Raw genomic sequence first — 57671 nt, 5'->3', positions numbered from 1 at the left:
TGTAGAAGAACACCGGATCGCCGGAAGAATAGGCCGGTACCGCCCTCAAGATCCCGTCAGAGAAGATCTTGGATGTCTGTTCGACCGACGTCTCGGAGAGTTCCGCCGAGAGATCGCCTGTCGTGTCCCATTCGGAGACAGGGAGTAGATAGCTCTCATTGTCCTTCGCCCATTCATTAGGGAACACGCCAATGACGTCGATCTCTTGTCCGGAACTCAGACCGAGCGTCGCCTTGTTGGCATAGTCCGTGTTCGCAATTTCGTTGTAGGTGACCGAGATGTTCGGGTGCACCTGCGTGAAGGCGTCGATCACGTCCTGCATGGCGTCGGCACCGGGCGCGCCCGACCATCCCCATATAGTGAGCGACTGCTCCTCATCCAACGGGACCCCATCCGCCGAACCGCTCTGTTCAGTCGACGGATTCGAACGTGGGGCTCCGCAACCGGCGAGCAGCAGCGCGGTCGCAAGAATGGTTGCTGTGGATACGGATGCGAACTTGTGGTACTTCATTGTCCCTCCAGTGTTCGGGTCAGATCGCAATGCATGGCAACGACGGCCACCGCGGCTCGTCTCCACCGTCTTCGTGCAGTCGCCTGCGGTCGAGACTGAGAGTACCAAGGAGTGTCGATGATTGCAAGCATGTGCATCATCATATACATATATGAACTTCCAACAGGAAGGGGCTGTCGACGCGCTAGCACTCGAGTACGCTGATCAGGACCAAGATTCGACAAAACAGCGTCACACTTCGCCGCGTGTCCATCGCCGATCGACTTCTCTGAGTGCATGTACATATAGTACGATTCACATACATGGAATCGCCTGATTGTCGCTTCGGCGACGAGAGGGCTTCACATACCTCCAGCAGGGATCGAGTTCATGACTAACCTTCCACGCCCGCATGTGCTGGCTGCTGTGCCCACGCCTTTCTCCGAATCCGGTCGCATCGACATCGACCGCACTCAGGCCCTCGTATCGTTCCTCGCAGATTCGGGGGTAGATGGACTGTTCGTGTGTGGCACGGCCGGAGAGTTCCCCGCGTTGAACCGAAGCGAACGTAAGGCCGTCGCCCGGGCGGTGATCGATGCCGTGGGCGACACGTGTCGCGTCATCATCCACGTCGGAGCCGTCTCCTATTGGGAGGTCGAGCGACTTGTCGACGATGCACGCGAGATCGGAGCACAAGAAATCGCGGTCATCGCGCCTTACTTCCTGCCCAGCGATCGCGCATCCATGTTCCGGTTCTTTGAACAGGTTTCGATGCACACCGAAGGTCTCCGTACCTATCTTTATCTGTACAGGACCCTGTGCGGAAACAGCATCACTCCTAATGATGTCAGGAGCGTCGCGCAGCTACCGAACATCTGCGGTGCCAAGATCAGTGGAGAGAGCCCCGAGACCATCGCCCAGTTCTGCCAGGGGGCACCAACCGGCTTTGAGATCTACGCGGGTGCCGACCAAGAACTTGTCGCGATGGCGCAGCACGGCGCTCGTGGCGTCGTCTCAGCCATGTCAGCTGCTCTACCCACGCCGTTTCTCCGCCTCGCCGACGCCTGGTCGCGACGGGACGTTTCAGGTGTCTCGTCCTGGCAGCGCGCCGTTGACGATGTGTGCACGGTCATCGACGGCCAGATCCCGCGAACCAAGCTTGCCTTGGCGCTCCAGGGGATCGACGTCGGTTCCGTCCGAATGGCTCTCCCACCAGCAACGTCCGCGATCAGCGAGATCACTCGCATCGTCAAGGCCTACAGTTCAGGCACCGCCGCTCTCCGTGCCGGCTCCGATAGGATCCCCGTCAGCCGGTCGCCAAAGCGGACCCGCGCGTCGTCTGCGCCCGGGTATCCCACCGATAGTTCAGCGGACTTGGAGGTCCCCCGTCATGACCGATGATCGCGGTGCTCCTGTCGTGAAGTCTGCCGACAGGCTCATGATCCTCTTCGACTATCTCGCCGCCCAGTCACCCGCAACGCTTACGCAGATCGCTCGCGATCTGGGGATCCCCAACTCGTCGACGTACCAGTTGCTGTCCACTGCGACCCGACGTGGCTACATCGCCCTTGACCTGGAGGACAAGGTGTACTCGCTCGGGTCTCGTTTCTGGGAGATCACACAAGCGTCCCAAGGAGACCCCTCGATTGCCCAACTCGCGCAGGAACCGATGGACCAACTGCGCGACGCGACACAGGAGACCGTGCAACTTGCGCAGTTGGATGGGATGGAGAACGTGTATCTCGCCATTGCTGAGTCTCCGCTCCCCATGAAGCTCGTCTCCCAGGTCGGATCTCGCCTGCCAGCACACGCCACCGGATTGGGGAAAACCTTGCTGGCCTATCTTGACCGTGACGAGCTGCACCGTCGACTGGGTAACTCGGACCTGGCCGCCATGACAGAGAACACAATCACCGACAGACAGGAACTGGAGACCGAACTCGATCTGATCCGCAGCCGAGGCTGCGGCGAAGACCGTGAGGAGTATTTGGTGGGCTGCCGTTGCGTCGCAATGCCGATCCGAGACCGGAACGACAATGTGGTGGCGGCCCTGTCCGTCTCTGTCCCAACACCTCGATTTACCCCGCGGCTCGAACGGACAATTCACACAGAGCTGCGGCAGACGATTCACGCCCTCGAGAAGAAGCTAGGCCGTGTTGCCTCCGACGCAGCCGGTACCCCCGCTATCGTCAGCGCCAACACGTGAACACGCACCGTCAGACATCGAGTTCCCCGGCCAGCTCCAAGGCGCGGACGTTCGCGGGATCCGCCGCCAGCACGCTGGCCAGGAGGGCGCGCGCCCTTTCCGCCTCCCCCAGTCCGGCGAGCGCCTGGGCCTCCATCAGGTCCGCCGCTCGGTTCCTCGTCTCCTCGATGTCCTCGTGGAACAGCAGCATCGTCGGCAAGGAAGTCGCGAAGTAGTCGATGGCTGCCGGTTCCCGCCGCATCTGGTGGGCGTGCTCCCTCAGCCGATCCAGCAGCGTCCGCGCCTCGTCCTCGCGCCCCAGGCGCAGCAGTGCCCGGGCGGAGTACACCGTTTTCGACGAGAACTCAGCGGGAGCCATGGACACGAAGTCCCCGCCGGACTCCGCCGCGCGCCGCCACGCCTCTCGCGCCGATGCCTCTTGCCCGTCGCCCATGAGCGCGTCGCCCAGCAGCAGGTCCAGATCCGAACAGTTCGCCAGCAGGTGCCGGTCCTCGCCCAGGTTCCGGGGCGGGGTCAGCGCCTCACGCATCTGGCGCACCGCTCCTGCCGGATCCCCGGCGGCCAGAGCCCGCTCCGCTCGGGCCTTCTTGAGCGTCTCCCAGGCGGCCAGCACCATGCCTTCTCCGCCCTCCCAGGGCTGGAATGCCTGGCCCGTCAGGATCGCCTCCGACTCCTCGAGCCGCCCCGACAGGGCCAGCAGGTGTGCCAGCGTCGCCGACAGATCGCTGCGCCGCCCCACCGGTCCCCGCGCCGCCTCCAGGCGCGCGATCCTGGAGGAGACCGACTCCCCGGCGCGCGCCGCCAACTGATCACGCTCATACAGGAGCCGCTCGTCGTCGGGCGCGAGTGCGATCGCCCGCTCGTAGTGCTCCCGAGCCGCGTCGAGGTCCCCTGTCACATTGACGGCGCCGACACCGAGGTTGCGCAGCACCACGGGGTCATCCTGCGGTCCCCTCGTCCATGCGTCGACCGCATCGCCACGGCGGTCATGTGCGTACAGCCAGTCTCCCAGCAGGGCCCATGCCGCTGGGCCCCCGCCCTTGCGCGCCGCCCGCCGCAGGACCAGCGCGTCCGACAGCCGCCCGGGGAACGCGCGGCTGACATCCCGTTCTCTCGCATCGGCGAGGGCGCCGGCCGCCTCCTCGGATCGACCGGCTCGCGTCAGGATGTCCCAGCGGTGATAGGCGATCAGCGGCGAGGGGTTGTCCTCGCCGGTCGGCAGCGACCCGACCGCGGCATCGGCCAGGTCCAGCGCCGCCAGGGCATCGTCGAACTCGCCGGCCGACGCCAGTTCCAGCGCGATGTCGATGCCGACCTGCGCATCGCCCACCAGCACGCCGTCGAGGGCGAACCTCGTCCACGGATCCAGCGGATCCAGCGTTCGCGTCTGCGTGAGAAGTTCCTCTGCCCGCCCAACCGCGCCCGTCCGCTTGAACGCGATGGCCAGGAGGTTGCGGACCTCCAGGTTGTCGGCGTCCAGGCGCAGCGCGCTCTCGAGGTTCGCGCGCGCCACCCCGTCGCGTCGACCCGCCAGGTCGATGCGGGCCATCTGCTCCCACGACGCGGCCTTCCACGCGGACGACCACGCGGCCTTCGCGAACGCGTCATAGGCCTCCTGGGCGCGGCCCCGGGTCGTCAACACCAGGCCCAGGACGTAGTACGCCTCGGAGTCCAGCGGATTCGGATTGCGCCATGTCAGGCGCTCCACCGCGGCGCGGGCATGTGCCTCGGCCTGCTCAAGCAGTCCTCGACGCAGCTTCAGGCGAGCCATGGCGACGTTGACCCGGTAGTCTCCGGGATCGCGTCGCAGGGCCTCCTCCCAGTACGCCTCCGGACGTCGAGTGGCGTGACGGTACTGAGCCAGGTGCAGGCCCGCCAAGTAGAGCTCGTCGGAGGACGCGATGTCCTTCGGCGCCGGCGACTCGAAGGCGGGCTCCGGCAACTCGATCGTGCCAGGGTCGGGCTCCGGGCGCGGATTCCACGTGAGCACCGTCCGGTCGCCCTCGTCGATCTCCAGGACGAGGTCGTGGAGCGCGGTCCCGCCGGGCGCGGCTGCCCGGCGGAGGATCGGCTTCCCCGGCGCCAGCCGTGCGGACTCGCTGAGGACGACGCTGCCGGAGGCCTTCTCCCTCACGACCACGCGCGCGTCCCGCACGACCCGCGAGGCGGCGACCGCCACGACGAGCTCGCGCGGGTCTGCCTCGTCGACGGCGAACCGGACGGCGACATCGGTGTTGGCCTGCGTGGCGCAGCCGATGTCCTGGATGGGGTACCAGAATTGTGAGAACGTCTTGGTCTCTCCGGGCGCGAGGAAGGCGAAGTCCGGCTGGTTGTCCGTGTACACACCCGCCATCAGTTCCACGTAGGGGCCGTCGCCGTCGGTGAGGTTGCGGTCCCAGGCCCATCCGAATCGCTCGTTCCCCCAGGTCCATTGCTTCTTGCCCGGAGCGATCCGATGATCGGCGACGTGGACGAAGCCCGCCCGGCGCTGGTGGTCGTATCCTCCGAAGAAGTCGTCCTGGGATCCCAGGCACATGTAGGACGTCGGCACGGGGATGTTGCGATACCAATCGATGCGGTCAGCGTCGGGGTGGTCGCTGTCGGCGCGCGCGGGGTAGTCGATGCCGTAGTACGGGACGGTGGCGCGGGGGAAGCCCGTGACGGCGCGCTTGGCGTGGTCGGCGACATAGCGCACATCCGTGGGGAAGAAGGACTGGTAGTGGTCGCCCACGGGGGCCGCGACATTCGCCCACCACAGGAACGTCCTCGTGTCCGCGGTCCGGTTGTGCAGGCGCACGCGGAGTTCGATCAGGCTGGAGCCCGGCCGCAGGCGCACGCCGTGCATGCCCTTCATCCGGTCGAACGGATCCAGGTCCGAGCACCAGACGGTGACGGCGCCGTCGTCCTCATGCTCGATCTGGGTCGCGGTGGGCAGGAAACTGGCCGGACGGTGGTGCTGGGGCCAGTTGAACTCGACGCCTCCGGAGATCCATGGCCCGAGGAGTCCCACCAGCGCGGGCTTGAGGACGTTGTTGCGGTAGAAGAAGTCGTATCCGCGGGTGAGATCCTCGGCGTGGTAGATGCGCCCTCCCAGCTCCGGGAGGATCATCAGGCGGACATAGTCCGTCACCATATGAATGGCGCGCCACTGACGGTCGACGGGTTCAGCGGCGATCGACTCGATGAACGGCATCGGATAGACGCGCCCGGAGGATCCCTGATACACGCGCTGGTCGAGGTACTGGGGGTAGCGGCTGGCCTCGCCGGGCAGATAGGTGGGGATGACGACCGGTTCCTCCCAGACGGCGACCGCGCCACTGCCCTGGAGGCGCCCGGGGACGTCGGGCAGGTGGAATTCGTGGGAGGCCGGTTCGGCTGTGAACATGGTCCGAGGCTACGGGCCGGTCTAGGCTCGCCTCCATGGGCGATCGGACCGCAAACCTGGACAAAACGACTCCTGACGTGGGTGCGGCGATACCGGCGACGACCACAGGCCCGACCGACACCCACATCGCCCAGGGATTCACCGGTCAGCACCTCAGCGTCCTGCCCGGCCCCGTCACCGAGTCGTCGCTCCGCGCGCCGATCCTCTCGCACCTCCTGGTCACCGACTGCGGGTACTACCCGAAGGCGTACAACCACGGATTCACCCGGCCCGTCGGCGCCCCGCAGACGATCGTCATCATCTGCGCGGCGGGCCGAGGCAGGTGCGGTGTCGCCGGTGCCGACCATGCGGTGGGCAGCGGGGACGTCCTGATCATTCCCGCGGGGACGCCCCACGCCTACGCGGCCGTCCCCGACGACCCCTGGACGATCTGGTGGATGCATGTCGCAGGCGACCTGGTCGCCGAGACGGTGGAGGCCGGCGGGTTCTCCGCGACTGCGCCGCTGGCCCGACTCAACGACCTCAGCACGTGCACCGCCCTCATGCGGGACATCATCGACGCCCACGAGCACGCTCAGACCCGCTCCGCCCTGATCGCCGCGACGGGGACCGCGTGGAGGCTGCTCGCCCTGCTGGCGTCGCGCGACTCCGTCATCGATGCCGATTCGAATCCCCTGGCCGGCGTGCTGGCCTTCCTGGAGGAGCATCCGTCGTCTCATCTCACGCTCACCGAGATGGCGGACCTGGCGGCTCTGTCCCCGTCCAGGTTCTCCGCGCTCTTCCGGCAGTCCACCGGGATGAGCCCCGTGCGCTATCAGGTCGGGCAGCGGATGCGCCGGGCCAGGGAGCTCCTGGACCTCACGTCCACGCCCGTGGCGAAGATCGCGCAGCTCTTGGGCTACGACGACTCGTTCTACTTCAGCCGCCAGTTCTCCAAGGAACATGGAATGTCCCCGCGGGAGTACCGCAGGCACGGGAAGGGATGACCTGCCCCGACGAGGGCGGCCATGGACCGGAGAACCGATGTCACGGGCGGGCGGGGAGACCCCCGGCCTCGCCCTCGCTGTCGCCCCCGGCTTGGCGCGTCACCCACATGTTGACGCCGAGGGTGCCCGCGAAGGCCAGCCCCGCAGCGATGGCCATGGAGGCGGTCATCCCCCAGGCGGTAGTGGCGACGAAGGGCGCGACCACCGCGGGCACGTAGGCGGTGGCCTCCGCGCCTGTGAGCCCCACCACCGCCCCGGCCACGGTGGCCGAGCCGATGGCCGTGGCGAAGACGCGCCGGTCGGAGAACATGAACGGGTACGAGGCCTCCACGAAGGTCCCGAAGAAGAAGTTGACGGCGGCCCCTGAGCCGGCCAGGGCCCGCTCGCCGGAGGTCCTGGGCCGCACGACATTGGCCAGGGTGATCCCCAAGCTCACCATCACCAGGCACACCATGTCGATGGCGCCGAAGAAGCTGTGGCCCTTCTGACCCATCTCGAGGAGCACCAGCGGCAGGATCACCGCATGGTAGACGCCTCCCATCAGCGCGAACCAGATGACCGCTCCGGCGGCGGCTCCGGCCAGCAGCGGAGAGAAGCCCACCATCGCCGAGATCGCGTCCTTCACCCCCGCGCCCAGCCACGAGGTCGCCGGCGCCAGCGCGTAGTGCACCAGCAGCCCCGGCAGCAGGCCCGCCAACCCGCCGGCCACGATGTTCGCCGTCGTCGCCGGGAAGCGGTGGGCGAGCGTCCACTCCAGCAGCCACGAGGCCAGCAGGCCGGCGAGGATCCCTCCGACCAGACCGCCGATGAGGCCGCCGTCCGTGGAGAGAATCCCGGTGACGGCCCCGGCCACCATCCCGACCTCGCCCAGGCCCGACACCCGTCGGGCGGCGACCGCCGCGACGACCACGGGAAGACCGGCGATGAGGGTGTCGAACAGGGATGACAGCCCCGAGAGCATGGGGATCTTGGAGGCGGCCAGCACCAGCGCCAGGGCGATGAAGGCCGGGATCGAGGCGACCATGATGCCGCGGATCGAGATGCGCCGCCACGCCGGGACACCGGCATCGCCCTCGACCCCGCCGGTGGCGGCGCCTCCCAGGACGGGGCGGTACCGGACGCCCCAGTGCGAGGCGAGTCCGGCGATGTAGGAGACGGCGCGCGTGGTGGAGGTGGTGCCCGTGCTGCCCGAGGCGGATACGAGCCGCACCCCCATGCCCTCGGCCCGGGCGATCGACGTTCCGCCTGTGCCCGCGGCGACGAGGCCGGCGTGGGCGGCCGCGGCGACCGTCAGGCGGTTCGTGTCGGCGGGGTCGGCGCTGATGAGGACGAGGGCGTCCGCGCCTCCTCGCTCGACCAGCCCCGCCAGCTGGGCATCGGCGCGGCGCGCGGCCTCGTCGACCTCGGATAGGGTGCCGGAGAAGGTGAGGGCGGGGATGCCGTCGCGCAACTCCCACAGGGAGGCCGGGGTCACGCCGGTGGCGGCGTCCATGGAGACCCCTGCCTCGACGAACTGAATGGCGGCGACCTCGAAACCGGCGGCACCGGCCTGAGTGAGGACCTCGCCGAGCAGGCTCGCCGGATCGTCCCCGCCCTGGCTGCGCAGGTTCCCTCCCGAGCTGCCCAGGACGACGATCCGATGGACGGAGGGGGTGCTCGCCGCCGCTGAGGTCTGGGGCGAGGCCTGCGCGCCCGGTGCGTCATCTGCCGACATGATGTCCCCCTGTGATCGTCGGACCCGCGCGCATGCGAGGGGCCCACCGGGGATTCTCGCCCGCCGGGCCCCTCGCATGCGCGCGGGTCCGCGACGTGGCGGACCGGATGGAGCAGATGCTACTTATCAGTCTGTGGACTCATCAGTAGCATTCCGCGAGCGTTGGTCAGTATGGAAGGCGAACTTCAGCGCATCGTCGGAGCCAACATCAGACAGCTGCGCAAACGACGCGGCATGAGCCAGGAGCAGTTCGCCGATACGGTCGGCGTCCACCGCACCTACCTCGGCGGCGTCGAGCGTGGGGAGCGCAACCTCAGCCTGCAGTCCATTGAACGGATCGCCGAGGGCGCAGACGTCTCGCCCTTCGAGCTCCTGCAGCGCCCAGGACCGGACTGAGCGCGTCATGCCGGGCTCCTCCCGGGCCTCGTGACAAGGCGTGTCCTGTCCACCGCTCCCAGCGACCGGGCAGGACACGCCGCCGCCCGTCCTCGGCGGGCCGTCCCGGACGGTCAGTCGTAGTAGCCCTGATCGGACAGCGTCAGCGTCTCGAACTGCGCCTGGTCGTGGCCGAACCAGACCTGCGCGCGGTGGCGATCCGCCAGAGCATGGACGCGTCGCGTCGTCCGGACGATCCCGAGCGAGTCATAGGGGAATCCATTGAGCTGGATCGGCGGGCCGTAGTTCACGGCGCTCATGATCGCGTCCGAGCACAGGATGATGTTCCCCGTGCGCGGCAGCGCGACGAGAAGGCCGAGCATCCCGTACGTGTGGCCCGGCCCGAAATTGAGGAGTCGGACGCCCTGAGCGATCTCACGGTCCTCCGAGTCCGATTCGACGACCTCCCAGTGAAGCTGGGCCGCGAGCCACTGGTCGATGTCGCGGCCGATGTAGGCGCCCATCGACTCTTCGGGCGTCGTCGCGTGGAGAAGGAGGGTGTTCTTGATCTCGTTCTCGTGGACGTAGATGGTGGACTGGGGGAAGAACTCGAGCCCTCCCGCGTGGTCCTCATGGAGGTGGGAGGCCACGACGATGTCGATGTCGTCCGGAGACAGTCCGAGCCTGAGCAGCGACGGGAGGAGTTCCTGCTCGGGCGGGCAGTGGTATGGGGTCTTCTCGCGCTGCCCCTGCGGCCACCGCTCGCTCATCGCCCGGGGATGGCTCGCCGTGTCGAAGAGGATCCTGTGCCCGTCGTCGGTCTCGACGAGTACCGACCAGATCGGCGCTTTGACCCATTCCGGCCGCGGATATCGGTCGCCGTCCGTTCCGAGGTGCGGGTTCAGGACCAGGTTGGCCAGATCGTTCTCGTTCCAGCCGTTGGCAATCACATAGAGCCTCATGATGTTCCTCCGTTTCTTCTCAGTCACTCGTCTTCGAGGACTTTTCGATTGAGATTTTTTTGGGAACGATGTTAAATATACTGCCTTTCTTCGCGGAGCCCCGAGATTCGCCGCTACGCCAGCTTCCGATCGCGACCGCGACGAGGATGAGAATCCCCATGACGACCTGGTGCCACAGGCTGGAGATCCCCAGCAGGTTGAGGCCGTTCCGGATGGTCGTCATCAAGACGGATCCGATGACCGCGCCCGAGATCGACGCGATTCCGCCCGACATCGACGTGCCGCCGATAACAGCCGCGGCGATGACGTCCATCTCATAGCCGGATCCGGCGGTCGGCACCGCTGCCTCGCTTCTGGAGGCCAGGAGTATCCCCGCCAGGGCAGCGAGGAACCCCGACACGACGTAGACGGAGATCTTGATCCTGTTCACCGAGATCCCCACCAGATTGGCCGCGTTCTCATTGCTCCCGACGGAGAGCACGTACCGGCCGTACGGCGTCCTTGTGAGGACCGCGAAACCCAGCACCCACACGATGAGCATGATCAGGACGGGGATCGGGACCGGTCCAACGAACCCCTGGGCCCACATCTGCATCTCCGGGTACTGCAGCCCATAGATCGGGATCCCCTGGGTGTACACATAGGCGATGCCCTGGAGGACGCTCATCATCCCGAGCGTCGCGATGAAGGGCGGGAGCCTGACACTGGTGATGAGGAGGCCGTTGACCAGCCCGACGAGGCTCCCGAACGCGAGACCGGCGATCAACGCCAGGAAGATGTTCTGCCCGCCGGTGATGAGGGCGGCGACGACGACCCCCGTGAGGGAGAGGACCGAGCCGACGCTGAGGTCGATCCCCTCCGTTCCCAGGACGAACACCATCCCGACAGCCATGACGCCGACCCAGACGGACTGCCGGGCGATGTTCGAGAGGTTGCTCGCCGTGAAGAACGAGCCCGTTGTCAGGCTCAGCGCGATCATGATGAGCGCAAGAGCGAGAATCACCCCGAAAAGGGAGATGTTGCGCCTGATGAGGCCCCTCAGCCGCTGAGAGGCATTCGTCGTCTTCATTGTCTCAAGCCACCTCTGCTTCCGGCGCCGTCATGATCAGGTACTTCATCTGCTCGACGGTGATCTCGTCGCCTTCGAGGAGGCCACGGACCCGTCCGCCGTACATCACCAGCACCTCGTGACACATGCCGGCGAGCTCGTCGTCATCTGACGAGACCAGGACCACGCAGTTCCCTTCCGCGGCGAACTCCCGGATCTGCACATAGATGTCGCGCCTCGCCGCGACGTCGATCCCCCTGGTGGGCTCCTCCATGAGGAGGACAGTCGGGCGCTGCTCGAGGCTGCGCGCCAGGATGGCCTTCTGCTGGTTACCGCCGCTGAGGTTCTCGATCCTCTGGTCGGCTCCGTCGATCCTGATCTTGAAGCGGTCCTGGAGGCGCGTCGAGACCTCATGCTCACGCCGGCCGTCGATGGCAACGCCGCGGGGCCTAGTGAGATCCGCGAGGCTCCCGATCGTCATGTTCCAGGTCGCGGACTCCATGGGGAACACCCCTTCGAGTTTCCGGTCGGACGGGACGAAGACGAACCCGCGGCTGATGGCCCGTCGGGGCGTTCGCGGGTCGATGGGCGCACCGTCGAGACGCACCGAACCGCCCGTGGGGGGCTCGAGGCCCGCAAGCGCGCGCACGAGTGCACTCTTGCCGGATCCGGCCAGCCCGGCGATCCCGAAGATCTCCCCGGCCCTGACGTCGAAGCTGATCGGCTCGGCCAGGCCATCGGCCTCGAGGCCTTTGACCGACAGACAGATCCCGCCGAGTTCGCGCACCGGCGGCGGGTACTGGTGCCCCAGTTCCTTTCCGGTCATCGCGACGACGATGTCGCGCGCGGTGAGATTCGTCCGCGTCGACTCGTCGAGGGCGACGCGGCCGTCGCGGAGCACGACGACCTCATCGCAGACCGAGAGAACCTCGTCGAGATCGTGCGAGATGTACAGGACCGACGTGCCCTCCCGGGTCAGTTTCTGGATGACCTCGCGGAGGACGCGCTTCTCCCTGGACTCGAGGCTGGTGGTCGGCTCGTCCATGATGACGAGCGCGGCTCTGGTGTGCACCGCGCGCGCGATCTCGACCAGCTGCTTCTGCCCGACGGACAGTGCGGAGACTGGACGCGTCACGTCCAGTCCGACACCCATCTGCTGGTTGAGGACGCGGTCGGACTCCGCGATCATCTGCCGCCTGTCGAGCCGCCCGACGTAGGGGACCGCCCTCGGCGACGTCAGCTCATGTCCGCTGAACACGTTCTCATAGACGCTCAGGGGCTCGAACAAGCTGAGCTCCTGGTGAATCACGCGAATCCCGGAGCGCTCGGCAGCGCGCACGCCCCTATTCGTGATGTCACGCCCGTTGCAGACGACCGAGCCTCCCTCCGCCAAGTGGGCGCCCGCGACGATCTTGATCAGAGTGGACTTCCCCGCGCCGTTCGCCCCGAGCAGTCCGAGCACCTGCGCCCGTCCGACATCCAGGCTGACGCCCTTGAGAACGGGGACTCGATTGAAGGACTTGCGCACGTCGCGCACGCGCAGCACTGCCTCGTCGTTTTCCATCGTCATCCAATCAGCTCGGCGCCGCGCCGCCCGGTCCGCACGCTCGCGGCATCCGGGAGGGGAGTCCCGGGAATCGCGGCGGTCATTCGGGATCCCGGGGCACGTACTCATAGGTGTCCTCGCCGAACTCGTCGACGTTCGTCGCGTCGACGATCGTCGGAGGGACGTTGATCTCCCGATCGACGGCCTTCCCCTCGGTCACGAAGCTCTTGATCGCGTTGATCAGCTCGACTCCGACCTTCTTCGACCCGGTGTCCACGGTCACCGCGAGCTCGCCGTTCTTGATGGCCGCATTCCCGTCGGCGGTGTTGTCGTACCCGGCGACGATGATGTCCTTCTCCGTGCTCATCGTCTTGATCGCAGAGACGGCGCCAAGCGCCATTTCGTCGTACATCCCGTAGATGATGTCGATGTCGGGACTCGCAGTGAGGATGTTCTCGGTGACCTCCTGACCCTTGGCCCGGGTCCAGTCCGCTGTCTGCGAGGCGACGACCTCCAAGTTGGCGTGGTCCGCGATGGCGTCCTTGAATCCCGCGAGCCGCTGGTCGTTGAGAAGGCCGGGATACCCCTCGAGGATCCCGATCTTCGCGTCCTTGCCGGCGGTGTCGTCGACGACCCATTCGCCGATGAGGTGGGAGGCGTCGTACTGGCTGTATCCGATGTTGCTAACGAAGTAGGCGTCGTCCTCGTTGACCTCCGCCATGTTCGTGAGGAAGACCGGGATTCCAGCCTCTGTGGCCTTCTTCATGTAGGGGAGCATCGCCTGCTCGTCCTCGGTCGACAAGACGATGGCGTCGACGCCCTTGGCGATGGCGTTCTCCATGATGCTCGGCTGCATACTCAGCGACTGGTCGTTCGACGCGGGCGCCTGGACGTCGAGGGTCGCGAAATCGCTCCCGCCGAGCCGGTCGATCTGTTCCTGCATCCCGTACTGCGTCATGGTGTACTGCGTGTTCATGGTGATGGGGATGTAGGAGATCGTCAGCGGGCCGTCCTTGCTCAGAGGAGCGATGGCGCTCTCCCCCGGCGAGGTCCCCGACTCGCTGCGGGAGCCGGACTGGTCTGAGGCTGACTGGTTGGATGTGCTGCAGGCCGCGAGCATGAGCAGGGGGATGACGGCGCCGGGCAGCAGGTGCAGGTGGTTCGTGCGTTTCATCGGTCTTCCTTTCTCGCATTCCGAGGACCGCCTTGCCGGCCCCGTGTTGTCTCTGGAGGCGTTCCGCGTCTCGGAAGGGACAAGATGTCAACCTCTGCTCGCCCAATTGTTCTGACAAAATGCGACATCGATCGACTTCCTCGTCTCAGACATGTTCAGACATGCGACAACCGGCCATTGGAGCGCCGGTGGCGCGAGACGCGCTCACGTCCCCGAGAGGGGTCCGCAACACCGGCCCGACCGGCTGCCACATATGGAATGCTACTTAAAAGTAGCGAATGTCGCAAGAGGGTCCGTTAATGTCAGGTGTTTTGGACCCTGTGGACAGCCTCCCGGAGGTGCGCATGCCGACGACGAGGATGTCCCTGACGGCGCGGCGAAGATCAGAAGGGGGGCGAACGTGGTGGATGAGCAGGATCGCGCGGCCGGCCGGCAGGCGGGCGCATGCCCCCCGTGGTGCACGGTCCGCCACGGGCGGAGCGATCCCCCGGAGGATCGCCTGCACCAGAGCAGCGGCCTGGCGGTCCCTGTCATCGCGAGGTCCGGCACAGCGGAGCCCGAGACCTTGGGGGAGGTCCGCGAGTTCGTGGTGGTCGTCTCCCGGAAGGGAGGACGCGGGCCGACGTGGGTCTACGTGGGGGATGGCGAGGAGCAATGGCTGGAGATCGACGCCCAGACGATGTCCCGGGTCGCCGAGGTCCTCCGACAGGTCACCGAGGAGCTGACGTAGAGCTCTCCCTGCCGGGTTCGGCCGGCGCGCGCCCGTGTCCGCCCGGCCCCCGTTCTCTCATCCGCCGACGCCAGCTCCCAGCCGCAGGTATGTCGCCGAGTGCCCGGGAAGCCAGCCGGGAACGGACGGGACCATCTCGATCCGCTCCTCCGCGGGGACCGCTGACAGGTCGACCATGGTGGAACGATGATTGACGATCACGACGTGGCGACCGAACCGCGCGACCTCGACGCCCTTGCTCGGAGGCAACGGCGCGGACGCAGGGGACCCGAGGATCGCCCCGACCGGTGTCCGGTCGAACAGCACGACGGGATGCACGTCGCTCTTCCCGTATCGCGGCGGCACCGCCGGCATCGTCCGCCGGGAGTAGGCGTACCCGTACTCGAACCCGAACGAGTACACGGCGCCCCGCCCCACCTGTGTGCGCGCGAGCGCCGCGGCGCGCGACCCGTGGTAGACCGCCAGCGCCTCGTCCGTCGAGTCGTAGGCCACGGTCGACCATCCGTGGGGGATCACGCCCTGCTCCTCCCAGTCGATGCAGTCGAAGGGCACATCGCGCCCCCCGATCCCGAAGGCGCCGTCCGCCAGGGCGTCGTGCGGACCGTGGAGGACGGTCCCGCCCGCCTCCGCGAACTCGCGCACCGCCCGCTCCAGCGTCTCGTCCCGGTCGAATCGGTACATCGAGTTCGTCGGGATCACCAGGTGCCGGTACCCGCTCAGGGCGCCGGCGGCGATCTGGTCCTTGTGCAGGATGTCCACCTGCCACCCGAGGTCCGTGAGCTGCCTGTACCACCCCAGGAGGTCCATGCGATGGCGGCCGCCCTCGTCCACCTCGAGGGGCTCGTAGAGGCTCATCTCCGCCGGGAATACCAGGGCGACCTCCTTGTCGCGCGGAGCGTCGATCAACGGGATGACCCTCTGCGCCCACAGGTTCCCGTCCCGCACCGACTGCTTGAAATCACGGCCCATCCGCCACAGGACGCCCCCGTCGTCGAGCCCCGAGTACCCGTAACTGTGCATCCGGCGCGCTCCCCCGGCCACCTCCGTGGCGATCGCCTCGCCGGGAGCGACCACCGCGTAGATGTCCTCGTTCACGTGCCGGCCGAGATAGAGGCCTCCCGTGAAGTCCCTGCCCTCGTTGGCGCAACGCGCGATGGACGTCTCCACGGACAGGACATAGGCGTCGGGCCGGTCCTCGGCGTCCAGCGGAGCGGCGATGACCATGGCCGAGTCGACATGACGCGCGATCCTGTAGACATCCAGCGCACGCTGCCCCGTCTGCCACACCCCTCGTCCAGGAGGGTTGAAGAAGTACCCCCATTGCTGCAGCACGGGCTCGGAGAACACGCGCGTGTCCCCGGATGACCAGCAGCGCTCCATCGCCGCGAAGTACTCCACCGTCAGCTCCGCGAGGTATTCCTGGTTGTCGAGCCATCGGAACAGATCCGGCGTCTCGCCGCTGAAGTCCGCCGCCGTCGGGCGGGCGCAGCCGGCCGAGCTCAGCTCCTCGGGTCGCAGCCAGTAGTCGCGGGGACCGAGGTCCTCGAAGCTCCTCGCGTCCAGGCCGTACCTCCGGTTCAGCGCGCCGATGTCGTCGGCGTAGTGCCGACGCAGCCACGACAGGTAATGCCGCCGCCCCTCCTCGTCGAAACTGGGTTTGGCCATCGGGTCGAACATCGTCTGGACGACGGGACGGCCGTCCGCGCTCCGGCGCATCCCCCTGCCGTACAGGCCCAACAGGCCCCTCACATGATCGACCATCGTCTGACGCGCCCGGGCAGACCAGTACTTGTAGGTCCCCAGGGACTCGCCGTCGACCCCGATGGCGTCCTCGCCGCGGACGGGCGGCACATCGCGGATGTTCGGATAGAGGTTGTCCCCGCAGAAGTACAGGGCGAGGCACGTGTAGTCCATGCCCCGCAGGGCGGACTCCGACATGATGAGCTCCTGCATCGCCACGTACGCGCTGGCCGGCTCTCCGCGATAGCGCGCGAAGAAGTCCTCCCACGGCTTGGAGTCGAGGTTCACCGTGGTGAAGCCCAGATCCGCCGTGTCCGCCAGCCCCTCGCGCACCGCCTCGACATCGGAGAAGAAGGGCTCGAAGAAGTTGCCGAACCAGAGCTCCAGCATCGGCCGCGCATCGACGCTCATCGCATGCTCCTCCACCCTCGGTCACCGCCGCCAGGAGAGGCGGACGGTCGCAACCTGGAGAGGCCGCAGGCCCAGGACGACGGAGTCCCCCTCGACGTCGAGCGCGCGCTCCTCCCGTTCCAGGAGGTCCGTGAGAGCAGCACGGGCGATCTCCTCGCTGACGTGCAGCCGGATCCTCGCACGGCCGCCGAGAGCCTCGTAGACGCGGAGGATGACGTCGCCGCTGCGGTCCTGGGCAAGCTTGACGGTGTCCAGCACGGCGCAGCCGAGCTCATTCTCGGGCCTCACCAGGGGCTCGACCGGACCCGCCGCCTCCACCAGACGGGGCGGGCAGTTGACCTCGTAACCCGCTGCGATCACGTCCTCGAGTCCCTCCCCGACCACGATGCGGGTCCGGAAACGGTGCCGGCCCTGGTCCGCGTCGGGATCGGGGTACTTCGGCGCGCGAAGGAGGCTCTGACGGATCACGGCGGCCCGGCCCGAGTCCGCCTTCGTGACGTCGTGCCCGTAGGTCGAGTCGTTCACGATCCCCACCCCGAACCCGGGCTCGTCGATGTACACCCATCGGTGGGCGCACACCTCGAATCTGGCCTCGTCCCAGCTCGTGTTCGTGTGCAGCGGCCGGTTCAGGTGGCCGAACTGGATCTCCGAGGCGAAGTGGTCCGAGCGGATGTCGACCGGGTAGGCGATCTTCAGCAGATGCTCCGACTCGTGCCAGTCGACATCGCACGACACATCCACCTGCGCCCTGCCTGGGACCAGGCTGATGCTCTGAGACAGAGCGCTGTCGCCGAACGTGCGCTCGACCCTCACCGTCGGCTCCGCCGATCCGCCGTCCAGCCAGACCGCGTCGGCGCCCAGCAGGGGCCGTCCGGTGCCGGCCGCGATCGGATCCAGATCCCACGCGTCCCATTTCGCCGGGTTGTCCCGGAACAGCTGCGGGACGCCGGCCTTCTCCCCGTCGGGGACGACCTCCCGGCCGAGGGCCACGTGGACGAGCGAGTCGATCGCGCCGTCACGGCCCACATGGACACGGACCTCGCCGTTGTCCAGCGTCCATCCCGCGGCGTCCTCGACGGCGACGGTGCGGGATGCCGGGGGCACCGCCGCTCCCACGCCGCCAGCCGGCACCCCGGCCGCCGGAAACGGCGTCGAGTTCGCCGAGGCCATGACGGAAGGCGCTCCGGTGTCGCCCACGCCGCACAGGCTCCCCAGGGCAGACGCCGTGATCTCCTCGGTGTCCCGCTCGATCTGGGCGTACTTCTGCTTGAACTCGTCGTAGACCCACCCGATCGCGGAGCCTGGCAGGATGTCGTGGAACTGCCCCAGCAGGACCGTGCGCCACAGATCGGCCAACCGGTCATAGGGGTAGGGGGCGCCCCGGCGCACGCAGGCCGTCGCCGCCCAGAGCTCGGCCTCGTGGAGCAGCGCCTCCGAGCGTCGATTGCCCCGCTTCGTGTCCGCCTGAGAGGTGAAGACCCCCCGGTGCAGCTCCAGGTAAAGCTCCCCGCTCCACACCGGTGGGCGGGGATCCGCCGCCTCGCTGGCGGTGAAGAACGCGGCGGGCGTCCCCACCGAGACCCTCGGGGACCCCTCGAGATCCGCCGTGCGGCGGGCCGCCTCCATCATCTCCCGGGTCGGGCCGCCGCCCCCGTCGCCGTAGCCGAACGGCACCAACGACGTGTTCGCGCGCTCCGGGCTGGTGAACTGGCGTTCCGCACGGTCGAGGTCCGCAGCGGACAGGTCGGAGTTGTAGGTGTCCACGGGCGGGAAGTGCGCGTACACGCGGCTCCCATCGATCCCCTCCCACAGGAAGGAATGATGGGGCATCCGGTTCGTGTCGTTCCAGGACAGCTTCTGGCTGAGGAACCATCCGCAGCCGGCCTGCCTGGCGATCTGGGGGAACGCCGCTGAGAAGCCGAAGGAGTCCGGGAGCCACACCTCGTGGGTCTCGACGCCGAATTTCTCCCGCATGTACTGCTTTCCCTCGACGAACTGGCGCACCAGCGATTCGCCGGAGGGCATGTTCGTGTCGGACTCGACCCACATCCCTCCCACGAGGACGAACCGGCCCTCCTGGACCGCCGCGCGGACCCGGGCGAAGAGCTCAGGATAGTCGCTCTCGATCCAGGACAGGTGTTGGGCCGCCGGGCATGCGTACACCAGATCGGGGTACTCCTCCATGAGGCTGAGGACGTTCGAGTAGGTCCTCGCCACCTTCCGACGGGTCTCCCGCAGCGGCCACAGCCACGCCGAGTCGATGTGGGCGTGGCCGGTCGCCACCACCGCGTGCGCCGATGCCGCCGCCGGGCTCGCCAGCGCCGGGCGCAGCGCCGACCGTCCGGCCTCCGCGGTCGAGCCCACGTCGTGCGGATCGACGAGGGCGAGCATGGCATCCATCGCCTCAAGCACCCGGCTGCGCCTCGGGCGGTCCGCGGGCAGGACGTCCACCAGGCCGCGGAGGGCCCTCAGGTCCTGGAGCAGGCTCCACACGGTCTCGTCCCTCTGTGTCAGGAGGAAGTCACCGCGCCGGTACTGGCAGGCGGACCCGGCGGTCTCCCGGCGTCCCAATCCGGTCGGCAGGAACGACTCGGCGCCGCTCCGAGCCAGATCGGGGTTCCCCGCCGCCTCAACGTAGACGACCACCCGCTGCCCGGCGATGGCGCGCACCGGGACATGCGCGTTGCGCGGCTGGATGCCCTTGATGATGCGACCGTCGGCGTCCCATGCCGTGCCCTCGGCCTGGAATCCCGGATTGGCCCGCGTGAACCCCAGGTCCACTGCGAGCTCCACGAGGCCGTCCTCGGCGCGCCACGTCGCGGGGACCGTCGTCTCGAGGCGGAACCACGTGGTCGACCACGGTGCCCCCCAGGCCTCCCCGGGCTCCGACGGCCGGTAGTCGGCCCGGACCGCCTCGGCGAAGGGCACCGGCTCCCCCGGTGCGTCCCACCGGAGGACGTCGACCGGGATCGCGTGGGCATTCACCGCCGGGACGATTCGGTCGTGGACCAGGCGATCGATGCGATCGACGGTGAGACGTGCATGCGACTCGTTCATTGCTTTGACTAGATCCTTCTCTTGTCCGTCACGGCCGGGCCCGCATCCACAGGCCGGCTTCGTTGTCCTCCGGCGCGGAGGCGCACAGCGCTCGCCGCCGTCTGCCGGCCCTTGTCATCCCTTCACCGAGCCGGCCATCGTTCCGCGGACGATGTAGCGCTCCAGCAGGAAGAACACGGCGAGCGGGATGATCATCGACACGAACGCCCCGGACGTCAGCAGGTGCCATCCGACGCCGTTGGTCCCCGCCAGGTTCGCCAGGCGCACCGTGAGCGGAGCCGCATCGGCGTTCCCGCCGACGAAGGTCAGTGCGATGAGCAGGTCGTTCCAGACCCAGAGGAACTGCAGGGTCGCATAGGAGGCGATGCCGGGCAGCATCAGGGGGAGCACCACCCGGAGGAAGATCGACACGTCGCTGGCCCCGTCGACCCGTGCCGCTTCGATCAGCTCCTGGGGGATCTCGGACATGAAGTTGTGCAGGAGGAAGACGGCCAACGGCATCGCGAAGATCGTGTGCATGATCCAGATCGGAAGGAACGGCGAGATCGAGCTGAGATCGATGCTGACGGAGATCCGCAGCAGTGGGATCAACGCCATCTGGACGGGGACGATCTGCAGCCCGAAGATGATCAGGAAGACGACGTCCTTGCCCTTCCATTCCAGGAAGCAGAACGCGTAGGCCGCCATGAGTCCCAGGGCGAGGGGGATGAGGACCGACGGGAGGGCGATCACCAGGGAGTTGATGAAGTAGTCCGCCAGCCGCCCCGACGAGCCGGATCCGAAGAGCACGGTCTGGTAGTTCTCCAGGGTCAGCGACGGGTTCGAGAAGACCGTCCACCAGCCCGTCTTCTTGATGTCATCCGGTTGCCTGATCGACGAGACGAACAGGCCGATCGTGGGGATGGTCCACACGAGGGCGACGACGACGGCCACCGCGCTGGCGGCTCGGCTCGAAAGCGTCTGGCGGGCCCGGCCGGCTGCCGCGGATATCGAGGAGCTCTCTCTCACTAGCGGATCTCCTTGTTCTTTCGCATCTGCACGGCGTTCCCGATCATCACGGGCAGGACCAGCACCAGCAACAGGACGGCGACAGCCGCACCCTTGCCCGGCTCGGAGTACTTGAACGACTGGTCGTACATCATGTTGGCGAGCACCGTCGTCTGGAACTGCCCGCCCGTCATGGTGCGGACCACATCGAAGAGCTTGAGCATCGCCACCGAGATCGTCGTCAGCGAGACGACCAGGGACGGGCGCACCAGCGGGATCGTGACGCGGGTGAGGATCGTCCACCCTCCCGCGCCGTCCAGGCGGGCCGCCTCGATCACCTCGGCGGGGATCGACTTGATCGCGCCCGACATGACGATCATCGCGAACCCCGCCTGGGTCCACACGACGACGACCATGAGGAAGAGGGAGTTCCAGGGCGTGTTGACCAGGAACTGCTGCGGCGTGAGCCCCAGCCACACCAGGACCTGGTTCAACAGGCCGATCTGCTCCTGACCGCCCTGCCGGTAGGTGTACATGAACTTCCAGATGACCGACGCCCCGACGAACGAGATCGCCATGGGCATGAAGAGCATGGCCTTCAGGATGTTCTCGTACCTGGACTTGTCGACCAGGAGCGCGTATCCGAATCCGATGACCACGGAGAAGATCGGGACCAGGACCACCCACAGGAACGTGTTCCGCAGCCCGATCAGCGCCCCGGAGTCCGTGAAGACCCACTTGTAGTTCTCCAGCCCGACGAAGCCGCTGCCGTCGGAGTTGAAGAACGACTGCCACGCGGTCTGGACCGCTGGATAGACGAGCCCTGCCAAGGCGAACACGATCGCGCCGCCGGCCAGGACGAGGGGTGTGGCCCATTTCTGCCACCTCCTCGGCAGCCTCTCAGAGAACGCGCCCATCCCCAGGAGCAGCACCACGATCACCGCGAGCACCCCGACAGCGCCGAGCAGGTGAAGCAACTTCGTGACCACGTCACTCATCCGATCGCCTCTTTCTGAGCAGTCGTCCGGAAGGCCGCCCCGGTCCGGGAACCGGGGCGGCTACCGGCGTGTCTCGTATCAGTTGTCCGCAGGCCAGCTGGACTCGATGTTCCCGAGGGTCTCCTCGGTCGAGGCTCCCTGGATCCAGCTGAGCATCTCCGTCCAGAAGGTGCCGGTGCCCACCGTGGACGGCATGAGGTCCGAGCCGTCGAACCGCAGCACGGAGTCAGGATCGTTCAGGATGTCGAACCCGCTCTTATCGATCGCGGAGGGGATCAGCGACGAGTCCATGCCCGAGTTCGAGCTGATGTATCCGCCGAAGGGGGCCCGGTCGTTCGCCCACTGGACGCTCGACACGTAGTTCTGGAACGCCTGGACCTCCGGCCGGTCGGAGAACGCGGCGGTGAACTGCCCGGAGACGGTCACCGGGTTGCCGACCTCGTCGTTGACCACGGGGAACGGGAACGCATAGACGTCCCCTTCGGGATCCACGTTGACCGAGTCGTCGAACAGGGAGACCGCGGTCCCCGCCGCCAGGTGCATGCCGCACTCACCCGTCGTGATGGGCAGCGGCGCGTCGGCGTTGGACGTCGACACGATCGAGGAGGAGTCCCCGAACCCCCCGTTGACATAGTCGTTGTTCTTCAGGATCTTGCCCACGAGATCGGTCGCTTCGACCACCGAGGAGTCGTTGAACGGGATCTCGTGGTCCACCCACTTGTCATAGGTCTCGCCTCCGGAGTTGGCCAGCAGCAGCACCTCGACCCAGTCGGTCAGCGGCCACCCGCTGGCACTGCCGGACTCGGCGCCCTCGCACCACGGTTTCATGCCGTCGGCCGCCATCTGGTCCGACAGGGCGATCATCTCGTCCCAGGTCTCCGGAACCGTGTATCCGTGCTCGGCGAAGAGACTGGGGGAGTACCAGACGAAGGACTTCACGGCGGTGGTGAAGGGCGCCGCATAGAACGTGTCGTCCACCGTCCCGTACCCGACCATGTCCGCGTTCCAGCCTGCCTCCGCGTTCTCCTTCGTCTGATCCGGAGCGGGGACCAGATCGCCCGACTCGGCGAAGCGCTGCATCAGGCCGACCTGCGGGAAGATGACCACGTCAGGCGCATTCCCGGCCTCGACCTGCACGACGACCTGGCTCTCGAAGTCCGAGTCGCCGTTGTACTGGACATCGATTCCGGTGCACTTCTCGAAGGCCGCCCACGACTCATCATTCAGATCGGCGTCGTTGCCCACGAAAGACCCCATGACGCTGACCACAGCGTCGTCGAAATGACCGTAGTCCGCATAGGCTGCGCAATCGGCCGACGCCGATCCCGACTCCTCATCCGAGGCGTCGGACTGCCCGCCGTTCGAACAGCCCGCAAGAGCCACGAGCGCGGCGGCCGCGCCCACGGCGGCCATCACGGTCCCACGCCTTCTCACTTGTCCCACCATGTGCCCCAAGACCTCACTTCCTTGTATGTCCATCCCCGTGTCGAGCACCAACGCTCCACATTCACACAGGTCAGAGTCCGTTCTTCGCTCCGACAGATGTTAATATATCATCTGGATTTACTCAGAGTCAACGAGCTTGTAGCATGGGTCGCATGGCGCTCGGAGCGTCCGAGGAGGGATGGTCAGTGAACCTGCCAGATGTGCGCACCCGGTCCCTGCGTCGGGGATCGAATCTCCCCCACGTCGCAGACTTCAACGCCAGCGTCGTCCTCGGAGCCGTCCGACGCGCTCCGGAGGGGATCGCCAGGACCGAGATCAGCGAACAGACCGGTCTCACCGTCCAGACGGTGTCCAACATCACCCGGCGCCTGCTGTCCGAGGGACTCCTGATCGAGGGCGGACGAGTGACCGGCTCTCCCGGCAAGCCCCGAACGCTGCTGAGGATCAACGCCCCTGGCCGGTTCGCCATCGGCATGCACGTCGACCCCGCGGTCCTCACCTACGTCCTGCTCAATCTCGACGGCACGATCATCGCGAAGTCGCGTGTGCGCAACCCCTCGGACATCAGCCACGAGGAGCTCGTCGAGGTCTCCAGTTCCGAGGTCGAGTCGTTGATCTCCTCCTCCGGCATCGAACGCCGCCGGATCACGGGCCTCGGGATCGCCTCCCCCGGCCCGATCGACACGAGGCTCGGGATCGTCGTGGACCCTCCGCACCTCAAGGGGTGGAAGCGCGTCCATCTCCGCCAGGACCTCCAGGAGGCCACCGGGCTCCCCGTGATCCTCGACAAGGACGTCACCGCGGCCGCCGTCGCGGAGCGCTGGGCCGGCGCCGCGGCCGAGAGCGCCGACTTCCTCTTCCTCTACCTGGGCACCGGTCTGGGGATGGGGATGGTCATCAACGACATCGTGGTCCGCGGATCCTCCGGCAACGCCGGGGACATCGGCCACATCATCACGGGGCAGGGCACGACCGTGTGCACCTGCGGCCAACGGGGCTGCCACGGTCAGGCCGAGTGCGTCGGAGTGATCTGCTCCCCAGTCACCCTCGTCTCCCAGGCCATCGAGCGCGGGATCATGGCGCCGAGCCCCTCGCTGCCAGCCGGCGAGGCTCTCACCCGTTTCCCCGAGCTGTGCGACCTGGCCAGCCGGGGCTCGGCCGAGGCGAAGGCGATCCTCGATCACGCGGCCCTGCGGCTCGGCGAGTCCCTCAGCCAGGTCTGCAATCTCATGGACCCCGAGCTGGTCGTCGTCGGGGGCCCGGCATGGACCCCGGCGGCCGACCACTACCTCCCACGCCTCCGCCAGTCGGTGCAGTCGCAGTCGGTGGCGGGCGACATCCACCAACTCAGGCTCGTCGGCACCAGCATCGGTGACGACGTCGCCGCCGTGGGCGCGGGTTGCCTGGTCCTCGACTCGATCTACTCCGCACGGCCCGACTCGCTGATGGTGTCGTAGCGTGCGCCGCCCGGTTCCCTGATAGGCGCAAAACCCATACAATCCTTGTATGAGCACGCAGACTCTCAACATCTCGCTTCCCCAGGAATTGGTCGCAGAGATCGACACCCGAGCCACGCGAGACTACGCCTCGCGCAGCGAGTACATTCGCCGCGCCATCGTCAACCAGATCCGCACCGAGCGCAACGTCCAAGCCGTGCTCGATCGCGCGAACGCCCGCGGACACCAGATGGGTATCACGTCCGAACAACAGGTGTACGACCTCATCGGCGGCTGAGGCCTGCTGTGCGTGTGGTCATCGACAGCAATGTCTGGATCTCCGCCTTGGTGTTCGGCGGTTCTCCACGGCGAGTCCTTGAACAGACCCTCCGCGACGGGGACTCCATCGCACTCAGTGCGGAGATCGTCACCGAGGTGCGTCGAACTCTGATTTCGAAGTTCCCCGGCTTTCTCGAGGACTTCGACTCCCTGCTCGCGGCCATGGCGCCAGTCCTGCTTCCCGTCCGACTCGGTGATCTCACCGTCAGGATCTGCCGGGATCCGGATGACGACAGGGTCCTTGAGACCGCGATCCTGGGCGCCGCCTCATACCTCATCACCGGCGACCGAGACCTCCGTGTGCTGGACGGCCATCGGGGGATCCGCATCGTCACACCCGCCGAGTGGCTCGAGGCACCCACCGGAGGAGAGGTCCGCCGGCAGCCGCCGCCCTCGTCCTCGTGACCGCTCCGTGACACTGCGATGATGGGACCACCCGATGAGGAGGAACCCATGGCGGTGCTCGATGTCCGTTTCTACTCCGAGGCGCTGCAGGTCTCGACCGCGATGACGGTCATCCTGCCGCAGCGCCCCCGCACGCAGATCGGACTGGGCTCGCCCGGCGGACCCGCGAGCGCGCCGAGCGGCCCCGCCGGGGACCCGCCAGTGCTGTACCTCCTCCACGGCCTGGGCGACGACGAGTCCGTCTGGCTGCGCTACACCACCATCGAGCGCTGCGCCACGCAACGGGGCCTCGCCGTCGTCATGCCGCGCGGCGGACGCAGCTTCTACCAGGACGAGGTCCACGGCGCGCCCTACTGGGCCTTCCTCTCCCAGGAGCTGCCCGAGATCGTCCACGGTTTCTTCCACGTCTCGACCCGACGCGAGGACACCTTCGTGGCGGGCCTGTCCATGGGCGGCTACGGCGCGATGCGGTGGGCGCTCACCGAGCCCGGGCGCTTCGCCGCGGCCGCCAGCTTGTCCGGCGCCCTCGATCTCGCAGCCCGAGCGGGGGCGGCGCCCTCTCCCGCGCCCGGCGACGAGGGCGTCCCCGCCGCGGGGGACCCGGATGCCGCTTTCCTCGCCTTCGCACCCGATGTCCGCGACCGCGTCTTCGGCGGCCGCTTCGAGCCCGGCGGCGACAACGACCTCATCGCGCTGCTCGCCGGCGCCGACGGGCCCGGCTTGCCCGCCCTGTGGGTCTCCTGCGGACGCCGGGACGCCCTGCTCGCCCATTCGCAGCGTTTCGTGGAGGCCGCCCGGGCGGCCGGGGCCGATCCGCACGCCGAGTATCCCGACGGGACACACGAATGGGGGCTGTGGGAGGCGCAGATCCACCGCGTCGTCGACTGGCTGCCCCTGCGCTGAGCGGGTGCCGGCGTCGACCTGCCATCCCGGCGGGACCTCCGTAGTCTGGAGTCGGCCCGCGCCAACGGGCCGCACCACCCGCACCGACCCAGGAGGTCCCCACCATGACCGACACGACCCCAGCGAAGGTGGCGTTCCTGCTCAAGCGGGGCGTCGAGCAGCCGGAGCTCACCGAGCCCTGGGCCGCAGTCCGCGACGCCGGCTTCACGCCCGTCCTGGTCTCAGAGGAGCCGGGGACCATCACGGCTCTCATCGGGGACTGGGACCGCGGCGACGACTTCCCCGTCGACGTCACCCTGGACCAGGCCGACCCGGAGGACTACATCGCCCTGGTCCTGCCCGGGGGGACGCTCAACGCCGACAAGCTGCGCACGAATCCACTCGCCATCGCCTTCACGCAGGCCTTCGCGTCCGCCGGCAAGACCATCGCCGCCATCTGCCACGGTCCGTGGCTGCTCATCGAGGCCGGCATCGTGCCCGGGCGCACGCTGACGTCCACACGCCGCATCGCCACCGACCTGACGAACGCCGGGGCCCGCTGGGTGGACCAGGAGGTCGTCGTCGACGGCTCCCTGATCACCAGCCGTTCCCCACGCGACCTTCCGGCCTTCGACTCCGCACTGGTCCACGCCCTGGCGGGCGCCGTCACGGCAGGCTGACCATCTCCGGGGTGAGGTCCCGCACGGAATGCACGCCCAGCAGGCGCAGCGTCCGCGCGATCTCGGAGGAGAGGATCTCATTGAGACGGTCGACGCCGCGCTCCCCGCCAGCCATCAGCCCGTAGAGGTACGCCCGTCCCAGGAACACCGATCTCGCCCCCAGCGCCAGCGCGGCGACGATGTCCGCGCCGGAGGAGAATCCCGTGTCGACGAACACGGACAGGCCCGGAAGCGCCTCCACGACCCGGGGCAGCAGCTGGATCGGCACGACCGCGCGATCCAGCTGGCGTCCACCGTGGTTGGACAGGACGACGCCGTCGGCCCCGGCGTCGGCCACACGCCGCGCGTCGTCGAGGGTCTGGATGCCCTTGACCACGAGGGGGCCCTTCCACATCTCGCGGACGGTGCGCAGGTCGTCGATGCCGACGGTGTTGTCGAACATGTGGTTGGCGAGCTCCTCGATCGTGGAGTCCCACGAGCTGAAGGTCGCGAATCTCAGGGGCTCGGTGGTCAGGAAGTTCACCCACCAATTCGGGTGCATCGCCCCGTCGGCGAAGGTCCTCAGCGACAGCGACGGCGGGATGGAGAACCCGTTTCGGTTGTCCCGCAGACGCGCTCCCGCCACCGGCACGTCGACGGTGATGACGAGGACCTCATACCCGGCCGCGCTCACGCGCTGGAGGATCTCCTCACTGGCCGCGCGGTCCTTCCAGACGTAGAAGCCGAACCAGTTGTGCCCCTCGGGCGCGGCCTCGGCCACGGCCTCGGGTGACTCGGTCCCCATGGTCGACAGGGTGTAGGGCACGCCGAAGCGCTGCGCGGACCGGGCGACCGCGAGTTCGCCCTCGTGATGCATCATCCGGGTGAACCCGGTGGGGGAGAAGACGTAGGGCAGCCCGACCTCATGGCCGAACAGGGTCGTCGCGGTGTCCACCTCGCTGACGTCGTGCAGCACCGAGGGGTGGAACTCGATGCCGCCGAGCACCCGGCGGGCGCGACGGATCGAGATCTCGCGTTCGGCGGCGCCATCCACGTAGTCGAAGATCGACCGAGGGGTCCGCCGGCGGGCGATGGCGCGGAGATCGCCCACGTCGTAGGCCCGGGACAGGCGCCGGTGGGTGCCGTCGAGGTCCAGGGGGCGGGCGCGCAGCAGCGGCTCGAAATCTGACCACCTGGGGATGTGGCGTTGTGTTCTCATGCCTTCAGGCCTAGCGCGCCCGCCGCGCCAACGGGGAGACCGTCCGCCTGTCAACCCTCGCGCGGCCGGCCGGCAGGAGGGCGCCCGCGGGGCCGAGCCCAGCGCCGCGCTCAGGCGTCGCGCCGCTTCGTCATCCCGATGCCCGCCACGAGGGCGGCCGTGGTCCACGCGGCGAGCACCCCGTATCCCTGCCACGGGGTGAGCGCGTCGGGAGCGGTGGTGGCCGCCAGCAGCTGCCCGCCCGCCGCGGCGGGCAGGTACTCTCCCGCAGTCGCGATCCATTCGGTGGCCTGGAAGGCCCCCGCGATCGAGACGATCATCGGCAGGACGAAGAGGATCGCGACCAGCGTGAAGATCGCTCCCGTCGAGTTCCGCATGATCGCGCCGACACCCAGGGAGAACAGCCCCAGGGTCACCAGGTACAGGGTCACTCCCAGGAGGATGCGCCAGGTCGTCGCGTCCGACGCGTCGAAGCTGTAGGAGGTCCCCGCGAAGGAGGGGATGCCCACCGCGTAGGCCAGCGCCGTGGAGATCAGTCCCGTCACCGCGACGAGCGCCGTGAGCACGACGGCCTTGGCCAGCAGGACGGAGGTACGGCCCGGGACGGCGGCGAAGGTGGAGCGCACCGACCCGGTGGAGAACTCCCCCGTGACGACGAGGGCGCCCAGCACGGCCACGGCGAGCTGCGCGAAGCTCAGGCCCACCGTGATCGCCTCCATCCGGAAGCTCCCGATGGAGAGGCCCTGGTCGTCGCCGGCCATCGACAGCGACACGGCGACGAGTGCGGCGAAGGCCACCATGACCACGACGGCCACGCCGAGCGTCCACCATGTGGAGCGCAGGCCCACGGTCTTGATCCACTCGCTGCGCACCACGCCCGGGAACGTCAGACGGTAGCGCGGGGCGCGCTGGCGGGTCCGGGAGGCCCGGGACTGCTGCGGGTCGGTCGGTGCGGTCATCGCGCGTCCCCTTCCTGGGCGCCGGCCGGTTGGGAACCGGGTCGTCGATGGTCGGCGGCGTGCGACGGAAGCGCCCCGGCCTCGCCCTGCCCCGCAGGCAGCCGCTCCCCCTGGAGCGCCGTGCGGTACTCCGTCGCCTCGTGCGTGAGCTCCATGTACGCCTCCTCCAGGGTCGATCCCTGGGGTGTGAGCTCGTACAGGACGAATCCATCGCGAGCCGCGGCCTCGCCCACCTCCTCGCTGGTGGCGCCCATCACCTGGGCGGCCCCGTCCGGCAGAGGGGCCACCTCCCATCCCCGATGGGCGAGGACGTCCGCGAGCTCGCCCATCCGGGGGCTGCGAACCCGGACGCCCCTGCGGGTGGCGCCGCTGAGGATGTCGTCCAGGGGCGCATCCGCGATGATGCGGCCCCGGCCGATGACCACGACGTGGTCGGCGGTCTGGGCGACCTCGCTCATGAGGTGGCTGGAGAGGAACACGGTGCGCCCCTCCCGGGCGAAGGATCGCGCCAGGTTGCGGACCCACACGACCCCCTCGGGGTCGAGGCCGTTGACGGGCTCGTCCAGGATGAGGATCTCGGGATCCCCCAGCAGCGCGGCCGCGATGCCGAGGCGCTGGCCCATGCCCAGCGAGAAGCCCCCGACGCGTTTGTCGGCCACCGGCTCCAGCCCGGTCAGCCCGATGACCTCGTCGACCCGGGAGCGCGGGATCCCGTGCGTGGCGGCCAGGGCGCGCAGGTGGTTGAGCGCCGTGCGGCCTTTGTGGACGCCCTTGGCGTCCAGGAGCGCGCCGACGGTGGTCAGGGGGGCGGGAAGGTCCGCATAGGGGCGGCCGTGGATGAGGGCGCGTCCCGAGGTCGGGGCGTCCAGGCCCATGATGACGCGCATCGTCGTGGACTTGCCCGCGCCGTTGGGGCCGAGGAACCCGGTGACCTTCCCCGGCTGGACGGTGAAGCTGACATCGTCCACGGCGGTCTTCGCGCCGTAGCGCTTGGTCATCGCGGTGACCTCGATCATCGGGTTCCTCTCGCTGAGGCACGACTCGGCGTCCACCGCCCAGTCGCACCCAGCGTAGCCGGTGGCGGATGGTTGCCGAAAGAGGGAAGGGGCGGGTGCGCTGATCATCCATGAGACGGATTTGACGAGATCTTGGCAATTTCTAGATGATCTTCAAGTCACATGACAGCAATAACTCAGTCATGTGATCACCAAGATCCCCTCTTCACAGAAAGCCCTCCCGCATGCGCACCGCGCGTCCCGCACGACCTCCCGCGCCCCGCTTCTCGGGGACCTCCCCCCACCCCCTCCCCAGCACGAGCCCTCGCCGCGCCGTCCCGCGCCTCCTGGCGGCTGCCGCCGCAGCCGCCGTCTGGCTGCTCCCCGCCGCGCCGGCCCTGGCCGATCCCGTCATCGGCTCCATCGCCGTCGACGCCCCGGACACGGCGACGGTCGGCGAGGAGTTCTCCGTCGCCGTCTCCGCAGAGGGGCTCGAAGACCTCTACAGCTACGAGATCACCCTCGCCTACGATCCCGGCCTGCTCAGCGTCGACGAGTCGTCGACATCCACCCCCGCCGGCGGCTTCGCCGACACCGAGGCCGAAGCCGCCGACGGGGCTCTGGTGATCCGCGGAACGCGACTGGGGACCTCCCCCGGGCTGTCCGGCGACCAGGACCTGGCAACGATGTCCCTCACCGCCTCCTCCGCCGGAGCCGCCTCCCTCGCCCTGGTCTCGATGACCGCCATCGACTCCCAGGGGGAGGCGGTCGACCTGCGGGACCTCGATACCGCCGCGATCACGATCGCCGCCGCACAGGGAGGCGGCGGATCCCCCTCGCCGACGCCCTCGCCGGACTCCTCCTCGGCGGCGTCCCCCGCCCCGGACCGCCCGGATGACGCCGGCCGCGCGGACAGCGGCCCGTTGGCGGACACCGGCTCCCCGGCGATCGCGGTCGTCCTGACGGCCGCGGCGACGGCCGCCCTCGGCGCGGGCGCCGTCGCGGCCCGCGCCTCCTCCCGAAGGGGGCCGCTCCGATGAGAACACCCGACCTCGCCGCCGCGGCCCGCACGCGCCGCCCTCGCCCATCGGGAAGGAACGCCACCATGTCCTCGAAGACCGCCCCCGCGCGCGCCCTCCGTACCGGGCCGGCCGGCGTCGCGTGCGCGACCGCAGCCGCCCTGGCCCTGACCGTCTGCTCCGCGGCCGCGGCGGGGGCCTCCCCCCTCCCCGGCGCCTCCGCCGGTTCCGGGGGCGTCGCCATGCTCGCCCCCTATTACACCGATCTCGACGTCACCGGCGACCGGCAGGTCACCGCCGACGACCTCCAAGTCGTGTCCGACCACATGGGCGCCACCTCCTCCGACCCCGCCTGGACCGAGGTGTCGGCGGCGGACGCGGACGGCGATGCGACGATCACCCTCGCCGACCTCTCGGAGGTCTCGCGGCGGATCATCTACGACGACGGGCCCTTCGACATCGTGGAGGCCTCGGTCGTCGACATGCAGGCCGCCATGAACGCGGGCGTGCTCACCTCCGTGGATCTGACGACGGAGTACCTGGACCGCATCGCCGCCTACGACCGCACGGACGTCGATCCCGCGGAGGACGGCCGTCCGCTCAACGCCGTGATCTCCACCAGCGCCGCCGCCCTCGACGCGGCCGCGGCCGCCGACCGCACGCGCGCCGAGCACGGGATGACCTCGATGCTGCTCGGCGTGCCCACGATCCTCAAGGACAACTACGACACCGCCGACATGCCCACCACCGCAGGATGCGGCTGCTGGGACCAGAACGAGACGGAGACGGACGCGGCCATGGTGTCCGGCCTGCGCGAGGCGGGCGCCGTCATCCTCGCCAAGGCCAGCCTCGACGAGTTCGCCTACGGGTTCGTCTCCGAGTTCTCCGCCTTCCAGGAGGCCGGGTCGACCCTGTTGGTCGCGAGCCCATATGCGACCGCGCAGTCGGCCGGCGGGTCGAGCGGGGGCACCGGGGCGGCCGTCGCGGCCAACCTCGCGGGCGTCGGCTTCGGCACGGACACGGGCGGGTCGATCCGCGTCCCGTCGTCGTACAACCAGCTCGTCGGGATCCGCCCCACCGTGGGGCTGACCAGCCGCGACGGGATCGTGCCCCTGGCCCTGTCCCAGGACACCGGCGGACCGATCGCCCGCTCCGTGACCGACGCCGCCTTGGCCCTGGACGCCGTCGTGGGGATCGACGAGGCCGATGCCGCCACCGCGGCGCAGGAGGGACGGGTCCCCGAGTCGTACACGTCGTCGCTGGATGCGGACGCCCTCAAGGGCGCCCGCATCGGATACGTGGCCTCGATGATCGGCTCGAATCCGACCACTGTGCGCCTGTGGGAGCAGACACGGTCCGCTCTGGAGGCCGCGGGCGCGACCGTCGTCGAGGTCGCCCCGCCGACCGCCTGGGCCGACGGCGCCCTGCCCCAGGGATTCCAGAGCGTCCTGGCGGAGCCGTCCGGGTCGACCGCCGAGTTCCGCCACGATCTGGCCGGCTATGCGGCGACACACCTCTCCGACCAGGTCCAGGCCCGCACCATCGACCAGATCCTCGCGTCCGGCCGGTTCGTCACCTCCCGGGAATCGGTCTACGTCCAGCGCGCCGCCGTCACGGAGGACCAGTACCAGGCCTGGGCCGGGCCTGATGGGACGCACACGCGGGCACTCGCCCAGGGCCGGCTGCTCGTCACGCAGATGCTGGACGACGCGGATCTGGACGCCCTCGTCTACCCGAGCGGCAACCCGTACTCGACCCAAGGCACCAACCTCCGGCTGAGTCCGAACACCGGGATGCCGGCCGTCACCGTCCCGATGGGGCAGGCCGTCGAGTCCGACGGCACGATCCCCGGCGCGGGCGTCAACCTGGAGTTCCTCGGCCGGGCCTTCGACGAGCCGACGCTCCTCGGGCTCGCCTACTCGCTCGAGCAGTCGATCGACGCGCGAACGACCCCGGCCCTGTACCCGGACCTCGGGTGAGGACGGCGGGCGGGGCGGTCCGAGACGCCGCGGACGCCCCGCCCGCCCCATCACGTACCATCGGCCCATGGGTTGGCTCGCCGTGGCCGTTGCCGTTGCCGTCGTCATCATGGTCGTCGTGCTCTCGCGGCGCCGCGATGTCGTCGAGGAGCCCTGGCGCGACGACACGGACCTGCGCGGCGTGTTCGGACGTCGGTCCCGTGCGGCGGCGCCGCCCTCGTCCACCGCGGGGAGCGCACGGGGATCCGTCCCCTTCTCCCCCGATCCCGACTACGCGTCGATCCCCCGGTCCGAGTACCTCTCCCCCGCCGCGGAGGCCCGGCGCCTGCGCGTCGTCGACGGGATGCCCAACGTCGGGCTGCGCCGCGAACGGGGGCAGCTCGTCCTGGCCCTCCTCGACGAGGGCGGCGCCGCAGGCCGCGCGCTCATCGACCCGGAGTCGGCGGCACTGCAGGGCCTGGGCCTCCACGTGTTCCGGCCGCGCGGCCTGAGCCTGCACGAGCCCGCCATCGAGGCGGCCGCGCTCCATCCACCGGCTCCCGTCGTCCTCCGCCGCGAGCCCGCCGATCCCGATTTCCCCGACGCCATCGACGTGTGCTCCGCGGAACCGGGCGAGGCTCTGCTCGGCTCCGTCGACCGTGCGCACGCCGCTGTGCTCGCCCCGCTGATGGACGCCGGTGAGGAGCTCTCCGCGATCACGCTCTCCGGGCCGCGCGCCGGCCGGTTCGGGACGCCGGTCGCCGTCCTGGCGGCGCGTTCCAGCGTCCTCGACGCGCTGCTGCTGACCCTGCGCTGAGAGCCGGGCGGCGACGCTCGACCCGCCGCACGGCACTCAGCCGGCCAAGGAGCGGGACCCCTCCTTGACACGTTCCCCGAACCGGGGATAGCTTCAGTCCGTTCTTCTTTTGGCAGTCGAATGAAGATCTCGATGGAGGGTCTCAATGGCCAGGACCAATGACGTGCGAGCCAGCAACCGCGAGGCGGTCATCCGCGTCTTCCTCCGGGAGCCCACGGTGGCCCGCACCGACATCGCGGCCTTGACCGGGCTCAGCGCGGCGACCGTCTCGAGCATCACCGCCGAGCTCATCGCCGAGGGCGCCGTCGTGGAGACGGGCGACTTCGAGGCCACTCGGGGACGGCCCAAGCTCCTCCTGGGGCTCGACCCCGAGTTCGGGGAGATCGTCGTCTTCCAGATCATGCGCTCGGGCGTCACCGCGACCCACTTCGACCTCCGGATGGCCATGACGTCCATGGAGACCCTCTGCGACTACCTCCCCGACGGCGACGCCTTCCACACCCTCGCGCTCTCGCATCTGAGGGGATCCGCCGGATCCCGACGCCTGCTCGGGATCGGGCTGTCACTGCAGGACGACATCAACGAGACCGACCTGTCCGTCATGTACTCGACGACGGTCTCCTCCGACGCGATCCATCTCAAGGACCTGCTGGAGCTGGAGCTCCAGGTGCCGACGGTGGTCGAGAACTTCGGGAACCTCGTCCCGCGCGCCGACGAGGAACTCGCCTCCGCGCTCGCCCCGGATGCCCGATCCGACTACCTGGTCATCCAGGAACCCTCGATGAGCGCCTCCGTCACCGTCGGCGGCAAGGTGATGAGCGTCCTCGGATCGGACAGCTTCGACATCTCCCCGTTCTTCTCCCAGCAGACCCTGCAGCTTCGCCCGATCCTCCCCTCCGAGGGCACGGAGGCGGATCCCGCCGCGCACGGCCTGCTCACCGCCATCTACGCCCTGCTGGTCCTCTTCCCCGTCCGGGCTGTCGTCGTGCGATCCGACATCTGGAACGCCGCCCCGATGAGGCGCGCACTCCGCGACCTGTGGGACCAGCTGCCGCTTCCGCGTGAACGACCGCGCCTGGCGACGATCTCGGAACCCTCGCAGGTCGACCGCCTGAGAGCCCTGGCCCGCCAGATCCTGGCCCAGACACTCGTCGCGGCCTAGGGCGGGCACACCCACACAACAGAAAGAAAGAACATGAGCGCATTCTTGGAGCTCCTGACGGGACCGAAACTGGCTCTCGTCGTCTCCCTGCCCTCGAACGACCTCGACATGGCCCGCGCGGCACTGGACAACGGCGCGGACGCCATCAAGGTCCACGCGAACGTCTGGCACCGCGCCAGCGGCCACACCTTCGGCGCCTTCTCCGAGCAACGCCCCTTCCTGGAGGCCCTCATCGACCTGGCGGGACCGCGCCCGGTCGGCCTGGTGCCCGGCGCGAGCGAGGCCTTCGTCAGCCCACATGAGTTCGACGAACTCGCCGACATGGGCCTGGGCTTCTTCTCGGCCTACGCGGACGACCTGCCCCCGTTCGCGTTGAGGCCGTCGAGCGTCACCCGGATGGTGGCCATCCACGACGACTACACCCCCGCCGATCTGCGCGGGATCCGGACATGGGACGCCGTCGACGTCGTGGAGGTGTCCGTCATGCCGGGCTCGACCTACGGCAGCCCCCTTCGCGCGACCGACCTCCTGCGGTACCGCGCCATCATCGACGGCTGCGGCAAGCCGACGCTGGTCCCCACCCAGCGCGCGATCAGTCCCGACGAGGTCTGGGCCCTGCGATCAGTGGGATTCAACGCCGTCATGATCGGCGCCGTGGTGATGGACAGCTCCACCGATCCCCATGCCGTGGGCGCCGCCACGGCCGCATTCCGAACCTCGATCGACTCCCTCTGACTCCCTGACCGGAAGAGAAGACCATGTGGCAAGCAATCCTCATCATCATCGCCTTCCTGGTGATCGCCGCCCTGATGATCGCCCGGAAGATCCCGACGCTCCTCGCCCTCCCGCTCCTGGCGGTCCTGATCGCCGTCATCGCCGGCGTGCCCCCCATCTCCACCGATGCCGACGGGAACGCTGCGGGGTTCCTCAACCTGGTCATCGAGCAGGGAGCCGTCAGGATGGCCTCCGCCTACTGCGCCGTCATCTTCGGCGCATGGCTGGGACAGCTCCTCAACCGCACCGGGGTCACCGAGACCCTCATCAAGAAGTCAGCGGAGCTCGGGGGCGACCGCCCGCTCGTCGCCGTCCTGCTCCTGTCGGTGGTGACCGCGCTCCTCTTCACGGTCCTGTCGGGACTGGGCTCCGTGATCATGGTCGGCTCGATCGTCCTGCCGATCTTCATCTCGATCGGCATCCCCGGAGCCGTTGCGGGATCCATCTTCCTGCTCGCGTTCTCCACCGGGCTGTGCTTCAACATCGCCAACTGGCAGGTGTTCCAGTCGATCTTCGGCCTGGACACCTCCGTGATCCGCAACTTTGAGATCGTCATGGCGGTGGTGACCGCCGTGGCGACGCTGATCTTCATCCTGCTCCAGTTCCGCAGGAACGGCGTCCGAGCCGGATTCTCCGTCCCCGCGGCGCCGACCAAACCGACGCTGAGCGGATGGCGGGCGCCCCTGGCCATGATCACCCCGCTGATCCCGATCGTCCTGGTGGCCGTCCTGGACGTCCCGATCATCTCCGCGTTCATCGTCGCGATCCTGTGGATACTGGTCTTCACGCAGGTCAGTTTCAAGAAGGCGATGAACACCCTGACCAAGACCTGCTACGACGGCATCACGGACGCGGCTCCGGCGGTGATCCTCATGGTCGGCATCGGCATGCTGTACATGTCGGTGACCCATGCCTCGGTCCAGACCGTGCTCACCCCGCTCATCGCCGTCATCACGCCGAAGAACGCCATCGTCTTCGCGATCTTCTTCTCGGTGCTGGCGCCCCTGGCCCTCTACCGCGGTCCGCTCAACCTCTTCGGCTTGGGCTCCGGCCTCGCCGCGCTCATGGCCGGGACGGGGCTCCTGCCCGTCCAGGCCGTCATGGGCGGGTTCCTGTCGGCCGAACGCGTCCAGAGCGTCGGGGATCCGACCAACACCCAGAACGTGTGGGTCGCCAACTACGTCAACGTCGATGTCAACACGATCACCCGGATGCTGCTCCCCTATCTCTGGGGGATCGCCATCATCGGGACGATCTTCACGAGCGTCGTCTACTTCTGACGACGCCCCCGGGCGGACGGGCGCGGACGGCGGGCGGGCCGTCGTCCCGTCCCGCTCCGCCCGGACGAATCGACACCATCCACGACTCAGGAGAGACAACAGATGAAGGTACGCATCGGGATCGATGTCGGCGGGACGTTCACCGACGCGGTCGCCCTGGACGACACGACATTCGAGCTGGTCGACTCCGTGAAGGTGCCGACGACCCACACCGCCGCGGAAGGCGTGGCGGCCGGCATCGTCATCGCCCTCCACCAGCTGATGGAGAAGGCCTCGATCGCGCCCGACGACGTCGTCTTCATCGCCCACGGCACCACGCAGGCCACCAACGCGCTCCTGGAGGGCGACGTGGCCCCGGTCGGGATCGTCACGCTCGGATCGGGCCTGGAGGGCATGAAGGCCCGATCGGACTCGCAGATGGGCGACATCGAGCTCGCACCCGGGAAGTACCTGCGCACGACGAACCGGTACATCGACCTCTCCTCGGAAGGGGACCTGAGCCAGGCCATCGACCAGGCGATCACGGAACTCTGCGACCAGGGCACCGCCCGCACCGTCGTCGCGGCCGAGGCCTTCAGCGTGGACGACACCGCGAATGAGACGCTCGTGGTGGACCGCGCCCGGGAGCACGGCGTGCCCGCGACCGCGTCCAATGAGATCTCCAAGCTCTACGGACTCAAGATCCGCACCCGCACCGCCGTGGTCAACGCCTCGATCCTGCCGAAGATGCTGGAGACGGCCGACATGACGGAACGCTCCATCGAGCGGGTCGGCATCGGCTCCCAGCTCATGGTCATGCGCTGCGACGGCGGGGTGATGACCGTCGACGAGGTCCGCCACCGCCCCATCCTGACGATCCTCTCCGGCCCCGCCGCCGGGGTCGCCGGGGCCCTCATGTACGAGCGCGTCACGGACGGGCTGTTCTTCGAGGTGGGAGGCACATCCACCGACATCAGCTGCATCAAGGACGGAAAGGTGATGGTGACCTACGCCCAGGTCGGCGGCCACCGCACCTACCTGAACTCACTGGATGTCCGCACCGTCGGCGTCGGCGGGGGATCCATGATCGAGATGTCCGCGGGACGTCCCGTGGCCGTGGGCCCGCGCTCGGCGCACATCGCCGGGCTGGACTACGAGGTCTACACGGACCCCCTCCGGAACCCGGAGCTCATCACGGTCCAGCCGATGGACGGCGACCCCTCCTACGCGGCCGTGCGCTCGGCCGACGGCGTGACGCGGGCGCTCACCCTGTCGGGGGCGGCGAACATCGCGGGCTACGTCCGCCCGGAGGACTACGCCTCCGGCAGCGCCGAGGCGGCGCGCATCGCCTGGGCGCCGCTGGCCGCCGCGATGGGGATGAGCGTCGAGGACGCCGCCCGCGCGGTCCTGGATCTGGCAGCCAGGAAGAACTCGGCCGTCGCGGAGGCGCTGCTGGCCGACCACCGGATGGACCCGAGGACCACCGTGTTCATCGGCGGAGGGGGCGGGGCGTCCACCGTGGTCCCGCACCTCGCGGCCACGATGGGGCATTCCCACCGCCTGGCCCGCAATGCCGCCGTCATCTCGCCGATCGGAGTGGCGCTGGCCATGGTCCGCGACTCCGTCGAGCGCACGATCGTCAACCCCTCGCCAGACGACATCGTCCAGGTCCGCAACGAGGCCTGGACGCGCGCGGAGAACTCCGGGGCCTCCCCCGACACCATCGAGGTGAGCGTGGAGGTGGACACGCAGAGGAACCTCGTCCGCGCCATCGCCATCGGCACCACCGAGATGCGCACCAAGGACCGGTCCCAGGCCGCTCTCCCCGATGACGAGATCCTCCGGGCATGCGCCGAGAACCTGGACATTCCCGTGTCGGACGTGCGCGAGACGGCGCGCTCGGCGGGCCTGCGGGTCGTCCGCGGCACGGTCACCAAGAAGTCCATCTTCGGCCTGTTCAAGACGTCGTCCAATCCGATCAGAGTCGCCGACGACCACGGCGTGATCCGCCTCCAGAAGGCGGGCGGCCAGGTCGTCCAGACCACGGGCCGGGAGTGGCAGAAGGACGTGCGAACGCTGGTCGAGGACATGACCGAGTACAACGACGGCGGTGTCACCCTGCCGAACACCTACGTGCTCGCGCGCAGCAGGGTCGTGGACCTCTCCGGCCTGCAAGACCTCGACCAGCTGGTGGGACTGGCGGCCATCGAGCTCTCCTCGGTGGCCCCGGACGAGCAGCTGGCCGTCATCGCGACGGGCCACGCCGACTGAATGGGAGGACACGAAGGATGACGGGACTCCCGGAGTCATTGCCTCCCCCCTCTCCGGCGCTCGCCGCGATGGAGGTCGAGGCCGACCCCGCCTGCGCGCGGCTGGGCCCCCTCGGTCGGCAGGAGGTCGCGGCACGGGCCTTCGCCTACGGAGCCGCCCGCGGCCATCTGCTTCCGGAGCGTCCGTGCGCGCGCGCCGTCTCCGCCGCCGCGCGCGACCTCGGCGCCGGGATCCGCAGATCCGGCCGCGCCGCCCCGGCGGGAGTCCTGTTCTTCGGCGACTACTCGGAGAAGGACCACATGATCACGCTCTACACGGACGCCATCGGCCAGTACGCCCGGCACCTGCGCATCACCGCCGACGAGGCGGAGGCGGTCACCGTCGCCCATGAGCTGTTCCACCACCTCGAGGCCACGGGCCAGTCGGACGTGTACGCGGAGTTCGCGCTCCCCAGGTTCGCCCTCGCGGGAAGGCCCGTCGGGCGACTGAGGCCCCGGAGCGTGGCGGAGGCGGCGGCGCACGGGTTCGCCAGCGTGATCCTGGAACGGACACATCATCGGAACGAACGGGAAGGGTGACGGACATGGGAGACGGCAGGCAGACCTGGGAAGGAGAGCGGGACCGTTTACGAGCCTCGTTCGAGGTGACCGGTCCCGACAGGAGCTGGGACGTCGTCGTGCTCGGCGGCGGACCCGCGGGCACCGTCGCCGCGGTCGCGGCGGCCCGGCAGGGGGCGCGCACGCTGATCGTCGAGGAACGCGGGTTCCTGGGCGGTTCCCTGACCGGAATGGGCGTCAGCCCGATGATGACCTTCCACGCGGGCCCCACCCAGGTGGTGCGCGGAATCCCGGAGGAGATCGTGACGGAGCTGGTCGGCAACGGCTGGTCGCCCGGGCACATCGAGGACCCTGTGGGGTTCTGCTCCTCCGTCACGCCCTTCGACCCCGAGGGGCTCAAGCTCGTCCTCGACGACCTCACCGCGCGGGCGGGCGTGGACGTCCTGTTCCACGCCGCGTTCATCGGGGCGGACCAGGACGGAGGTCGCATCAGCGCCCTCCACGTCGCGACCCGGGCGGGCGTGTGGAGGATCCGCGCCTCCGTGTTCGTGGACGCGACCGGTGACGCCGCGCTGGCGGCGGGACTCGGAGTGCCCACTCTCCTCGGCAGGCCCGGGGACGGCGCCACCCAGCCGATGACGATGAACGTCCGCGTCTACGGGGTGGACACGGAGGAGCTCGACCGCTTCCAGAAAGCGAATCCGACGGAGACCAACCAGGGAGACCGTGAGAAGGTCGCCATCTCGAAGCGCTCCGGGATCTCCGGCGCCTACACGATCCTGAGGGAGGCTCGCCAGTCCGGAGAATTCCCCTACGAACGGGAGATGGTCCTGGCTTTTGAGGGGAACACCCGCGGTGAGTACACGATCAACATGTCCCGGATCGCGGGCCTCAATCCGGTCGATCCCTTCGACCTCTCCGCCGCCGAGGCGGTGGGACGGCGTCAGGTCCTGGCGACCGTCGACTTCCTGCGCAAACGCGTCCCCGGGTTCGCCAACTGCGAGGTCGCGTTCACGGGGCCGAACATCGGGGTGCGCGAGTCCCGCAAGATCGTGGGCGTCCACGTCCTCTCCGAGGAGGACCTCGTGCGCAACACGATGTTCCCCGACGCCATCGGCATGGGCGGCTATCCCATCGACCTGCACGATCCCGATGGGAGGGCAGGAACGCACTACGTGCGCCTCGCAGAGGGATCGTGGTACTCGATCCCCTACAGGAGCTGCCTCACGAACGAGATCTCGAACCTGATCGTGACCGGACGCTGCCTGTCGGCCACCCAGAACGCGCTGGCCGCCGTGAGGGTGACCCCGATCGTCATGGGCTTCAGTCAGGGCGTCGGCGTCGCCGCCGCCCAGGCCGCGCAGTCGGGGATCGACGTCCGCGCGGTCGACACCGATCGGCTCCGCGCCGCGCTCATGCGGGACGGCGTGTTCCTGGAGGAGTGGACGCCGACCGCGGACTGACGGTCACCCCTCCCGAAAGGACACGCCGAAGCCTCCCCGCGGGTAGTGCCAGGTGAGGACCCCGGCGGGAGCGACGGCCAGACAGGTCCCGCACTCGAGGCACGCCGCGTACTCGATGCCGATCGAGCCGTCGTCGTTCATCGAGTAGACGTGGGCCGGGCAGATCCTGACCAGGAGCGGGCCGCATCCGCTGGCGCGCGCCGCCTCTTGGTCGATGCCGATGTGCGACTCGTCCTCGTCCAGGTCGTAGGTGTTGCCCGCCAGCCGGGCGGGGACGCTGGGGATGTTCACGTGTCTGATCTCCTCTCACAGGGCCCGCAGGGCCGACATGCCGTCGCGGACGAGGTCGCGCAACCGGACGGGGGATCCCGCGAGCGCTCCGCGGGCCACGGACAGGAGGTGCCGGCGCGGTGTGAGGTCCAGGTCGAACATCCCGTGGAGCACGTCGGCGAGCAGCGGCCCGTAGGAGCGGTACATCCGCGGGTTCTCCATGAACGCCGGCGCCCGCCCGTAGGTCCTCAGGTCCTCCCCGACGAATCCGGCCCCGAGCTCGTCGCGATAGCGGGCCATCGACGCGGTCGAGACATCGTCCTCGCCCAACGCCTTGTCCACGACCGTGGCGGCGGCCAGAGCCGAGCCCGCCGCCAGATCCATGCCCCGGATCGTCAGCCCCGTGTTCAGGGTGAGCCCGGCGGCGTCCCCGATCAGGAGCAGGCCGGGGCGCGACAGCTCCCCGCGGGCCATGGACGGCCCGTTCTCGATCGTGAGGTGGCAGCCGTACTCGAGCAGCTCCCCGCCGCGGACGAGGGGCTCGACGGCCGGGTGCGCGAGGAAGCGGTCGTGGATGTCGGAGGAGGACAGCCCGGAGGCGATGAGGTCATCGAGGCGCAGGACCACCCCCAGGGAGAGCGACGCCTCGTTCGTGTAGAGGAACCCGCCCCCGGCCACCCCTTGCGTGCAGTCGCCGACGATCGCGTAGGCCGCTCCCTCGCCCTCGCGCAGGTGGAACCGCTCCTCGATGACGGAGGCGGGCAGGGAGACCACGGACTTCACGCCGACGGCCAGGTTCGCGTGCGGCTCGGGCGCCCGCATGCCGAGGGAGCGGGCGAGGAACGAGTTCACGCCGTCCGCGGCGATGACGACGCGGCAGCGCAGCTCCTCGTCGCCGGCGCGGATCCCGACCACGGCGCCGTCCTCGGTGAGGAGGCCGTCGACGCGGAACCCGGGCATGACGGTGACGCCCTCGGCCTCGCACTGCTCGGCGAGCCACGCGTCCAGCCGGGCGCGCAGGACTGTCACCGCGTTCGCGGGCCGGGCGAGTCGCTCGTCCCAGTAGTCGACGTTGACGAACGACGACTCGTTGAGGAAGCTCACGCAGTTGCGCGTCACCCTCCGTTCGATGGGAGCGGCCTCGGCGAATCCGGGGAACTCCTGCTCCATCACCCGGCAGTAGAAGACCCCGCCCGACAGGTTCTTCGAGCCGAGTTCCGCACCGCGGTCGATCAGCAGCACCTCGTGGCCCTGCCGGGCGAGACGGTGCGCGCACACGGTCCCGGCGACGCCGGCCCCGACGACGATGACGTCGAAGTCGACGTCCGCGTCCTCACTCATGGAATCTCCTTCATCCCCGCACCTGTGCGTCAGAGGGCGGATCGGGCGATCCTCTCGGCGATGTCGTCGGCCGCCAGCCAGCCCGAGGTGAGGGCGAATCCGTTGGCGGTGCCAGGCACGGGCAGGGAGTAGGACTCCCCGAACAGGCCGCCCGCGTCGCAGCCCACCGAGTACAGACCGGGGATCGCCTCTCCCGCCGCGTCCACGCAGCGCATGCGGTCATCGATCTTGATGCCGCCCATGGTGATCATGATGGCGGGTTCCATCTTGATCGCGTAGTAGGGGGCGCGGACGAGGGGGCGCAGATAGGCGGGATCCTTGTGGAAGCGCGGGTCCCTGCCGTCCTGGCAGTACCTGTTGTACTCGTCGACCTCGGCGGTGAGGACCTGCGCGTCGACGCCGATGGCGGAGGCCAGCTCCGCGATGGTGTCCGCTCGGAAGACGGGGAAGTCCCCGTCGACGTCGGCGGCCAGCTCCGTGGGCAGGTTCGTCAGCTTCTCGTAGTTGCGCACGTAGATCCCCAGGCCGACCTCGTTGCCGTCGGCCACCAGATGCTCGATCTGCGAGGCGTCGATGATCGACCAGTAGTAGGCGCCCGGGAGCCCGGCCACGACGTCTCCGGCGTTGCCGAAGTCCAGGCCGCAGATCTCGTTGACGAAACGGCGGCCGTCCCTGTCCACCCACAGGTAGGGCTGGAAACCTGCGACGGCCGTGTTCGAGGTCGGCGTCTTGCCGCGGACGAACGGGTTGAGCAGGGCCGTTCCGATCGACTCGAAGGGGACGGCGCCGGCCTCGAACATCATGGCGAGCCCGTCGCCCGTGTTACCCGGATTGCCGATGTTGATGAGGTGCTCGCCCACGGGGTTGCGCGCGTAGGTGTTGAACATCTCCGGGTTGGCGGCGTACCCGCCGGTGCCCACGACGACGGCCCGCGCCCCCAGGCGAACGGACTGGCCGTCGGCGTCCTGCGCCTCGACTCCCGCGATCCGCCCGTCGCGGGTGAGGAGGCGTTTCGCCGGAGTCTGCAGGAAGACGTCGACCCCTCTCCGACGGGCTTCCGCCTCCAGCACGTCGAGCACGTGGGCGACCTCCCCCTCGGGGATGTGCCACGTCACGAGCTCATTCGGCTGGTCGGGAGCGGTGACGATGACCTCCTCGTAGATGATGCCCAGGTCCTTGAGCTTCCTGATCGTCGTGGCCGCGTTGTCGACGAAGCGCGAGACGATGGACGGGTCGGCGCGCCAGTGGCTGTAGTCCATCAGTGTGTTGAAGCCCTGGTCCTTCGTCACCTCGATCCCGCGGCTGATCTGCTCCTCCGACTCGAAGGCCGCGTGTCCCTCGGCGAAGGCCGAGGACCCTCCGATGTGCTCCATCTTCTCCAGGACCGCGACCCGCAGCCCCTTTCCGGCGGCCTCGACCGCCGCGGACAGGCCCGATGCGCCCGACCCGATGACGACGACGTCGTAGTCGGCGTCGAGCTCTGTGGCGTCTGTTGCGCTCATGATGGTGTTCTCCTTGATCGTTCTCTGCGGCGGCGACGCCGCGGGCTGGTGAGGGGCGGACGGGGTGCCGATGCCCGGATCGGTGCGCGTCACCGGGTCGCGAGCTGTTCCCCCAGGCGGGGCAGGATCTCGTAGAGGTCTCCGACGATCCCGTAGTCAGCGCGCGAGAAGATGGGCGCATCGGGATCGGAGTTGACGGCGACGACGGTCCTGGCATCCCGGATGCCCTCCAGATGCTGAGGAGCCCCGGAGATCCCGACCGCCATATACAGGCGCGGGGAGACGTGCTGGCCCGACCTCCCGATGTAGTCCTCCTTCGGCAGCCACCCCAGGTCGTCGGCGACGGGCATGGAGCATCCCACCTCCGCGTCCAGGGCGGAGGCGAGGTCGCGGACCAGGGCGAGGTCGTCGCGCTGCCTGAGCCCGCGCCCCACCGAGACGATCCGGGAGGCGTCGGCGACGCCGGTCCCGGCTCCGGCCGCGTCCTCGACGGACACGCGGACGATCCCGTTGCCGGCGAGATCCGCGGTGTCCAGGGAGCCGGGGCGTCCCGCAGCCGGGGCAGGCGCGTCCGAGGGGTCGACGAACAGGCACAGCGGCGCCGCGGAACGGAGGGTGGCGACGACGCGTCCCGACAGGCCGGACCGTTCGATCTCGGCGCCCCCGTCGGAGAGGGGCCTCACGGCGAGGACCCCGTCGACGGTCCCGGCCCCCAGCCGCGCGGCGATCGCGCCGAGCAGGGCGCGCCCCCCGCTGGTCGGCGCCGCGACGACGATCCGGGGCCCCTCCTGCGCCACGAGCTCCGCGGCGGAGGAGGCCAGGGCCTCCACGGGCAGGTCGCCCGGATCGGCCCAGCGGGTCTCCGCGCCCGTCCGGGCGGCGGTCTCCGCGAGATCGCGCGGGCCGACGGCGAGCACGGCCGCCGAGTCCGCCAGGTCGCCCAGCGCCTTCCGCGCGGCCCCGATCTGCCGGTCCCCGTCGACGAGGATCCATATCGTGTTCATTGTCTGCGTTCCTCCAGGTCGTGGTCGGGTTCGCTCACAGGACGCCGTCGGCGCGCAGAGCCGCGACGAGGGCGGTGGCGGCCTGGGCGGGATCCCCTTGGAAGATCCGGGCCGTGTGCCCGGCTGGCGGGCGCGACGCCACCTCCTCGAACCGGTCGGAGGCCGGAGCGGCGATGTCAGCGGCGGGGACCTTCTCGACGGGGCGCTTGCGCGCGGCCAGCAGCTCCTTCATGCCGGGGGTCCTCTTCTCCGCGGAGGCCGCCGCCACGGCGACGAGGGCGGGCGCGTCGACCGCGAGCGTCTCGACGCGGCTGCCGTTGGTGCGCCGGGCTTCCAGACGGCGTGTGCCTTCCCCAGCGATCCCGACGCTGTCGACGTGCAGCAGGGCGGGGACGCCGAGCAGGGCTGCGAGGGTGCCGGCGACGCCCGGGTTCTCCGCCATGTCTCCCATCACGACGACGTCGACGGGGGCGGCGCGCCGGACGGCGGCGGCCAGCGCGGCGGCGGTCGACGCGTCGTCGAGCAGGGCGGGCGCGTCCGCCACGGACACGACCCGCGCCGCTCCGCGCGCGAGCGCCCAGCTCGGGTCGCCGTCCCCCAGGGTGATGCCGACGACCTGACCGCCGGTGGCGGCGGCCAGGGCAGTCGCCGCGGCGATCGCGGCCGCGTCGTCGTCACTGGGCGTGTTCTTCGCGCCCCTCCAGTCGACCGAGCCGTCTGCCCGGACCGCAGCGTCCTGCGGGTCGCGCGACCACTTGAACACGATGGCGACGTCCATGCGCAGCTGTCTCCTCCGAACGGGTGAATGCGGGGCCGGCCGGCGCGTGGTCCGCGCCGGTCCCCTTGGATGCCTCCAGTGTCCGGCGCCCCGACGTCGCGCCACCAGCGCCCTTCGGAGCCTGGGAGTAGCCGAAGGTCTACCTGGCCGGGGACCGAGGTCCCATCGGGGGAGGCGCCGCTCGGATCAGTCGACGATCCCGTCGCGCAGGGCGCGCACCGCGACCTGGACCCTGTTCTTGAGGTGGAGTTTGACCATCACGCTGCCCAGGTGCTTCTTGACCGTCGCCTCGGAGACGTGCAGGGCGTCGGCGATCTCCTCGTTGGACAGCCCGTCGACGAGGAGCGTGAGGACGTCCTTCTCGCGTGAGGTGAGGTTCGCGGAAGGAGCCTGGCGGGGATCGTGGGGGGAGCGCAGACCGAGTTCTCCCAGAGCCATGTTCGCGGCGGCGCTGGAGAGGACCGTCTCCCCGCGCATGACGCCCTGGAGATTCGCGTGCAGCCGTTCGGCCGGCTCGTCCTTTCCCAAGTAGCCCCACGCCCCGACGCGCAGCGCCTGGAAGAGGTCCTCGCCCAGCCCCGACACGGTCAGCATGACGACGCGTACGCGGCGGTCCCGCGCGCAGATCCGGCGGGTCGCCTCGATGCCGTCGACGTCCTCCATGCGGACGTCCATGAGGATGAGGTCCGGTTCGAGTCGGCGCGCCTCACGGATACCCTCCCGGCCCGAGCCGACGCTGCCGACGACCTCGAAATCGTCCCACCGTGCGATGAGCGACTCGAGGCCCTGGCGGAACAGCGTGTGGTCGTCGACGATGAGGACCGTCGCCGCCCTGGCGGGCCGCTCCACGGGCCGCGGGTCCGGCAGCCCGTCCGCGCCCACCCTGGGCGGTCGCGGCGTCCCGGGGGACGAGGGCGTCCCGCCCGTCATGACCGCACCCCCAGCATCGGCACCGGATGCGTCGGCGCCTCGGCGCGGACGACCGTCCCTCCGCCCTCCGCGGTCGACACGTCGAGCGAGCCGTCGATCTGGGCGAGCCGCTCGCGCATGATCAGGAGTCCCAGCCTCGACTCGGTGACCTGTTCGGGGTCGAACCCGCATCCGTCGTCGCGGATCTCCATGCGGACCCGCGTGCTCGCGATGTCGAGGACGACGCCGACCTGGCGGGCGCGCGCGTGCACGGCGACGTTGTTGAGGGCCTCCTGGAGGACGTGCGCCATCTGCGAGGCGACCGCCAGCGGGACGGAACGGTCCGGCCCGTGGGCCTCCAGGGTGACCGGGATGTCCGTGCGCGAGGTGAACTGGTCGAGGTGCCGGCGGGCCTGCTCGAGCAGCCCGGAGTCCGCGATGTCGGCCTCCTGCCTCAGGCCCAGCATGTGCCCGCGCAGCTCCCCCTGCACGGTGTCGACGAGGACGCCCATGCGCGCGACGTCCTCCTCGAGCGCCTCCCGGTCGCCGGCGCCGATGTCGAGGCGCAGCGCTCCCAGGGCGAGCCCGACGGCCGCCACGTCCTGGGAGAGATCGGCGTGGAGCTCGTCGCCCAGCCGCCGCCTCTCGTCGAGGCAGCCCAGCTCGCGTTCCCGCGCCCGGATGCGGTGCGCCTCGAGGAAGTGGCCGAAGACCCGGCCGACGCCCGCCAGGAAGTCCGCCGTGCGCGCGTCGAGGGACCGTTCGCCGTCGAAGGCCAGGAGCACGGCACCGAGGTGCCGGCTGTTCGCATGGAGGGAGACCACGATCCCCGAGGGTCCGAACCATGCCCGGAAGTCCTCGGGCAGCAGGTTCCAGGCAGGTGAGCCCACGTGCGGGCGGGCGGAGACGGGCCATTCGGCGTCGTTGACCCAGGGCGACCGCACATGCATCGCGGCGGGCATCGAGTCGAAGCCGGGCGGCAGCAGCGCGCGTTCCCCGTCGCCCACGAGGATCAGCTCGGACTCCGTGGAGTCCAGCAGGTACGTGGGAGCGAGCCTGGCGCCCGTCATCCCCTTGAGCAGGCCGATCGCGCGCCCGTAGGCGAGCGCCGGATCCTCGGAGGGGCGCAGGACGTCACACAGGCGGATCAGGTCCCGCACGCCCAACGCGCGGGTCTCGACGAGGTCGGACACCACTGAAGTGTAGGGCCGTCCGCCCGGTGGGCGGCTGTCAGGCCGAGGGGACCGTCACGATGGCGACGCGCGAGACGCCCGACAGCGCCACGGGCTCGCCGTCTCCGGCGAGGACCGCCTCACCCGGGCCGATCGACGCGCACCCGTCCCGGCCTCTCGCCCTCGTCAGCCCCTCGACGTCGAGGACGAGCATCGGCCCGTCGGGCACGCCGACTCCGACCTCGTCATACGCGCGCAGGTCCAGGATCTCCACCGCGAAGTCCCCGACGTCCATCGGAAGCGACATCCGGCAGACCCCCGGGGCCGGCCAGCGGGGCACCAGGTCGACGACCGGCGATCCCGCCGGTTCCAATGCTGCGATGCGGAGGAACTCGTCGACGTCCACGGCCTTGCCCGTCAGCCCTGCCCGCACGACGTTGTCCGAGTTCGCCATCACCTCGATGCCGAAACCCTCCAGGTAGGCGTGGACGACTCCCGGCCTCAGGCACAGCGCCTGTCCGGCCTCGACCGAGACGGGTCGGAGGAACAGGGAGGCGATCACCCCGCGGTCGCCGGGGAAGTCGCTCAGCAGCCGCCGGGCGATGGCCGGCGACCCGAGCGGGCCGCCGGACCGGGCGTCCTCGTCGCCGGTGGCCGGCGGCTCCTGCGCGGCGAGCTCCCCCAGAGCGTGGGCGGCGAGGTCCGCCTCCAGCGTGAGGACCATGCGCAGGCCGACGTGCAGGGCCAGCGTCTCATCCTTGATGCGCTCCATGCGCAGGCGGACCGGCGACAGCGAGGGGAGGCGCGAGAGGTCTCCGATCACCTCGTCACGGGTGCGCGTCCCGGCGAGCGCTCGCACGGGCGCGAGGGCGAGCAGCGCCTCGGGCTTGGCATCCTGGTCCGGGTAGGGGTGCGCGTGCCTCTGGGCGCTCGCCTGCGCGACCTGCTCGCGCGTGGGATGCGCCTGGATCGACAGGCCGCGCCTCGCCGCGAGCAGCTTGACGAGGAACGGGAACCGCCCGCGCGAGGACCGGGCGACCCGGGTGCCCAGGATCGCCTCCGGGTCCCCGTCGACGCGGTCTCCGAGCGGGAGCGGCGCGTCGGTCCCCCCGCCGCCGACGGTGACGGAGGGCGAGGACCCATGCGGGTGCGCGCCGAACCACAGCTCGGCCAGCGGGCGGTCCTGCCGCTCGCGTCCCAGGAACTCGGGGATCACCGAGGGCGAACCCCAGTCGTAGTACTGCGGGACTCCGGTCAGTCTGAGCACGGTGCCGCCATCCTTTCCTCTCTTCTCCACCGGCCGTCCGGGGTGCCGTCACGGCACCCGGTCCAGCCTGGCCACCCCGATCGCCGTGTCCGCCATGCCGTAGAACACGTGGTCCACGCCGTCGATGGCGGCGATCGCCGTGGGGAAGACGACATTGGAGACGATGCCGGTGGTCTCCTCGGCGACCTCGGGCTCGAGCAGGGGCTCCGAGGTGCGGGCCAGGACCGTCGAGGGGTCGTCCCCGTCCAGGACCATCGCGCCTGCCGCATAGCGGACCGACTTCTGGGGGGTGAAGGCGGATCCCCTGATCTCTCCGGCCACGCCGTGGTGGATGAGCAGCCACCCCTCCTCGGTGCGCACCGGAGCGGGCCCGGCTCCGATCTTCGACTCCTCCCAGGGGTACCTCGGCAAGGCCACCGAGCGGTGTCCGGACATCCGGACGAGGGTGCGGATGTCGCGCCGGACCTCGTCCAGGGGCGCGTACGAGATCCAGATCCCGGGACGCTCGTCGGCGAGCCCCATCGGCATGGGCGGCCGGTCATGAGGCCGGACGAACGAGAGATCCCACATCGGTCGGTGCAGCATGGCGATCGACGCGCGTCCATCCGGTCCCCTCACCGGCTCGGGCAGGATCACCACATCTTTGTTGGGGAAGAGGTTGAGATCGGTGTTCAGGTCGTCCTCGTACCCGAAGAGCACGGGCCCCAGGCGCCTCCACGAGCGCCCGTCCCGGGAGACCGCGAGCGCGGGGCGCGGGCCTGTCGGTCCGAAGGCGACGTAGGACAAGACGTTGAGCCGCAGCGCCTCCACCCAGGTGTTGCGCGGGTCCTCGACCCCGCCGTGGCGGGTGCCGTGCTCCCAACCGCGGTCCGCGCTCAGGGCGATGCCCTGGCGCTCGACCCCGGTGGGGATCCCGTCGGTGACGACCAGCCGGGCCCGGCCGATGCGCGAGATGTTGTGGGCGGCGACCAGCCGCGGCAGAAGGACCAGCCCGTCCTCCGGGTCGAGGACGATCGCTGGGTTGAGGACCCCCTCGGCCTCCATCGGACCCCCCGAGGGCGTCATCACGACGCCCTCGCGGGTGAGGGAGTAGGGGATGATGGGAAGGTGGGCAGCCGGCATCGGTCGCTTCTCCTGGTGGATGGTGGGGTGGGACCCGATCGGCCTGGGCGTGTCAGCCCTTGACGGCCCCGAGGACCCCGTTGACGAGGTAGCGCTGGATGAAGAGGTAGCCGAGGACGAGCGGCGCTGCGACGATCAGGGTGGCGGCGGCCAACAGCGTCCAGTCGTTCGAGTACGTCCCTTTGAAGGCGAACAACCCGGCCGAGATCGGGAACTTCGACTGGTCCGCGAAGAGGACCGTCGCGAGGATGATCTCGTTCCAGATCCACACCGCCTGCAGGATGAAGGCGGTCATCAGGGCCGGCCGGCCCAGAGGCGCCACGAAGCGGAAGAGGTAGGACCAGTAGCCGACGCCGTCGAGGGCGGCGGCCTCGTCCAGTTCTCTGGGGATCGATTGCACGAATCCGGAGAACAAGAGGGGGCCGATCCCGACCCCCACGCCGACCATGAGGATGTAGCCCAGTTCGGTGTTGTACAGGTGCAGGCGCAGCAGCAGCTGGAACTGCGTCATGAGGGCGTTGGGCAGGAAGAGGACCAGGACGAAGAGCGTGTTCCAGAGCCTGCCGCCTCCGATGTAGCCCCTCGCGACGGGAAACCCCATGACGAGCGCGATGAAGGTCCCGATCGTGGCGCCCGCCACCGTGTAGAGGACCGTGTTGAGGAAGTAGGACCCGAAGTCGCCTTTCTGCCAGGCCTCCGCGAAGTTCCCCCAGGCGACGTGGCGCACGATGCCGACCGGGCTCGCGATGAACTCCGGGTAGCTCTTGAGCGCCGTGTTGACGAGGTAGAGCAGAGGGAACAGGAAGAGGACGAGGATCAGGGCGACGAAGACGTAGAGGTACCACGGCGCGGCCGTGACGCGGTGGCGCGCGCGGACGGGACGGGCGGTCTGGCCGTTCACCTCTGCTCCCTTCTGCGCAGGTACCACATCGTGATCAGCGTGACGACGCCGACCAGGACGAACTGGACCATCGAGATGGCCGCCGCGTATCCCTGCGATTGGGTCAGCGTGGTGCCCGAGCGTCCGCCGAACGCCTGCATGTAGACCTGCAGGGACAGCACCTGCGTCCCCTTCTTGTCCGGACCCGTCAGGACGTAGGTCAGCTGGTAGCTCTGCATCGCGTTGACGACCCCCAGCAGGACGTTCGCCGTCACCGTGGGCGCCAGCAGCGGCATCGTGATGTGGTGGAACGTCTGCCACCCGGAGGCGCCGTCGATGCTGGACACCTCGTAGAGCTCGTCCGGGATGGCCTGGAGGCCCGAGAGGAAGATGATCACCGAGGTTCCGCAGGTCATCCACACCTGGACGAAGATCACGAGGTAGAGCGCGATCGACTGGTCCCCCAGAAGGGCCGAGTCCGAGCCGAACGCGCGGATGACCGACTGGATCGGGCCTCCCGAGGTGTTGAACATCAACGACCACACGAGTGCCGTCACCGTCACCCCCAGCACCGTCGGCATGAAGACGACGGCGCGATAGATGTTGCGCCCGCGCAGATGGGCGTTGTTGAGCAGGACGGCGATGCCCAGGGCGAGGGTGATCTGCAGGATCGTGGAGCCCGCCGCATAGACCAGGGTGTTCTTCAGCGCGTTGAGGTTGTCGGCGCGGTGGCCGGCGCCGAAGTAGTCCTGGTAGTTCTGCAGTCCCACGAAGTGGATGGGCAGGTAGTCCGCCTGTCTGAGGTCCGTCAGCGAGGCGACCACCACCCCGGCGGCCGGGACGAAGGCGAAGATCGCGAGGACCGCGAGTCCGACGCCGAAGGACGTGCGCAGGCCCGCTCGGGTGGGGAATGGGTAGCTCTTGGTGTTCACCGTGCCTCCTCAGGGGCGGGCGGGCGACGGGTGGCGCCCGCCCGCCCCGCCCGCCGATGGCGCTGTCGACCGAGGATCAGAATCCCGCGGCCCATGCCGTCTGCGCCGCCTGAGCCGCCTCCTCGGCGCTCAAGGTCCCCAGGGGCGACAGAGCCGGGTAGTTGAACGGGTAGACGGCGTCCTCGCCGGCCTTGGTGTTGGCGATCCACAGCGTGTCCCAGGCCGGCTGGTACGTGCTCGTGTAGTCGGCGATGGAGGTGAGGAACTCACTGGCCTTGATGTCGGGCTGCGCCGCGGAGAACCCGGACTCGTCCACGAAGGTCGCGTAGTTCGTCGGGTCGGAGAAGAACTCCAGCCAGGCCAGGGCGGCCTCTTGGTTCTTCGACGAGGACGGGACTGCCAGCTGCAGCTCGATCTTCCCGTCCAGGAGCGCGTTGTCCGCAGCGTCGTCGGAGCCGGGGAACGGGAAGTACCCGTAGTCGAACGCGCCGTCGACCGCCGTGTCGATCGTCGGCTGGTTCCAGGTGCCGTCGGGCAGCATCGCGAAGTCCCCGCGGGCGAAGGCGGCCGGCATGTCGTCGTAGCCTGCGCCGGAGAAGTTGGCCTGCGCGTTGTCGAAGACGGTCTGGGTCTTCTCCAGGATCTCCTGGAGGTCGGGATCCGTCAGAGAGGCCTTCTGCGTCCACAGATCCTCGACGAGCCCCTGCTTGTCCTCCAGCGTCGGGAAGGCGGAGGCGACGTTGCCCAGCATGACGAGTCCGGCGGGCCAGGTGTCCTTGCCGCCGAGCCCGAAGGGGGTGACCCCCCTGCCCGTGAGGGTGGACATCACGTTCTGGAGCTCGGCCCAGGTCGTGGGCACGGACAGCCCGTTGTCCTTGAAGATCTGCTTGTTGTAGTAGACCCCGGTCGAATAGCTCAGGCCAGTCGGCACGGCGTACTGCTTGCCGCCGATGGCCTGGGCGTCCAGCACCGAGGGCGTGTAGTTCTTCATGAACGGCTCGTCCGTGAGATCGACGAGCGCGCCGGCCTGGGCCATCAAGACGTCGTCAGACGTCGCGTCCTTCGCGTACTCGGGGACCTCCACGAAGCTCTTCACGACCATGATGTCGACGGATCCCGCCGACAGCTGAGCGGACTTGGTCGCCGGATAGGTGTCATTCGGGACGGAGGTGATGGTGGCGTCCACGTCGGGGTACTTCTGCATGAACGCGTCGTTGATCGCGTTGAAGGCGGCGTCGGAGGCCGAGGCCGAGGAGACGAGGATGTTGAGCGAGCCCGAGGGCTGCGAGCCGTCGTCCGCCCCGCCGCCGGACGCCGCGCCCGAGGACCCGTCATCCGATCCGCCGCCGCAAGCGGCCAGGCTCCCGGCCATCGACAGGCAGGCGACGCCCGCGACGAGGGCGCGGGGAATCCGGCTCCCACGCCGTGATGTGTGTGTCATGAGGGACTCCTTTGTCTTACCGAAGCGTTTCGGTACACGCGATGCTACCACCGTCGAACGATATGCGAGTGCGATCGAAGGCGGTTCCGCCAGCGGGGTCAGCGCGCTGGCGCCGCAGTCGATTCCCTGATCACCGGCCGTGCCGGAGCGATCGACCGGTCCTCGACGCCGCCCATCTCGATGAGGTCCAACAGCATGCGGGCAGCGGTCGATCCCAACAGGCGCGGGTCCGTGGAGGCCGTGGTCAGCCGTGGCCGGATGTAGGTCCCCAGCGCGATCCCGTCGAAGCCCGTCACCGACACGTCGAGGGGCACGCGCAGCCCGATGTCCTGGCATTCCCGAACGAAACCGGTCGCCATCAGGTCGTTCGCGCACACGACAGCGGTCGGCGCATCCGGGGAGCCCATCAGCGCATCGGCGGCGGCCTCACCGCTGCGGTAGCCGAAGTCGCCCTCGTACAAAGGCCCCCTGGGAAGTCCCGCCTCCTCGAGGGCGCGCTGCCACGCGATCATGCGCTGCGTGGAGTGGATGTACCCCCCGGGACCCGAGACATGCGCGATCCTCGTGTGCCCCAGGCCGATCAGATGGCGCGTGAGGGCGCCGATCGCCCGGGAGGCGTCCTGCCGCACGGCAGGCAGGGGGAAGTCGGGATCGGCGTTGACGGCGACGGCTGGGAGGCGGAGCTCCTGCATGAGCCCGATCCGCGGATCCCCGTGGCGGATGTCGTCGATGAACACGCCATCGACGCGCAAGTTCGCGGCCATGGACCGGAAGTGCCGCTCCGTCTCCTCCGGCGTCGTGCTCATCTGGAGGACCAGGGCGTAGCCCCGCGGCTCGATCTCCCCGACGACGCCCCCCATGAACGCGCCGAAGAAGGGGTCGGCCTCGAGGATGTCCAGGTCGCGCTGGACGACCAGGCCGACCTGGAAGGCGCGGTTGGACGAGAGGCTGCGACCGCGCAGCGAGGGGACGTACCCCAGGTCGCCGGCGATCCCGAGGATCCGTTCGCGCGTGGCGTCGGAGACCCCGGGACGCCCGTTCAGCGCGGCGGAGGCGGAGCTGATCGCGACACCCGCCTTCCGCGCGACGTCGATGATCGTCGTTCGCCGCGCATCCCTCGGGGCCATGGCGCCATGGTATCCGCCGACAACGCCGCTCGGAGCACGTGGGCGGATGGCCCCCGCGCGTCCGCCCCTGGCCTCATCCGGCCTGGCCCGACAGGACGATCTCGACGGAGTGCTCGCCGACGAGCGTCGTCGGGATCGCCGCCCGGTCGTGGGCCACCGCGTCGACCGCCACAGACCTGACATGGCTTCCGGACCCTCTGATCACGACCGTGAGGGTCGCCCCACGATAGCGGAACCCAGTCAGAGTGACGTCGCCCCAGCCTGCGGGCAGCATCGGCGCGAAGTGGAGACCCGTCTGGTCGTAGCGCATGCCGAACAGGCCGGAATGGATCATGTCGAGGTAGGCGGTCGCCGACCATGTCTGCGCGGTCGCCGAATCCCAGTGGCGACCGGTCTGCCATCCGCCGTCCACCGCTCCCGTCGACGCGTTGTAGATCTCCCAGAACCCGCCGCTCGCGCTCGCCAGCTGCGCCAGGTCCCTGGTCTCGGCCGCGAAGACGCCGGTGGCGCCCGCCTTGGCGGCCGCCCGCGCCCACAGGCCCTGCACGAGCGGCCAGATCATCGCGTTGTGCCTCCCGGGCCTCGCCTCGGGGTAGCGGGCGAAGGCCGGGAAGACGTCCGGCATCCCCCAGTTCGTCTCGGCGGCGTTGGTGAGGATCGATCGCGTCCGCTCCCTGTCGGCGAGGCCGAACAGGATCGCAAAGGCCAGCCCGCTTCCCTCCTGGTGCTCATCCGGCGTGCCGTCCGCCAGGATCGCATACCGGTAGAGGCCGGTCCGCGGGTTCCAGAGATTCGCGGCGATCGCCGTCGCGACGGCCTCCGCCCTGGCGAGGTAGCCGTCCACGACCGCGGGGGGCTCTCCGAGCGTCCGCGCCATGTCCGCGGCTCTGGTGTAGGCCGCGTGGTAGAGCGCGTTCGTGCTGAGGTGCATGGACGAGTTGACGCCGTCGTAGTCGAAGGAGGCGGATCCGCTCGACTCCGGACCCCCGATCTCGGCCTCCGAGTACCCGGCGACGCCGTCATTGAAGAACGCGGGTCCGGTGAACAGCCCGTGGACCGGGTCGAGGGTGTGGGACACAGCCGACTCGCGGATCCTCAGGGTGTTCCGCGTCGCTTCGTAGGCGGAGCGCAGGAACTCTCGGTCCCCTGTGACGAGGTAGTGGTTCCAGGCGGCGACCACCCACACCACCTGGTCCCATGTCTGCTCGTCCTGCTGGACGCGGAGCCTCCCGGATGCGTCACGGTCCACCACGGCCCACAGCGTGTTGCGGGCGTGGTCGGGGAGCAGGGCACTGGTCGCGTTCCACGAGTTGATCGAGGCGTCGCGCGTCCAGGGTTGGTCGTAACCGCCGCCGGCCTGGATGAACGTGCCCAGGCCCAGGTCCATGAGGCCGGACCTGTTGTACACGGTCGGGTCGAAGGCGACGGTGTTCGACACGAGGTTGCCGATCGCCATGTCATAGGCCGCCCCGTACAGCATCTGGCTGTCGGGGTCGTCAAAGGCGAGCGTGGGCGCGCGGAACCCGTCTGCCGACATGATGGTCTCCTGGGCACTCGGGAGCGGCGCGGTCGATCCGGAGATGGCGGGCGTCGCCCACGCCGGCGGCCGCCCCCGAGATCAGTATGCCGATCCTCGCCGCGGCCGGGGCGCCGATGCCGCCGGGGATCCCGGCGCCCTTTCCGGTCAGTCGCGTCCCGCGCCGCGGCGGACGACGGTGAACATGGCCGCGCCGAGCAGCAGAGCGAGCGCGAGGGCGGCCGCGACCAGCAGGCCCGGTCCGTCGACGCCCGTCGAGGCCAGGTCCTCCGGCGCGGTCGTCTCCGCCGGGGACGAGGGGCCGGACGAAGGGTCGCCGGAGGGGTTGGACGGGCTGCCTGGCGAGACCGTCTCCGACGGGCCCGGAGAGGCCGCGGCGGCGACGGGGACGGCCTCCGAGGCGCGGGTCTCCGGCGCGTACCCCCGTTTCGTGCCCGTGACCGAGAACCGGACCTCTGTGCCGGAGTCCGCGTCGGTGACCACGTGGGTGCTGGTGACGGCGGCCAGCTCCGCGAGGGTGAGGGGGTTCCCCTCGTCGTCCGAGGGCGTCACCGGATCACCCACCGGTTCGCCGTCCGCCAACCATTGGCCGGTGACCGTCATCGCCGGATCCCAGGTCCCGAACGACGCGGTGAGCGTCGTCCCCGCCGGGACCGCGTCCCCCTGCCCGCCAGCGGCGCGAGCCTGGGATGCGGCGCCCTTCGCGCCGGCGTCGACGCTGATCTCCGGGGCGGACTGGCGCGCGGCCGCTGCGGATGCTCCGCCGTGCGCGAGCACCTCGGTGAAGAGGTTGCCGCGCGTGGAGGCCGCGGTGGCGGAGTCAGCCAGGGGGGTGGCGCCGTCGGGGGCGTGGTCGGCGACCCACTGGGCGACCTCCGCCATGTAGGCCGGGAAACTGAGCCCGTTGTAGTACCCGCCGTGGATCGCGCCGGGGATGACCGTCACGTCCGCCCAGTCCGC

At 69.3% G+C, this 57671-nt stretch carries 49 protein-coding genes (2 of these 49 running past the window's edge); 19 read left to right on the top strand and 30 right to left on the bottom strand.

What is annotated here, in order from left to right; genetic code table 11:
- On the bottom strand, nucleotides 1-511 hold the start of the coding sequence (locus tag ACFQWG_RS11650) for an ABC transporter substrate-binding protein (protein ID WP_380975508.1). It extends 833 nt beyond the left edge of the window; only the first 511 of its 1344 coding nucleotides appear in the window; it begins with the start codon at nucleotides 509-511; its stop codon lies off the left edge, out of view.
- 369 nt (nucleotides 512-880) lie between these two features.
- Between ACFQWG_RS11650 and ACFQWG_RS11645 the strand changes: the two genes are divergently transcribed.
- Nucleotides 881-1891, top strand: coding sequence for a dihydrodipicolinate synthase family protein (locus ACFQWG_RS11645; protein ID WP_380975506.1), 1011 nt, complete (start codon nucleotides 881-883; stop codon nucleotides 1889-1891).
- Nucleotides 1881-2696, top strand: coding sequence for an IclR family transcriptional regulator (locus tag ACFQWG_RS11640; RefSeq protein WP_380975504.1), 816 nt, complete (start codon nucleotides 1881-1883; stop codon nucleotides 2694-2696). Before ACFQWG_RS11645 ends, ACFQWG_RS11640 begins: the two co-directional genes overlap by 11 nt.
- Nucleotides 2697-2706: 10 nt before the next feature.
- Here the strand turns inward: ACFQWG_RS11640 and ACFQWG_RS11635 are convergent, their stop codons facing one another.
- Nucleotides 2707-6081, bottom strand: a complete 3375-nt coding sequence (locus ACFQWG_RS11635) for a DUF5107 domain-containing protein (RefSeq protein ID WP_380975502.1) — start codon at nucleotides 6079-6081, stop codon at nucleotides 2707-2709.
- Nucleotides 6082-6116: 35 nt separating this feature from the next.
- On the opposite strand from ACFQWG_RS11635, the gene ACFQWG_RS11630 reads away from it, so the two are divergent.
- Complete coding sequence (locus tag ACFQWG_RS11630; RefSeq protein ID WP_380975500.1) at nucleotides 6117-7067, top strand: AraC family transcriptional regulator; 951 nt, start codon at nucleotides 6117-6119, stop codon at nucleotides 7065-7067.
- Between the two features lie 40 nt (nucleotides 7068-7107).
- Here ACFQWG_RS11630 and ACFQWG_RS11625 read toward each other — a convergent pair whose 3' ends face one another.
- Nucleotides 7108-8781, bottom strand: coding sequence for a hypothetical protein (locus tag ACFQWG_RS11625; RefSeq protein ID WP_380975498.1), 1674 nt, complete (start codon nucleotides 8779-8781; stop codon nucleotides 7108-7110).
- 171 nt (nucleotides 8782-8952) lie between these two features.
- Between ACFQWG_RS11625 and ACFQWG_RS11620 the strand changes: the two genes are divergently transcribed.
- The gene (locus ACFQWG_RS11620; protein WP_291501133.1) at nucleotides 8953-9177 is read left to right on the top strand and encodes a helix-turn-helix domain-containing protein; all 225 of its coding nucleotides are present in this window, start codon (nucleotides 8953-8955) and stop codon (nucleotides 9175-9177) included.
- A gap of 113 nt (nucleotides 9178-9290) precedes the next feature.
- Here the strand turns inward: ACFQWG_RS11620 and ACFQWG_RS11615 are convergent, their stop codons facing one another.
- The 4 genes from ACFQWG_RS11615 to ACFQWG_RS11600 form a co-directional block, all read right to left on the bottom strand.
- The gene (locus ACFQWG_RS11615; protein ID WP_380975496.1) at nucleotides 9291-10118 is read right to left on the bottom strand and encodes an N-acyl homoserine lactonase family protein; all 828 of its coding nucleotides are present in this window, start codon (nucleotides 10116-10118) and stop codon (nucleotides 9291-9293) included.
- A 19-nt stretch (nucleotides 10119-10137) separates the two neighbouring features.
- A complete protein-coding gene (locus tag ACFQWG_RS11610) occupies nucleotides 10138-11187 on the bottom strand; it encodes an ABC transporter permease (protein WP_380975494.1) in 1050 nt (349 codons plus the stop codon).
- 4 nt (nucleotides 11188-11191) lie between these two features.
- Entirely contained in the window at nucleotides 11192-12730 is a 1539-nt protein-coding gene (locus tag ACFQWG_RS11605) for a sugar ABC transporter ATP-binding protein (protein ID WP_380975492.1), read from the bottom strand.
- A gap of 82 nt (nucleotides 12731-12812) precedes the next feature.
- Nucleotides 12813-13886 carry a sugar ABC transporter substrate-binding protein gene (locus ACFQWG_RS11600; RefSeq protein WP_380975490.1) on the bottom strand — a complete coding sequence of 358 codons (1074 nt, stop codon included), beginning with the start codon at nucleotides 13884-13886 and terminating at the stop codon, nucleotides 12813-12815.
- A 400-nt stretch (nucleotides 13887-14286) separates the two neighbouring features.
- On the opposite strand from ACFQWG_RS11600, the gene ACFQWG_RS11595 reads away from it, so the two are divergent.
- On the top strand, nucleotides 14287-14616 hold the full coding sequence (locus ACFQWG_RS11595) for a DUF6907 domain-containing protein (protein ID WP_380975488.1): 330 nt from the start codon (nucleotides 14287-14289) through the stop codon (nucleotides 14614-14616).
- Between the two features lie 57 nt (nucleotides 14617-14673).
- Here ACFQWG_RS11595 and ACFQWG_RS11590 read toward each other — a convergent pair whose 3' ends face one another.
- The 5 genes from ACFQWG_RS11590 to ACFQWG_RS11570 form a co-directional block, all read right to left on the bottom strand.
- On the bottom strand, nucleotides 14674-16767 hold the full coding sequence (locus ACFQWG_RS11590) for a beta-galactosidase trimerization domain-containing protein (protein WP_380975486.1): 2094 nt from the start codon (nucleotides 16765-16767) through the stop codon (nucleotides 14674-14676).
- A 21-nt stretch (nucleotides 16768-16788) separates the two neighbouring features.
- Nucleotides 16789-19824: an alpha-mannosidase gene (locus ACFQWG_RS11585; protein ID WP_380975484.1), complete on the bottom strand. Its 3036-nt coding sequence runs from the start codon at nucleotides 19822-19824 to the stop codon at nucleotides 16789-16791.
- Nucleotides 19825-19938: 114 nt separating this feature from the next.
- Nucleotides 19939-20832, bottom strand: a complete 894-nt coding sequence (locus ACFQWG_RS11580; RefSeq protein WP_380975482.1) for a carbohydrate ABC transporter permease — start codon at nucleotides 20830-20832, stop codon at nucleotides 19939-19941.
- Nucleotides 20832-21809: a carbohydrate ABC transporter permease gene (locus tag ACFQWG_RS11575; protein ID WP_291500498.1), complete on the bottom strand. Its 978-nt coding sequence runs from the start codon at nucleotides 21807-21809 to the stop codon at nucleotides 20832-20834. Before ACFQWG_RS11575 ends, ACFQWG_RS11580 begins: the two co-directional genes overlap by 1 nt.
- A gap of 78 nt (nucleotides 21810-21887) precedes the next feature.
- On the bottom strand, nucleotides 21888-23243 hold the full coding sequence (locus ACFQWG_RS11570; RefSeq protein WP_380975479.1) for an ABC transporter substrate-binding protein: 1356 nt from the start codon (nucleotides 23241-23243) through the stop codon (nucleotides 21888-21890).
- Between the two features lie 197 nt (nucleotides 23244-23440).
- Between ACFQWG_RS11570 and ACFQWG_RS11565 the strand changes: the two genes are divergently transcribed.
- From ACFQWG_RS11565 to ACFQWG_RS11545, 5 genes are all read left to right on the top strand, one after another.
- Complete coding sequence (locus ACFQWG_RS11565) at nucleotides 23441-24712, top strand: ROK family transcriptional regulator (RefSeq protein WP_380975477.1); 1272 nt, start codon at nucleotides 23441-23443, stop codon at nucleotides 24710-24712.
- A 49-nt stretch (nucleotides 24713-24761) separates the two neighbouring features.
- The gene (locus ACFQWG_RS11560) at nucleotides 24762-24989 is read left to right on the top strand and encodes a ribbon-helix-helix domain-containing protein (protein WP_380975475.1); all 228 of its coding nucleotides are present in this window, start codon (nucleotides 24762-24764) and stop codon (nucleotides 24987-24989) included.
- 14 nt (nucleotides 24990-25003) lie between these two features.
- On the top strand, nucleotides 25004-25435 hold the full coding sequence (locus tag ACFQWG_RS11555) for a putative toxin-antitoxin system toxin component, PIN family (RefSeq protein ID WP_380975473.1): 432 nt from the start codon (nucleotides 25004-25006) through the stop codon (nucleotides 25433-25435).
- Nucleotides 25436-25483: 48 nt separating this feature from the next.
- Entirely contained in the window at nucleotides 25484-26338 is an 855-nt protein-coding gene (locus ACFQWG_RS11550; protein WP_380975471.1) for an alpha/beta hydrolase, read from the top strand.
- Nucleotides 26339-26442: 104 nt separating this feature from the next.
- Entirely contained in the window at nucleotides 26443-26997 is a 555-nt protein-coding gene (locus ACFQWG_RS11545) for a type 1 glutamine amidotransferase domain-containing protein (protein ID WP_380975469.1), read from the top strand.
- Here the strand turns inward: ACFQWG_RS11545 and ACFQWG_RS11540 are convergent.
- The 3 genes from ACFQWG_RS11540 to ACFQWG_RS11530 form a co-directional block, all read right to left on the bottom strand.
- Nucleotides 26984-28195 (bottom strand): alpha-hydroxy acid oxidase, encoded by a 1212-nt coding sequence (locus ACFQWG_RS11540; RefSeq protein WP_380975467.1) that lies wholly within the window; start codon nucleotides 28193-28195, stop codon nucleotides 26984-26986. The genes ACFQWG_RS11545 and ACFQWG_RS11540 overlap by 14 nt on opposite strands.
- A 110-nt stretch (nucleotides 28196-28305) precedes the next feature.
- On the bottom strand, nucleotides 28306-29154 hold the full coding sequence (locus ACFQWG_RS11535) for a hypothetical protein (protein ID WP_380975465.1): 849 nt from the start codon (nucleotides 29152-29154) through the stop codon (nucleotides 28306-28308).
- Nucleotides 29151-30170 (bottom strand): ABC transporter ATP-binding protein, encoded by a 1020-nt coding sequence (locus tag ACFQWG_RS11530; RefSeq protein ID WP_380975463.1) that lies wholly within the window; start codon nucleotides 30168-30170, stop codon nucleotides 29151-29153. The genes ACFQWG_RS11535 and ACFQWG_RS11530 overlap by 4 nt, the downstream gene beginning before the upstream one ends.
- 224 nt (nucleotides 30171-30394) lie before the next feature.
- Between ACFQWG_RS11530 and ACFQWG_RS11525 the strand changes: the two genes are divergently transcribed.
- From ACFQWG_RS11525 to ACFQWG_RS11485, 9 genes are all read left to right on the top strand, one after another.
- Nucleotides 30395-31189: a cohesin domain-containing protein gene (locus ACFQWG_RS11525; RefSeq protein ID WP_380975461.1), complete on the top strand. Its 795-nt coding sequence runs from the start codon at nucleotides 30395-30397 to the stop codon at nucleotides 31187-31189.
- A gap of 65 nt (nucleotides 31190-31254) precedes the next feature.
- Entirely contained in the window at nucleotides 31255-33147 is a 1893-nt protein-coding gene (locus tag ACFQWG_RS11520; RefSeq protein WP_380975459.1) for an amidase family protein, read from the top strand.
- Between the two features lie 67 nt (nucleotides 33148-33214).
- Nucleotides 33215-33943, top strand: a complete 729-nt coding sequence (locus ACFQWG_RS11515; protein WP_380975457.1) for an HIRAN domain-containing protein — start codon at nucleotides 33215-33217, stop codon at nucleotides 33941-33943.
- Nucleotides 33944-34088: 145 nt separating this feature from the next.
- Nucleotides 34089-35105: a hypothetical protein gene (locus ACFQWG_RS11510; protein WP_380975455.1), complete on the top strand. Its 1017-nt coding sequence runs from the start codon at nucleotides 34089-34091 to the stop codon at nucleotides 35103-35105.
- Nucleotides 35106-35138: 33 nt separating this feature from the next.
- Nucleotides 35139-35840: a hypothetical protein gene (locus ACFQWG_RS11505; RefSeq protein ID WP_380975453.1), complete on the top strand. Its 702-nt coding sequence runs from the start codon at nucleotides 35139-35141 to the stop codon at nucleotides 35838-35840.
- Nucleotides 35841-35863: 23 nt separating this feature from the next.
- The gene (locus tag ACFQWG_RS11500; RefSeq protein WP_380975451.1) at nucleotides 35864-37159 is read left to right on the top strand and encodes a C4-dicarboxylate ABC transporter; all 1296 of its coding nucleotides are present in this window, start codon (nucleotides 35864-35866) and stop codon (nucleotides 37157-37159) included.
- A gap of 102 nt (nucleotides 37160-37261) precedes the next feature.
- Nucleotides 37262-39409, top strand: coding sequence for a hydantoinase/oxoprolinase family protein (locus tag ACFQWG_RS11495; RefSeq protein WP_380975448.1), 2148 nt, complete (start codon nucleotides 37262-37264; stop codon nucleotides 39407-39409).
- 17 nt (nucleotides 39410-39426) lie between these two features.
- Nucleotides 39427-39987: a hypothetical protein gene (locus ACFQWG_RS11490; RefSeq protein ID WP_380975446.1), complete on the top strand. Its 561-nt coding sequence runs from the start codon at nucleotides 39427-39429 to the stop codon at nucleotides 39985-39987.
- Between the two features lie 5 nt (nucleotides 39988-39992).
- Entirely contained in the window at nucleotides 39993-41429 is a 1437-nt protein-coding gene (locus tag ACFQWG_RS11485; protein WP_380975444.1) for an FAD-dependent oxidoreductase, read from the top strand.
- Between the two features lie 3 nt (nucleotides 41430-41432).
- On the opposite strand, the gene ACFQWG_RS11480 is transcribed toward ACFQWG_RS11485, so the two are convergent.
- From ACFQWG_RS11480 to ACFQWG_RS11410, 15 genes are all read right to left on the bottom strand, one after another.
- Entirely contained in the window at nucleotides 41433-41720 is a 288-nt protein-coding gene (locus ACFQWG_RS11480; RefSeq protein WP_380975442.1) for a ferredoxin family protein, read from the bottom strand.
- A gap of 15 nt (nucleotides 41721-41735) precedes the next feature.
- On the bottom strand, nucleotides 41736-43040 hold the full coding sequence (locus ACFQWG_RS11475) for an FAD-dependent oxidoreductase (RefSeq protein WP_380975440.1): 1305 nt from the start codon (nucleotides 43038-43040) through the stop codon (nucleotides 41736-41738).
- Nucleotides 43041-43069: 29 nt separating this feature from the next.
- Nucleotides 43070-44635, bottom strand: a complete 1566-nt coding sequence (locus tag ACFQWG_RS11470; RefSeq protein ID WP_380975438.1) for an FAD-dependent oxidoreductase — start codon at nucleotides 44633-44635, stop codon at nucleotides 43070-43072.
- Nucleotides 44632-45546: an electron transfer flavoprotein subunit alpha/FixB family protein gene (locus tag ACFQWG_RS11465; RefSeq protein ID WP_380975436.1), complete on the bottom strand. Its 915-nt coding sequence runs from the start codon at nucleotides 45544-45546 to the stop codon at nucleotides 44632-44634. Before ACFQWG_RS11465 ends, ACFQWG_RS11470 begins: the two co-directional genes overlap by 4 nt.
- Before the next feature lie 34 nt (nucleotides 45547-45580).
- Nucleotides 45581-46324: a hypothetical protein gene (locus ACFQWG_RS11460; protein ID WP_380975434.1), complete on the bottom strand. Its 744-nt coding sequence runs from the start codon at nucleotides 46322-46324 to the stop codon at nucleotides 45581-45583.
- 186 nt (nucleotides 46325-46510) lie between these two features.
- Complete coding sequence (locus tag ACFQWG_RS11455; RefSeq protein WP_380975432.1) at nucleotides 46511-47254, bottom strand: response regulator; 744 nt, start codon at nucleotides 47252-47254, stop codon at nucleotides 46511-46513.
- Nucleotides 47251-48426 carry a sensor histidine kinase gene (locus tag ACFQWG_RS11450; RefSeq protein WP_380975430.1) on the bottom strand — a complete coding sequence of 392 codons (1176 nt, stop codon included), beginning with the start codon at nucleotides 48424-48426 and terminating at the stop codon, nucleotides 47251-47253. The genes ACFQWG_RS11455 and ACFQWG_RS11450 overlap by 4 nt, the downstream gene beginning before the upstream one ends.
- 37 nt (nucleotides 48427-48463) lie before the next feature.
- Complete coding sequence (gene manA / locus ACFQWG_RS11445; protein WP_380975428.1) at nucleotides 48464-49672, bottom strand: mannose-6-phosphate isomerase, class I; 1209 nt, start codon at nucleotides 49670-49672, stop codon at nucleotides 48464-48466.
- Between the two features lie 48 nt (nucleotides 49673-49720).
- Entirely contained in the window at nucleotides 49721-50794 is a 1074-nt protein-coding gene (locus ACFQWG_RS11440; protein WP_380975426.1) for a glycoside hydrolase family 130 protein, read from the bottom strand.
- 52 nt (nucleotides 50795-50846) lie between these two features.
- Nucleotides 50847-51695 (bottom strand): carbohydrate ABC transporter permease, encoded by an 849-nt coding sequence (locus ACFQWG_RS11435; protein WP_380975424.1) that lies wholly within the window; start codon nucleotides 51693-51695, stop codon nucleotides 50847-50849.
- Nucleotides 51692-52606 carry a carbohydrate ABC transporter permease gene (locus ACFQWG_RS11430; RefSeq protein ID WP_380975422.1) on the bottom strand — a complete coding sequence of 305 codons (915 nt, stop codon included), beginning with the start codon at nucleotides 52604-52606 and terminating at the stop codon, nucleotides 51692-51694. The genes ACFQWG_RS11435 and ACFQWG_RS11430 overlap by 4 nt, the downstream gene beginning before the upstream one ends.
- 76 nt (nucleotides 52607-52682) lie before the next feature.
- Complete coding sequence (locus ACFQWG_RS11425; RefSeq protein ID WP_380975420.1) at nucleotides 52683-54047, bottom strand: ABC transporter substrate-binding protein; 1365 nt, start codon at nucleotides 54045-54047, stop codon at nucleotides 52683-52685.
- Nucleotides 54048-54145: 98 nt separating this feature from the next.
- Nucleotides 54146-55174 (bottom strand): LacI family DNA-binding transcriptional regulator, encoded by a 1029-nt coding sequence (locus ACFQWG_RS11420; RefSeq protein WP_380975418.1) that lies wholly within the window; start codon nucleotides 55172-55174, stop codon nucleotides 54146-54148.
- 73 nt (nucleotides 55175-55247) lie between these two features.
- The gene (locus ACFQWG_RS11415) at nucleotides 55248-56711 is read right to left on the bottom strand and encodes an MGH1-like glycoside hydrolase domain-containing protein (RefSeq protein WP_380975416.1); all 1464 of its coding nucleotides are present in this window, start codon (nucleotides 56709-56711) and stop codon (nucleotides 55248-55250) included.
- A 147-nt stretch (nucleotides 56712-56858) separates the two neighbouring features.
- On the bottom strand, nucleotides 56859-57671 hold the 3' end of the coding sequence (locus tag ACFQWG_RS11410) for an alpha/beta hydrolase-fold protein (RefSeq protein WP_380975414.1). The gene runs 1548 nt beyond the window's last position; only the last 813 of its 2361 coding nucleotides appear in the window; the start codon falls outside the window, past its right edge; the stop codon is at nucleotides 56859-56861.

The organism is Schaalia naturae, from assembly GCF_042665795.1.
Classification (GTDB): Bacteria; Actinomycetota; Actinomycetes; order Actinomycetales; family Actinomycetaceae; genus Pauljensenia; species Pauljensenia naturae.
Note: the sequence above shows the minus strand (reverse complement) of the source record. Positions and strands in the feature narration are given on the sequence as shown.

What these genes read in the sequence shown, in the direction of transcription:
- ACFQWG_RS11525 (WP_380975461.1), top strand. Translation starts at nt 30,395, where the DNA reads ATGCGCACCGCGCGTCCCGCACGACCTCCCGCGCCCCGCTTCTCGGGG.
- ACFQWG_RS11535 (WP_380975465.1), bottom strand. Translation starts at nt 29,154, where the DNA reads ATGACCGCACCGACCGACCCGCAGCAGTCCCGGGCCTCCCGGACCCGC.
- ACFQWG_RS11510 (WP_380975455.1), top strand. Translation starts at nt 34,089, where the DNA reads ATGGCCAGGACCAATGACGTGCGAGCCAGCAACCGCGAGGCGGTCATC.
- ACFQWG_RS11645 (WP_380975506.1), top strand. Translation starts at nt 881, where the DNA reads ATGACTAACCTTCCACGCCCGCATGTGCTGGCTGCTGTGCCCACGCCT.
- ACFQWG_RS11520 (WP_380975459.1), top strand. Translation starts at nt 31,255, where the DNA reads ATGTCCTCGAAGACCGCCCCCGCGCGCGCCCTCCGTACCGGGCCGGCC.
- ACFQWG_RS11640 (WP_380975504.1), top strand. Translation starts at nt 1,881, where the DNA reads ATGACCGATGATCGCGGTGCTCCTGTCGTGAAGTCTGCCGACAGGCTC.
- ACFQWG_RS11500 (WP_380975451.1), top strand. Translation starts at nt 35,864, where the DNA reads ATGTGGCAAGCAATCCTCATCATCATCGCCTTCCTGGTGATCGCCGCC.
- ACFQWG_RS11545 (WP_380975469.1), top strand. Translation starts at nt 26,443, where the DNA reads ATGACCGACACGACCCCAGCGAAGGTGGCGTTCCTGCTCAAGCGGGGC.
- ACFQWG_RS11485 (WP_380975444.1), top strand. Translation starts at nt 39,993, where the DNA reads ATGGGAGACGGCAGGCAGACCTGGGAAGGAGAGCGGGACCGTTTACGA.
- ACFQWG_RS11575 (WP_291500498.1), bottom strand. Translation starts at nt 21,809, where the DNA reads ATGAGTGACGTGGTCACGAAGTTGCTTCACCTGCTCGGCGCTGTCGGG.
- ACFQWG_RS11475 (WP_380975440.1), bottom strand. Translation starts at nt 43,040, where the DNA reads ATGAGTGAGGACGCGGACGTCGACTTCGACGTCATCGTCGTCGGGGCC.
- ACFQWG_RS11415 (WP_380975416.1), bottom strand. Translation starts at nt 56,711, where the DNA reads ATGTCGGCAGACGGGTTCCGCGCGCCCACGCTCGCCTTTGACGACCCC.
- ACFQWG_RS11615 (WP_380975496.1), bottom strand. Translation starts at nt 10,118, where the DNA reads ATGAGGCTCTATGTGATTGCCAACGGCTGGAACGAGAACGATCTGGCC.
- ACFQWG_RS11585 (WP_380975484.1), bottom strand. Translation starts at nt 19,824, where the DNA reads ATGAACGAGTCGCATGCACGTCTCACCGTCGATCGCATCGATCGCCTG.
- ACFQWG_RS11540 (WP_380975467.1), bottom strand. Translation starts at nt 28,195, where the DNA reads ATGAGAACACAACGCCACATCCCCAGGTGGTCAGATTTCGAGCCGCTG.
- ACFQWG_RS11425 (WP_380975420.1), bottom strand. Translation starts at nt 54,047, where the DNA reads ATGACACACACATCACGGCGTGGGAGCCGGATTCCCCGCGCCCTCGTC.
- ACFQWG_RS11635 (WP_380975502.1), bottom strand. Translation starts at nt 6,081, where the DNA reads ATGTTCACAGCCGAACCGGCCTCCCACGAATTCCACCTGCCCGACGTC.
- ACFQWG_RS11420 (WP_380975418.1), bottom strand. Translation starts at nt 55,174, where the DNA reads ATGGCCCCGAGGGATGCGCGGCGAACGACGATCATCGACGTCGCGCGG.
- ACFQWG_RS11550 (WP_380975471.1), top strand. Translation starts at nt 25,484, where the DNA reads ATGGCGGTGCTCGATGTCCGTTTCTACTCCGAGGCGCTGCAGGTCTCG.
- ACFQWG_RS11620 (WP_291501133.1), top strand. Translation starts at nt 8,953, where the DNA reads ATGGAAGGCGAACTTCAGCGCATCGTCGGAGCCAACATCAGACAGCTG.
- ACFQWG_RS11505 (WP_380975453.1), top strand. Translation starts at nt 35,139, where the DNA reads ATGAGCGCATTCTTGGAGCTCCTGACGGGACCGAAACTGGCTCTCGTC.
- ACFQWG_RS11605 (WP_380975492.1), bottom strand. Translation starts at nt 12,730, where the DNA reads ATGGAAAACGACGAGGCAGTGCTGCGCGTGCGCGACGTGCGCAAGTCC.
- ACFQWG_RS11455 (WP_380975432.1), bottom strand. Translation starts at nt 47,254, where the DNA reads ATGACGGGCGGGACGCCCTCGTCCCCCGGGACGCCGCGACCGCCCAGG.
- ACFQWG_RS11465 (WP_380975436.1), bottom strand. Translation starts at nt 45,546, where the DNA reads ATGAACACGATATGGATCCTCGTCGACGGGGACCGGCAGATCGGGGCC.
- ACFQWG_RS11630 (WP_380975500.1), top strand. Translation starts at nt 6,117, where the DNA reads ATGGGCGATCGGACCGCAAACCTGGACAAAACGACTCCTGACGTGGGT.
- ACFQWG_RS11610 (WP_380975494.1), bottom strand. Translation starts at nt 11,187, where the DNA reads ATGAAGACGACGAATGCCTCTCAGCGGCTGAGGGGCCTCATCAGGCGC.
- ACFQWG_RS11625 (WP_380975498.1), bottom strand. Translation starts at nt 8,781, where the DNA reads ATGTCGGCAGATGACGCACCGGGCGCGCAGGCCTCGCCCCAGACCTCA.
- ACFQWG_RS11495 (WP_380975448.1), top strand. Translation starts at nt 37,262, where the DNA reads ATGAAGGTACGCATCGGGATCGATGTCGGCGGGACGTTCACCGACGCG.
- ACFQWG_RS11490 (WP_380975446.1), top strand. Translation starts at nt 39,427, where the DNA reads ATGACGGGACTCCCGGAGTCATTGCCTCCCCCCTCTCCGGCGCTCGCC.
- ACFQWG_RS11530 (WP_380975463.1), bottom strand. Translation starts at nt 30,170, where the DNA reads ATGATCGAGGTCACCGCGATGACCAAGCGCTACGGCGCGAAGACCGCC.
- ACFQWG_RS11440 (WP_380975426.1), bottom strand. Translation starts at nt 50,794, where the DNA reads ATGCCGGCTGCCCACCTTCCCATCATCCCCTACTCCCTCACCCGCGAG.
- ACFQWG_RS11460 (WP_380975434.1), bottom strand. Translation starts at nt 46,324, where the DNA reads ATGGACGTCGCCATCGTGTTCAAGTGGTCGCGCGACCCGCAGGACGCT.
- ACFQWG_RS11600 (WP_380975490.1), bottom strand. Translation starts at nt 13,886, where the DNA reads ATGAAACGCACGAACCACCTGCACCTGCTGCCCGGCGCCGTCATCCCC.
- ACFQWG_RS11590 (WP_380975486.1), bottom strand. Translation starts at nt 16,767, where the DNA reads ATGAGCGTCGATGCGCGGCCGATGCTGGAGCTCTGGTTCGGCAACTTC.
- ACFQWG_RS11515 (WP_380975457.1), top strand. Translation starts at nt 33,215, where the DNA reads ATGGGTTGGCTCGCCGTGGCCGTTGCCGTTGCCGTCGTCATCATGGTC.
- ACFQWG_RS11560 (WP_380975475.1), top strand. Translation starts at nt 24,762, where the DNA reads ATGAGCACGCAGACTCTCAACATCTCGCTTCCCCAGGAATTGGTCGCA.